This is a genomic window from Bacteroides gallinaceum, from assembly GCF_030373775.1.
Lineage (GTDB): Bacteria > Bacteroidota > Bacteroidia > Bacteroidales > Bacteroidaceae > Phocaeicola > Phocaeicola excrementipullorum.
Window position 1 is genome coordinate 1 of the sequence record NZ_JAUDEN010000019.1, and the last position, 57,671, is coordinate 57,671.

The window sequence follows — 57,671 nt, forward strand, 5'->3', positions numbered from 1 at the left end:
TATATATTTATCCGATACCATATTGTCCGGAAACGCCTCTTTCTCCGCCTTATAAGTTTCAAGTTCATTCTCATAAAATTCTGAATGACGCACTTGATTACAGCCTAAAGAATTTAGATAATACTCTTCTAATTTTTCATCAGACAGTTCTGTTTCAATCCCAACATACTCATTCCTTATCTGATATCTCAGATAATCTTCAATATATAACGGAATATTCTTATATTTCTCATCCACAGATAAGAGATCTTTGTTTGCATTGTGATTATTCTGTAAATGATAAATCTCATGCCATAATATACTTGCTTTATCTGATATAAGAGGCCAACTAAAGTATTTATCACCCAAAATAATAATTCCATAATTAACACTCGCATTTCTATCCCCTTTTTGAATATTCAATCCGTTAAGATTCAGATTCGGGAAACGCTGCTGCAAAGAGCTTATCACATTCTTGACGGTAAAGATCTCACTCGCATTGAATCCTGAAAGCTGCACGTCAGGCTCTTCAGGAGCCTGCGGCTGATTTCCTCCGTCATCAGAAGTGGTAACGTCATCCGTCTCATTCGATGTGCCATCTTCAGGAGAAGGGTCAACAGTGCCACCAGGATTCGTGCTGCTCATCCATTCGTCATTCGTAAGGCCGTCTGCACCCACACCGTCCCATATAGGGTCAGGAGTAACGACAATCTCATCAAACCAGCCGCCGTCATATATCTCATCGTAAGTGTCATCATAAGTGTAGTCCACATAATAGTCACCGTCATATTCCCCGCGGCTCAAAGGACGCCTGCCCCTCAATATCTGCAGGGAGGAAACAAGCGAACGCGCATAATCCGCTTTTGTATCCGACACGCTCCTGTCCGTATGATTCAGAAGAAACACGCCCTCCCGCTTCACGCCGTCCTTATAGGTGTCCACACGGGCCGTATAGGCAGAGTAAACGCACGAATAGACGGCGATGCCGCTGAAGCCTCCCTTGTCCGAACGGGTGATGAAGCGGCCGCAGACGGAACTGCCGTAGCGTGCGACATACGCTCCGACTTCACGTCCTTCACGATTATCAGCTTCTGGTATACGCTCACCCGTTCGGCAGACACCGTGCCGTGCCTTTCCTCCGCATAGACAGCCTTGTACCTGTAATCCGCCTCGATGGGAACGTCATAACAGGCCAGCCCGTTGCTGGAAGAACCTACCGCACCGTCCCAGTCAGGCACGAAGTCACCGGGAGAAAGAGCCTTCACCTCCGACTCCCCACGCGAACGCGCGCCCTCCTTTTCCGCCTCGCTGCGGAAAAACTCCTGAGCCTCCTCCAGCGCAAACTCCTTCAGTTCAATCTGCACAGCAGGAGAAGGAAGGAACTCGTCCGTACATCCTGCCAGCCAGAAGACAAAGGCAGGCAGGAGAAAGGTGCCATAATAACAATACTTTTTCTTCATAACACAAACTATTTAAGTCCTTTCCGTTTCATCCGACGCTCAAAGTCATACTTCCACACATCCGCCGGGACATCCCGATGGAAACATGCCAGCAGACAGAGAAGCAGGAGCGGCATTCCGCCGCTCCGCAAAACAAGACTGCTCATCAAAACACAAACTCTTTTTCCTGAAACAGGTGTTCAATTTTACCTTCCTTCTTACAGAGCATCGTCAAACAAACATTTGCTTTTTTAAGAACATGCACGAATGTTAATGAGAAATCAAAAGTACGCTCCAGCTTCCCATAAGGAGGAAGAACCTTTAAAACAACAGGTTTCCTATTCATCATATCATACTCGAACAAACTGAATGGGGTATGCATCGAATCACCGTCTTTCGTTTCATAAAACATTTCAACCAGACTGCCAGACCATTCATCCAGCGAAGACTGGTTGCGCACCCAAAGTTCTTTATCACTCTTGTTTGTCAGAACAAGGGTCAGCTTATTCCTATACCTGTCGTATGACATGTCAATCCCAACCTCTTGGGCGACACCGTAACCAGGAATGATAACAGCAATTAAGAATACCACTAAATAATACTTTTTCATACCACATTATTTTTTAAGTTCATCCAATATTGCACTTGATTTCCACTCTAAATAGTCACGATAATTCTTATAATATTCTGAAACCTCAGAATCGGGAAACTCTATTCTTTCTGCCCTATATGTCTCAACCTCATTCTGATTATATTCAATAGAAAGATGCTTATAAATCAGCAACTCATTTTGCCATGAAGATTCAATCATATCAGAAGTAATGCCAGTTCCTCCAAGTTCATTGTTTGCTTTTTCCTCCAAAAAAGCCTTTATTGCCGGAGGAACTCTATCTATCAAATTCACAGGTTCCATTCCAACTTTGTCAAAAGGAGTTGCTTCATGCTCCTTTCCATAATGCTTATGATCAAAATGGTACATCTCATGCCATATTGTTGCCAACCTGTCTATATCTGACAATTCTGGTTTATTGAAAAATTCATTACAAAGTACAATTATCCCACTCTTTTCTATTTTCGCAATCACGTTACAATTATTTGATTTCATAATCGTATATTTGGAAGGATTTATCCCATGGTTCTTTTCCAAGATACTCAGCAGAGAATTTACCTTCTTCTGTTCAGCCTCATTGAAAGGCACGGGAGGAGGAGATTGGGACTGCTGATTGTCACCATCACCCCCTTGTTCAACCTCACCGCTTCCTCCACCCAATTCCCCCTCACCGGAATCAGTCGGAGCATCTCCCGGGTCAGGAAGAGGGTCAGGGTCTGGCGGAGTCGTGGTTTCATCGCCCGAACTCCAGTCGTCACCGGAATCAGATTCGTCATAACCGTCATTGACATAGGCCGAATCAACAAAGCCGTCACCGTCTATGTCAATGTAATAGGTATCATCATTCGAATTGTAATAGACATCATCGCCCCAACCGTCAGTACCGACCTGAACAAAATTGTCATTGCTCGTGTCAAGAGGATTATCGCTGTCATTGTTGCTGTCGTCAGACCAGCTGTCATCATACCAAGAATCATCCTCAAATGTGTCGTTCCACCAGTCGTCCCAAAAGTCATCAACCCAGTCGTCCTCGCCACGGCTCACGGGAGTTTTCGGACGGGAACGCTGGAGCCAAACCTTGCCGAGTATCTTCTCCGAATGGAGCATGCGGAAAATATAGTCCTCCCTGTCAACTGCACCGTCAATGTAGATGCCCTCGACCTTCTTGCCGTTCTCGTAACGGTTCACGCGCACACGGCGGCCCTCCAGGGTCGTATAGATCTTCACCCCGGAATAGCTTCCCATCTCCTCACCGTTCGTCAGGACACGCCCGATGTCGCCGCCGAATGAAGAAGGCGATGAAGCAGCCCATACTGCCGCTCTTCGGATCCTTCACGACCACCAGCTTGTGCCAGCACTTCGTCTGATAAACCTTCCCGCTGCCCTTGTCCACACGCAGCACACGGAAACTGAAATCCGACTGTACGGGAACGTCCACACTGTAAAGGGACGGGGCATCCGTGGAAAAGCCCTCCTCCCAGCCCGGAACAAACTCGCCTACCGGAAGCATCAAGCGGCTGATATAGAACCCGTTGTCATGCTCCTCCGGTTCAACCGAACGGGAAGCCTTTCCGGATACATAGCTTTCAAAGAACGTCTTTGCCTCCTCCACGGAAAGACCCTTGCCGTCACCGCCATAAAGGACTGCCGTAGGAACCGGAAACTCGTCCACGCATCCCGACAGCAGCAGGGGAAGCAGAAGAAGCGGCATCATATGCCGTCTGCAAAAATAAACAATTATTGCCGTTGCATCTGATACCCAAAGTCATATTTTCACCGATTCCAGTGCTTCAGCAATCCAGTTTCTCCAGATACAGCCGCTCCCGTCCGCCACAACGAAAACATGTCCGCCGGAACATCCTGATGGAAACATGCCGGCAAACAGAGAAGCAGGAGCGGCATTTCACCGCTCCGCAAAACAAAACAATCGTCTGTTCTATATTTTCCCATAATCAATCTACAGGCTGCTCGTTACCATCCCATAAATTGTAAGTCTTTGAAGACAATTGCGAATAAGTATAAACCTTCTCCTTATACTTGCGTGTGGAAACAAGTGCAAACTTGCCGTTCACCACTTTATAAGTTTCGTCTATACGCTGCCCCGTAAACTGCGTAAATTCCAGCATGGACAAGGAAGCCGAAGATACAGGCTTCAGTGTGATTACCACTATACTTCCATCCTCATTGATATAATACTGTTTTACAATCGTACCGGGAAAGGCATATACTTTCGCTACCAGAGCGTCCGTCACGTTGTAGTTCTTATCAACTAACACAAGTTCATCGGTTTGATAATCGATATTATTCCCTAAATTAACGACCAACATATAGAATGAATCTGGCAACTTAAATTTGGCATACCCTATAGGCATCGTATCATAATCATCCGCAAGGATATATTCCGCACACTGAACATCCGTATACAATCTGTTTGGAACAATCACATTCTTATTATCCAGCATGCAACCTGGCCCTCTCTTTGCCAACTTACCCTCTTTATAAGGAAACGAACAATCATTAACAATCTTCAAAACTTCTCTTATTGAAGATTGAGCGTTAACGCCTACTCTGCTGAGTGCAAAAACAAACAGCATAAAATAAAATCTAATCATCTTCGTTTGTATGTTCATTTTTGAGTATTGTATGTGTTTCATCATGCCACTGGAATCACCAAAAGTATGCTCCGAATCATAATGAGATTAAAAGCATTTACTTTCTTGGACATTGTCACTTGTAATAGATCATACCATCCTTCAACGTCAGCGTATGCAGTTCCGGCGGATTTATCGGCTCACTGCTATTTATATCCAAATACTCCAAGGTATTTGACTGCAATATAAAGTTTATTTCATCGCCGTCTTTCTCTATCTTATTTACATAGGAAGGCTTGTTAAAAACCAATGTCCCTTTGTTTTCTTGCACACACACAATAGTCAACTGGGGCGATTGACTTGACATGATTGTCCCACAAAAAAACAAGGCTAAAGAATTATCTTTTAAAGGATAAACAAAAAATCGTCTATCCGCCACATTGGAGGAAGGTAAATCGTCCGGAAAATAAATCCATCCAAGAATACATATTTGCTCAAAAATCTCATTCCCATCTTTCTCTATTCTTATCAAATGGTAGTCTCCCGGTTCTCCTTCCCATCCATATCCGTCCAAACGAAATCCTTCCACCTTATACATTGCTCCTGATACAGTAGAAACATCCGCTGAAAAAGCTTTCCTATAAGTCAAGTTCGTATACTTGTCCAATCCAAGTCCCTGATCAAACGGTTCTATAAATTTAGAACAGGAAACGATATTACCTTTTTCATCATAAGTGAAAACCATTGTCTGAGCCTTAGCATAAAGCTCAAATGAACATAGTATAAAAAATAAGACAACTAATCTTTTCATAATTATTTGTATTTAAAAAATTCAATTCCATCTTTCATCCACGACCTAAAGCTATAACTTAATTTTTGAGAAGAAGTTCTCATATTCTCTCCTGTATCCATACTATTAGGTACCTTGCATTGCCATATACCACTATATTGCTCTTCACCTGGTACAATAACCACAACATGACCACTACCACCTGTAGTATTAATCCATCCGGCAACTACAAGGTAACCTTGATTAGCTAAACTCTGAGCCTGGCTCATAGAAATTTTCTCCCAACTATTTGGATGACTCTGCCAATATCTAACTATATCATTGGCGTTTTTATCATTTAATTCGGTATTTCCATACAATATGTTGAGAACATTCTGAACCCCCATATTGCAACTTTTCACATGGAGCCCTCTTTTAGCAATCACATCCTTCACAGCCTGCTTTACTGCGCTCTTTATCTCTTCAGGAGTTTTCTTGGAAGAGGCTTCTTCCGGAGGATTATTATTCGTTTCTCCGCTATTGCTTCCTCCACCTCCTCCCTCACCGGAATCAGTCGGAGCATCTCCCGGATCAGGAAGAGGGTCAGGGTCCGGCGGAGTCGTGGTTTCATCGCCCGAACTCCAGTCGTCACCGGAATCAGATTCGCCATAACCGTCATTGACATAGGCCGAATCAACAAAGCCGTCGCCGTCTATGTCGATATAATAGGTGTCATCGTCCGAATTGTAATAGACATCATAGTCCCAACCGTCATTACCAACCTGAACAAAATTGTCATTGTTCGTATCAAGAGGATTATCACTGTCATTGTTGCTGTCGTCAGACCAGCTGTCATCAGACCACGAATCATCATCGAACGTGCCGTACCACCAGTCGTCCCAGAAGTCATCAACCCAGTCGTCCTCGCCGCGGCTCACGGGCGTCCTCGGACGCGAACGCTGGAGCCACACCCTGCCGAGTATCTTCTCCGAATGGAGCATACGGAAGATATAGTCCTCCCTGTCTGAAGCACCGTCAATGTAGATGCCTTCAACCTTCTTGCCGTTCTCGTAACGGTTCACGCGCACACGGCGGCCATCCAGAGCCGTATAGATCTTCACCCCGGAATAGTCGCCCATCTCCTCACCGTTCGTCAAAACACGGCCGATGTCGCCGCCGTGGGAAAGCGCATACGCCCTGTCGGGAATGAAGAAGGCGATGAAGCAGCCCATATTGCCGCTCTCCGGATCCTTCACGACCACCAGCTTGTGCCAGCACTTCGTCTGATAAACCTTCCCGCTGCCCTTGTCCACACGCAGCACACGGAAGCTGAAATCCGACTGTACAGGAACGTCCACGCTGTAAAGGGACGGGGCATCCGTGGAAAGGCCCTCCGCCCAGCCCGGAACAAACTCACCTACCGGAAGCATCAGACGGCGGATATAGAACCCGTTGTCATGCTCATCCGGTCCAGCCGAACGGGAAGCCTTTCCGGACACATAGCTTTCAAAGAACGTCTTCGCCTCCTCCACAGAAAGCCCCTTGCCGTCGCCGCCATAAGGGACTTCCCTCGTCACCGGAAACTCGTCCACGCATCCCGACAGCAGCAGGGGAAGCAGAAGAAGCGGCATCATATGCCGCCTGCAAAAATAAACAATTCTTTCCATTGTCATATAGCTTTCAATAAAATTACATCAATCCTTTCCGTTTCATCCGACGCTCAAAATCATACTTCCACCAGCCCTGCCACTTCACGTAATTCTCCGTAGAGAACAGCGGCTTGACTTTCTGGCAAAAGCTGTCACCCAATTTGTCTAACCGCGCATAGCGGTCAGCCGCTGAGAGTTTCTTTGCGTTCAGTATCTTGTATTCCTCAATAGCATACTTGCTGTATTCCGCCTTAAACTTGGTTGCCTGCGACTGGCTCAGGCCGTAGCGGTTCTGCAAGGTATAGTCCATTACGGCGGCATTCACTTTCTTCCATCGGTTCGCCACGTCCGCCGGAACGGAAGCGAAGACTTCCTGCTCCTTCTTCTCGTCGTTCTTCATGGACTCCACCTCCTTCTCAGCATACTTCTTCTTCGTCTTCAGGATGTCGGCACGCTTCTTCCTGTATTTCAGCTCTATCTCCGCAATGGTGTGCCCGTTCTTGTACGAAGTCTTATATTTGTCCATGTTCATCAGCGCCATGAAGTCCAGCGTCTTGTACCCGATGTACCAGTTGCCCACGTCCGTGCCGAGCAGCTTGCGGATTTCTCCGTTCAGTTCGTCTATCATGTCCGCCTCCTTCGCCTGCTTCCGGGCTTCCGTATCGCTGCCCTTCCACATCGCTTCACGCTTCTCCTCCCATTCGCCCTCCAGCTTGTGCAGAGCAAGCATCTTGTCACGCGGAGTCAGTTTCACCTCGCTCAGCATCTGGTAGCGTTCCAGCTCCTGCGTAATCCGGCTCCACGTGCGCGAGCGTCCCTTGTCGAAAAGCTGGCTGATGGTGTCGCCGTACAGATGATAAAGCTTCTTCTGCTCCGCCCTGAAACGCTCCGCGCTCATCACCTTGTCTTTCAGCCTGTCGTTGGCCTTGAGCATACGCTTGCGGAGCTGCTCGTAGTCGCGTGTCTTGATGCTGTGGATATGGTAGGTCGCGGTCATGTACGGCCTGCGGTCTTTGTTGGTCGCATCCTGCATCTGCTGCGCATAGCCCACGCTTCCAATCAGAAGCGCGGACAAAAATAGAATTGTTCTCATAAACTTTATTTTAAAGGTTCTTCTTTTCTTTACCACCACACTTGCCGCCCGTTCTCGTATGTGAACGGACGTTCCTCCCTGCCCCGTGTCAGGTCACGCAACCAGAGCAGCGCATGTTCCGGCACATGCTCATAGACCAGCGTATCGGAAGAGGCGGTGCGCACGCCCAGGCTCTTCCATCCCCCATTCCACCAGAACAGCTCATACGAATCATGGGAGTTGACGGCATTGTCATCATTGCGGGGTGCAAAGCCGATCGAGCCGACAACCGTCGGCCTGCCCATGTCGGCACCCACCCACAACTCAATGCCTCCGCCCGTCTGATAATAGGTGAGCGGATCGGAATCGAACACATTGTTTGCCAGACTGTCTTCCGAAAGGGCTTCGCAGACCATCGGACGGAACGGTACCGGACTTCCGTCAGAGCCATACAGAGAAAATTCCGCAATGCTGAACGTGCCTTTCGGACGGATGTAGCGGATATAGCGGAACGCCCTGTCCGTGTCCGGGACGACACGCTGCATCCGGCATTCCGACGTGTCCAAAATGCGGTAAATGGTTTCTGCATCCGAGAAGTCCGCCCTGTTCGCCCCTTCGAACCGTCCCATCACCATCAGCTTTGCAAAGTTAACGATACGGGCGTTCAGCGGATATTTCCGGAGCAGGCGCACCGTTTCACGGATTGCCGTGTCCGGAATGATTTCACGGACGGCACTGTCGGAAACGATTACGGGATTGCCCGCAGCTTCAGCCCTGCCGCTGTTCCAGCGGACGGGAAGATACACCACCCCGTCGCCCAGCCCCTCTGCCTCGCTCTCTTTCGGCATGTCAAGGCGTGTGCCAGTACTTACATCCCTGAACGAAGAGGTACAAGATTCGGCAACCGGATTCCATCCGCCCGGAAGGAACGCGGCAAGATAAAGGCCGCCTTTCCACCCGTTCCCCTTCACATTGATTTCCACGTCACGAAAACCGACCCGATGGAGGGATGTCACGTCCAGCAGGTCACCGTAACGGAACAGCTCCGGAACGGAAGAGTCATTGCCGGACGGTCCGCCGCCTTGCAGCTCATACATCTTGCGGTAAATCTTGGTGGGCTTGCGCGAGAGGTAGCCGTCCCCCGTCGCCTTGTCCGTATTCTGAAGCGGATAAACAGAGCCGTCAGGCAGGATAACCGACACGAACGAATGCCCGTTGTTGCTGCTTCCTCATTGGGGGACGAACTCATAGGCAGACGGAATGCCGACGGCACGCAATGCCATGACAATCAGGGCGGTGCGGTCATCGCACTTGCCGAAGCCGTTCTTCATGAGCGAGGAATACGACTGGGGAAGGTCGCCGTAACTTGCCGGAGAGAGGTCGAGCTTTATCTGCGCATTGACAGCATCGGCAGCTTCCTTTATGCCCATGCCCTTTTCCGGAACAAAACGGTTCGGGCAATCCTCCTTCCACCCGTATTCCAGCGGCTCGTTCGCCACACGGTAGGGAAGTATGTATTCCAGAAACTTCCCGAAGCTGTAGTCCTTCAGATAGGGCGATGATTCGCGCAGGGCAAATGAGGCTTCAAGCGAGCGGACAAGCGAATCGGCCTTCACCACGTCCACGTCATAAGTGGGTTTGCCATCCGTTACGGAATACTTGCCTGGCATGTTGCAGACAAGAAAGCAGGCGGCTTCGTACTTCTTCCTATCGCCGCCGTCCTTGTAATGTTCCAGAAAACGGGAAAGTTCTTCCCCATTGGTTGCGGAGGTCTCGGCAACCTCCCACGCTCCGTCCTCGTATCTGTTCAATGTACAGCCGCACACGAACAATGCAAGCACCATGATAAAACTTATGCTTTTCATTTTAGTATTTATTATGACTTATGCAAACGAATAGATATTTTCACAATTATGCAAACAAATGTCATAGCAAATGAAACTTCAAACAGCCATATTAACACAAAACAAACAAAATAACAGACATTAAAACACAAGAATGCAACATCTTTTCAGCTCATGCAAAAGAGCTTTCACCTATTGACAAACTGACACAATGACAATCCGAAGGACCGAGAATCCGCCATTTCCGAGCTCCGGCAGAACATGGCAGAAATAACGCAGGGAGAACCGTCCAAACGGAATCACTTTTCCACCGTAAACCGCATTTCCATGGCATAGGCAAAGAATCCGACAAACAGAGCCGCCAAAAAGCCAGGAATACGGCGTAATCCGAACATTTTATCATTTCAAAAGTATCATTTTTCACAAGGATTCCAGAAAAAGAAACGGGGCAGAACAGACCGATTCAAAAAGATTACGGGACATTTTTCTGACATATCCCGTCATCTTACAAGGAATGACGGGGAATCTGACATGAAATGTCCCGTCATTTTTCGCATAAAAACGCTTCTTTTTTGCCCAAAGATTCCATTCCGCCCCCGCTTGCAAGCCCTATAAAAGGGATAAATGCCGGATTTAATTAACAATTCATTCCTGAACGGGCGGAAACCGCAGCAAGCCCTGTCAGGAAAAACAGCGATATTCCGGCATTCCGTCAGCAAAATACCGTTTCCGGAAGATTTATGATTCCGCGCTTCGGGAAGCAGAACGCCAAAGACGGGGCAAAGCGCAAATTCTGCCTCCCTACCCCGCATTTATTCATTAATAATCTGTATCTTTGCAGAGCTAATATCGTATCAGGAAAAAACAGAAATATATGGAAAAGAAATTCAAACGGACAACCGTCACCTCGGCTCTGCCCTATGCCAACGGACCGGTGCATATCGGCCACCTGGCAGGAGTCTATGTGCCGGCAGACATTTACGTGCGCTACCTCCGCCTGAAGAAGGAGGACGTGCTCTTTATCGGCGGCTCCGACGAACACGGAGTGCCCATCACCATCCGGGCAAAAAAGGAAGGCTGCACGCCGCAGGACATCGTAGACCGCTACCACACGCTTATCCGCGACTCGTTCAAGGAGTTCGGCATCTCGTTCGACGTGTACGGACGCACCTCATCAAAAGTGCACCACGACACGGCTTCCGACTTCTTCCGCAAGCTCTATGACAAAGGAGAGTTCATCGAAAAGACCTCCATGCAGTACTACGATGAAGAGGCCAAGACTTTCCTTGCCGACCGCTATATCACGGGAGAATGTCCGCGCTGCCATGCGCAGGGCGCATACGGCGACCAGTGCGAGAAGTGCGGCTCCACGCTTTCGCCCACGGAACTTATCAATCCGAAGAGCGCCATCAGCGGAAGCCAGCCGGTGATGAAGGAAACCACCCACTGGTATCTGCCGCTCGACAAGCACGAGGCATGGCTGCGCCAATGGATTCTGGAAGACCACAAGGAATGGCGGCCCAACGTGTACGGCCAGTGCAAGAGCTGGCTCGACATGGGACTTCAGCCGCGCGCCGTGAGCCGCGACCTCGACTGGGGAATCCCCGTTCCGGTAGAGGGAGCCGAAGGAAAGGTGCTCTACGTATGGTTTGACGCACCCATCGGCTACATCTCGAATACAAAGGAACTGCTTCCCGACTCGTGGGAGAAATGGTGGAAGGATCCCGAAACACGCCTCGTCCATTTCATCGGAAAAGACAACATCGTGTTCCACTGCATCGTGTTCCCCGCCATGCTGAAGGCGGAAGGAAGCTACATCCTGCCCGACAACGTGCCGGCAAACGAGTTCCTCAATCTGGAAGGCGACAAGATATCCACCTCACGCAACTGGGCGGTATGGCTGCACGAATACCTTCAGGATTTCCCCGGAAAGCAGGACGTGCTGCGCTATGTGCTCACCGCCAACGCGCCGGAAACGAAAGACAACGACTTTACATGGAAGGACTTCCAGGCACGCAACAACAACGAACTGGTGGCCGTATACGGCAACTTCGTGAACCGTGCGCTGGTGCTCACCCACAAATATTTTGAAGGAAAGGTTCCTGCCTGCGGCGAACTGACCGACTACGACAAGGAAACTCTCCGGGAGTTTGCCGACGTGAAGGTTCAAGTGGAAAAGCTGCTCGATGCATTCAAGTTCCGCGATGCACAGAAGGAGGCCATGAATCTGGCACGCATCGGCAACAAATACCTGGCCGACACCGAACCGTGGAAGCTGGCGAAGACCGACATGAACCGTGTGGCAACCATCCTGCACATTGCCCTGCAGCTGGTGGCAAACCTCTCCATCGCCTTCGAACCGTTCCTTCCGTTCAGCTCCGAAAAGCTCCGCAAGATGCTGAACATGGAAAGCTTCAGCTGGGAACAGCTGGGACGCACCGACCTGCTGGAGGCAGGACATGCGCTGAACAAGGCGGAACTGCTGTTTGAAAAGATTGAGGACGAAACCATCCAGGCACAGATTGACAAGCTGCTCGCCACCAAGAAAGCGAACGAAGCCGCCAACTACAAGGCCAATCCGATCAAGCCGACCGTATCCATCGAAGACTTCGACAAGCTGGACATCCGCGTGGGCACGGTGCTGGAGTGCGAAAATGTGCCCAAGATGAAGAAACTGCTGAAATTCAAGATTGCCGACGGACTGGAGAACCGCACCATCGTGAGCGGCATCGCCCAGCACTACAAGCCCGAAGAGCTGGTAGGCAAGCAGGTGCTGTTCATCGCCAACCTCGCTCCGCGCCAGTTCAAGAACGGCCTGGTGAGCGAAGGCATGATTCTCAGCGCCGAAAACTTCGACGGCTCGCTGGCGGTCACTTCCGTCTTGCGTGAGGTGAAGCCGGGCAGCGAAGTGAAGTAATCTTTTTATCCTGAAACGCAGATTAACGCAGATTTCCGCAGATTCTAAACATACAAAATCCGCGCTGATCTGCGTTAATCTGTGTTTCATCTTTTAATCTTGCAATATGCCCGAACAATCATTAAAGGAAAAGACCGCAAAAGGCCTGTTGTGGGGAGGATTAAGCAACGGAGCCCAGCAGCTGCTCAACCTTTTCTTCGGAATTTTTCTTGCGCGCATCCTTTCGCGCGCAGACTATGGAATGGTCGGCATGCTGAGCATCTTCTCGCTTATCGCCAGTTCGATTCAGGAAAGCGGGTTTACGGCTGCACTGGCCAACAAGAAGGCAATCCGGCACGAAGACTACAATGCCGTATTCTGGTTCAGTTCGCTGGCCGGCCTCACCCTCTATCTGCTTCTGTCGCTGTCCGCTCCCCTGATCGCAAGGTTCTACAACACGCCCGAGCTTGAGGCTTTGTCGCGCTACTCGTTTCTCGGCTTCTTCATCTCAAGCCTGGGGACAGCCCAGAGTGCCTACATGTTCCGGAATCTGATGGTCAAACAGCGTGCCGTTTCCATGTTCGCAGGCCTCGTCATCTCCGGCACTGTGGGAGTCGTTCTTGCGCTCAACGGGTTTGCCTATTGGGGCATCGCCACACAAAACATCGTATATGTCGCTTCCGTCACTGCGCTCTACTGGCATTTTTCTCCCTGGAGGCCTTCTTTCCGCATCGACTTCAGTCCCTTGAAGGGAATGCTGTCCTTCAGCAGCCGCCTGCTCATCACCAACATTTTCGGCCACATCAACTACAACATACTGTCGGTCGTGCTCGGAAAATTCTACTCAGAGAAAGAAGTCGGCGACTTCAACCAGGCCAACAAATGGAACTACATGGGATATTCGGTCATCACAGGGATGATAAACGGTGTGGCACAGCCGATTCTCGCTAAGGTAGCCGACGAAAAGGAACGCCAGAAACGCGTATTCCGGAAGATGCTCCGCTTCACCTCTTTTCTCGCCTTCCCTTCACTGTTCGGCCTCTCGCTGATTGCAACAGAACTGATAACCATCGCCATCACGTCGAAATGGGCGGAAAGTTCCCATATTCTGCAGATGCTGTGCATCGGAAGCGCCTTTACCAGTCTTGTAGGCCTCTATTCAAATCTGATCATAAGCAAGGGAAAGTCACACATCTTCATGTGGAACACCATCATCCAGGGAATGGTACAGGTTGCGGCCATGATTGCCTGCCATCCTTACGGCATTCCCGTAATGATACGCTGCTATATAGGGATAAACATCCTCTGGCTGTTCGTGTGGCAGTATTTCGTATGGAAAGAAATCCGCCTGAACCTGTTCGAGGCTCTAGCCGACATCCTGCCTTTCTGCCTCACCGCAGGAGGAACCATGCTGCTGACCGGCTTTCTAGTCGGCTTATGCACCGAAAACATTTATCTCACGCTCCTCCTCAAGATTCTGTTTGCCGCCGCCATCTACACGTCGGTCATGTGGGCAAGCGGCTCGGTGACATTCAAGGAAAGCATCCAATATTTAATCAAGAAAAAGAAATGAAAACGGTTTCTGTGGTCATGTGCACTTACAACGGAAGCAGATACCTCCGTGAGCAACTGGATTCACTGATGAGCCAGACCTATCCGCTGCATGAACTGATAGTACAGGACGACGGGTCGACAGACGGAACGGTTGCCATAGCCGAAGAATACCAGCAGCGGTATCCCGAAGCGAACATAACGGTTTTCCGGAACTCCCGCCAACTGGGGTTCAACCGCAATTTCTTCGACGCCTGCAGCAAAGCATCCGGAGAACTGATAGCCTGCTGCGATCAGGATGATATCTGGAGTGAAAGAAAAATAGAGATTCTGGCAAGGGCGATGGAAGAGAATGCACTGGTATTCCACAACTCGGTTCTGTTCAACTCGCAGGGAACATTGGGAAAGTTGCACACCAGACAACTGCCAGCCTATCCAAGCTCGCTTTCCGCCCTCCTGATGCCGCAAAGCTTCGGACATCAGATCATGTTCCGGAAAGAAGTGCTCGGCCTGATCAAGCCGTTCCTTACACTGAACCTGTCATACGACTACTTCATCTATACCGCAAGCAGAAGCCTCGGGCGCATCAGATACATCAACGAACCGCTGGTCAGGTGGCGCAGGCACGACAATGCGGCAACTTTCTCCGGAAAGAAAAGGCAGGAAAGCAAACTGGACGGATATATCCGCGCAGTCAAAGCTTTATCTCTCAAGAAGAACAGAGAAACGACAAGGAAATACTTCACGCTATGTGTCCGACTCCATTTTGCCGACAAAGACACGCACAAGGCCGCCCTATTCATGAGCCGGGGCAGCCTTTGGAATATCCTCAAAACATGTTATCTTTGCCTGCGGCACAGAAAGGAGCTGGTTACTGACAAATCCGGAATCATACAATGCCTCCGGGCTTTCTTTATCCCCCTCTATTTTATCCGCGATTACGGATGCTATATTTTAAAAGACTGACAGCATGGACATCATACCTATATTCTTTACATTCAACAACTATTACGCCGTGCCCGCGGAGGTTGCCTTTCATTCTCTCTTGAAACACGCCTCCCGCGCATACAGCTACAGACTTTATGTGCTGCACACAGACGTAACAGAGTCATCCATGAGGAATATTGAAAAGGTTGTCGGCAGGTTTCCCCATGCCTCGGTTGAGTTCATCGACACATCTGCCTTTGACAGCGAGGAAATCCGACAGGCAAAAGGGCATTTTTCCAAAGAAATCTACTATAAGCTGATTGCCGCAGAGATCTTTCCCCAATACGACCGTATTATTTGCTCGGATGTTGATGTGGTGTTCATGGATGACATCTCTCCCTCCTTTTTCATGTTTCCGGACGAAAACTTCTACTTCGCAGGAGTCGGACAGGTTCTGGAAAGCAACCGGATGAAAAACTATCAGGGCAAGTTCAATGCCGCGGAAACAGAAGTGCTGAAGAAAGAAATAGCCGCCGGCTATTTGCTGATGAACCTGAAGGCAATCCGGGAAAATGACATGCAAAGACGGCTGACGGATTTCTACAGGAAAAACTATCCGCGCCTCTGCCTGCCGGAACAGGACACGATCATATTGTGCTGCTGGCCGGATATACGCTACCTGCCGCTTGAATATGTCGTATGCAACAGCTACTATAAAATGTATGCACAAGGAGCTGCATTCTATAAGGACAACGACGGCTTTCCTAAAGATAAGGAACAGGCAAGGAAAGTGTTCACCCATGCATTGGAGCATCCGGTCCAGCTCCATTATGTAGGTGAAAAGAAACCTTGGAACAGCTGGGGAGTAATGAAGCAGCGGATATGGTTTGAATATCTGAATGAATCCGGATGCGTTTCGCACTTTATGCAAATGTTGCCTATCTTTGCAATCCGCAGACTGCGCAAATACAGCCTGAAACGTTTCCTCAAGAAAACAAATGAAAAACTTCGCACTAAACGGTAAATGATATGGATACAAACAAAATACGTGTCATCGCTTTTTATCTGCCTCAGTTTCATCCCACACCCGAAAACGACCGGTGGTGGGGAAAGGGATTCACGGAATGGACCAATGTAGGAAAGGCCAAGCCTCTGTTCAAGGGACACTATCAGCCTAAAGTTCCTGCCGACCTGGGATATTATGACCTGAGAGTTCCGGAAACCCGAATCGAACAGGCTGAGATGGCCAAAGCCTATGGCATCGAGGGATTCTGCTACTGGCACTATTGGTTCGGCAACGGAAGGGAACTGCTGAAGCGTCCGTTTGAAGAAGTGCTGAAAAGCGGAAAGCCAGATTTCCCGTTCTGTCTGGGATGGGCGAACCACAGCTGGGAAGACAAGCAGTTCAGCAAGGACGGAACACACAGAATGCTGATGGAGCAACTGTATCCGGGAGATGAAGACTACATCCGGCATTTTCATTCGGTATTGCCTGCATTTAAAGACCACCGCTATATCCGCTTGGAAGGAAAGCCGGTCTTTCTGGTCTATTCGGCTTTCGAATTGCCCGACGCTCCTCATTTTATTGCTCTATGGCAAAAGCTGGCCGCTGAAAACGGACTGAAGGGGATTCATTTCATCGGGCATACGGCAAATATAGAAGACATTGAGCCGATGAAAGAGATGGGGTTCGATGCAGTCAACCTGGTCCGGCTCTTTCACTTCTTCAAACGCGACTATTCGCTGGCGGAAAGGGTGCGGCTGAAAATCATGAAGCTGTTCTTCAAACGGGGGCAGGCTGTAGAGTACAGCCGTGCCGCAAAATACTTCTCCGGCAAAGAAGACTTCAGAGAGGACTGCTATCCTACGATTATACCCAACTGGGACCACTCGCCACGTTCAGGGAGAAAAGCGCACATCCTTATCAACTCAACGCCGGAGAAATTCGAAAAACATGTCCGGACAGCTTTCGCGCATGTAAAGGACAAACCGGAAGAACATCGGATCGTATTCCTGAAATCGTGGAATGAATGGGCGGAAGGAAACTACATGGAACCTGACCTCAAATACGGGAAAGGGTATCTTGAGGCTTTAAAAAGAGCAATTACTGACTTCTCCAATAAGGAACAACTATGAACAAACTGAAAATAGCCCTCGTAAAGCAGGAAGTCTATCAGGACTTATACGTATGTTCTCATGAAGAACATGATCCGGCACGCATTTTATTCTCGTCACAAGGAAGAGTAGGCCCAATCGGACTAATGGCAGAGCTGGGAGCCGATTTCTATATCGTAAAGGAAGAGCCGGAACGGGAAACGCAGATCTACAGGAAGGTCATCCCGCACATCGCCCCTTACCTGCATCTTCTGAAAACCCAGACATTGGACAAGATTCCGGGACAAGAGTTCAAACAGCCGGGAAGCTCTCACGCAAACGGGGAATTTGCCGTCAGCTGCTATGACATCGACTGGGGAAAATACGACATTGTCATTTCCATCAACGTAAGCCTTCCCACTCATCTTGTCTTGAGTTACCCGAACACACTCTTCGGATACATGATCGGAGAAGCGAACATGGCTACAAGAAAAGCACGCTTCGGATATGACATTACGCTCAACCAGATGGCAAGAGGCATTGTCGCCGCACATTGCGGAGTTGTGGATTTTCCCTATACGTTTGTAGCCGGAAACACCCTGGAGCGTATCATGAAAGGGGCATTGAACCGTCCATCGCAGAAAAAGGGAATATTCATGGAAATAAATTCGACAAAAGAACGGCCTGTAACCCAAGTGCCCGCCCATTTCAAGCCATTGCAGGACAAAGGCTTTCAGATAATACTCCACAGACAAAGAATAGCCGAAAACCTGACATGCATTTACGACTCGAAGTATTTTGTGAAAATGGGAGGGCGAAGCATCAGGGGAAACTCTGTCGCTGAAGCCATATCGTTAGGCTCACTCGCCATAATGAACCGCAATGAAGTGATCCACAAAGAACTGATCATTGACGAATGCAACGTAAAATCAATGGATGAGGCGGTCAGCCTCATCGACAAGATTGAAAGGAACCCGGAGTTATATAGAAAACTGCTGGACAAGCAGCGTGCTGTCGTAGACAGATACTTCTTTGAAGCGCCGCTGCAATCTCTTTCCAATTGCCTGACAGAAAAAAGAAACAACAGAAAGACATGCAAGTATGGATGGTTCGACAGACTGTCAGACCGTTTATGTTTCTTCAAAATCAAATGAAACCCATGGACAAGAATTACGCTCCGATATTACTCTTCGTATATAACCGCCCGGCACACACACGCAATATAGTCGAATCACTGCTGGCAAACAGCCTTGCAGGCCAGAGTGAACTGTTCATCTTTTCCGATGAAGCAAAAGATGAAAGCAGCCGTAGTGCCGTTGATGAAGTGCGCAAATATATCCGCCGGATAAAAGGCTTCAAAGAAATTCACATCACGGAAAGAAATGAGAACTGGGGCCTTGCCAAAAGCATCATTGCAGGAGTAAGCGAAATAATAGAAACATATGAGAAAGTCATTGTTCTGGAAGACGATCTGATTGTCGCTCCGTTTTTTCTCAAATTCATGAACGATGCTCTGACGGTTTATCAGAATGAGCCTAAAGTCGGACACATACAGGCTTGCGACTTTACGCAGGCTGCCGGCCTGCCAGACACGTTCCTCATCAAGTGGACAGGCAGCTGGGGATGGGCAACATGGAAACGCGCATGGAAGCACTTCAACCCTGACGGAAAAGCACTGCTCGCTGAACTGGAAAGAAGAAAACTGACCTATACTTTCGATTTCAACGGGAAATACGGATACACCCGCATGCTGCGCAGACAAACCGAAGGAAAAAACAATTCATGGGCTATCCGCTGGAATGCATCCCTTTTCCTGGACGACATTTTGTCGCTGAATGTCGGAAAGTCATTGGTGCAGAACAACGGATTTGACGGCAGCGGAACCAATTGCGGAGGAGGAGGCCTTTACGCATCAAACTTATATATGCACGAATTGCCCGTAAAAGCCATCCGGCCCATTGAAGAAAACATGCAGGCCCGGCAAGCGTATGTCAGCTACTATGCACGGACCAACTCTTTCCTTGCCAAAGCCATCAGACGCATCAAGCGCACACTAAAAGGGGATTTCGGAGCATAAATGCACCTTGGAGCTAAAAATAATCCTCAAAAAAATTCTAACTTTGCAAGCAGAAAGAAAACACAACCTATGAGAGTACTTATTATCAATACTTCAGAGCGAATCGGGGGAGCAGCCATTGCAGCAAGCCGCCTTATGGAGGCTTTAAAGAACAATGGCATCAAGGCCAAAATGCTGGTCCGCGACAAACAGACAAACCAGGTTACCGTGGTAGCACTGAAGAAATCATGGAGACGCATCTGGCAATTCCTGTGGGAACGCATCGTCATTTGGGCTTCAAACGGCTTTCACCGGAAAAACCTGTTTGCCGTCGACATCGCCAACACCGGTACAGACATCACTTCCCTGCCCGAGTTCCGCCAAGCGGATGTCATCCATCTCCATTGGATAAACCAAGGCATGCTTTCATTGGAAGACATCAAAAGAATTACAAAGTCGGGAAAGCCCATCGTATGGACACTGCATGACATGTGGCCGTTTACCGGAATATGCCACTATTCGTCTGAATGCGACAAATACAAAACCCATTGCGGAAACTGCCCCTTATTGCTGAAGCCGCACAAGCACGACCTGTCACACGCTATTTTCAGAAAAAAGCAGCAATTGTTTGAACAGGCTTCCATCACTTTCGTTGCGTGCAGCCGCTGGCTGGAATCGCTTGCCAAACAGGCCACACTCCTTCAGAAACAGACAGTCACCAATATTCCCAATGCCATAAATACAAACATCTTCCGCCCGCTGCCGCACAAAAGAGCCATACGGGAAAAACTGCGTCTTCCCGCCGACAAAACGCTCCTGCTATTCGGATCCATGAAAATCTCCGACAAGCGAAAAGGAATAGACTATCTGATTGAAGCATGCAGAATATTGGCAAGGGACGAACAGGAACTAAGCGGCCGGCTGGCCGTTATCGTGCTGGGAAGCCATGCCGAACAATACACATCCTTATTCCCTTTTCCTATCTACAACATGAACTATGTCAGCAATGAAAAGGAGCTGGCGAACATCTACAATGCAGCAGATCTGTATGTAACTCCGTCGCTTCAAGACAACCTGCCCAACACCATCGTAGAAGCAATGGCCTGCGGAGTACCCTGCATCGGCTTTAACGTCGGCGGAATACCGCAGATGATCGACCACCTGCACAACGGATATGTTGCCCAGTATAAATCGGCAAAGGATCTGGCCAATGGCATCAGTTGGACACTCACTGAAGGCAATTACGAAACGCTCAGCTCGGAGGCACGGCGAAAAGCGGCCACAACCTATTCGGAAGCAACCATTGCCAACCAATACATAAAAATATATAACCACATTACAGCGAACAATGCATAACACCCGTCTTCATCCCAAGTTCTCTATCATCACTGTTACATACAATGCCGGAGCAACGCTGGAAGATACCATACAAAGTGTCATCACCCAGACATACAGGAATCTGGAGTACATCATCATTGACGGAGGATCAAAAGACCGGACACTGGAAATCATCGAACAGTACAGGCCTCATATACACAAGGTCGTCTGCGAACCGGACAAAGGGCTGTATGATGCAATGAACAAGGGAATCAAACAGGCGACGGGCGACTACATCTGTTTTCTGAATGCGGGGGATGAACTGCATGAGGATGACACCTTGCTGCTGATGGTGCATTCCATTACAGAAAGCACCTTGCCTGACGTGCTGTACGGCGAAACAGCCATTGTAGACGAAGAAGGGCACTTCGTGCGCATGCGCCGCCTGTCGGCTCCGGAGCACCTCACATGGAAAAGCTTCAAAAGCGGCATGCTGGTATGCCATCAGGCCTTTTTCGCACGGCGTGACCTGGCAGAACCTTTCGATCTAAGATACCGGTTCTCCGCAGATTTTGACTGGTGCATCCGCATCATGAAAAAGAGCCAGACGCTTCATAATACACATCTGACTCTTATAGACTATCTCAACGAAGGAATGACGACACGCAACCACAAGGCATCATTAAAGGAACGGTTCCGCATCATGTGCAAATACTACGGATACATCCCGACCGTATTGCGCCATCTGGGATTTGCCGTCCGGGCAATCACCAAGAAATAGCCCGGTCAGCTCTGCTGCCGTTTGCACTTACGCACTTGCAGGAGAATAACAGCAAGCAGCCCTATAGCCAGAAGTCCCAGCGCTATGAAAGCAACAGTTTCGGTTGCGTGCAAGGATACGGGATCGAATACAAACTCTACCGAATGCTTGCCTGCCGGAACATTCATCGCACGCAAGATGTAATCGGCTCTCCCGTGAACGGCTGGCTCGCCGTCGATATACGAACGCCAGCCGGGATAATAGATTTCTGCGAACACAAGCGTTCCGCCTTTTTCTGAATTGACCTCATATTTCAACAGATTCGGTTCATAGCTGACCAGCTTCACGCTACGCAGACTGTCGCCGGCATTCGTTTCCTGCCTGACCTCTGCAGCAAACTTCTTGTCTACCACAGCCACCTTTCCCGGATTGACATGATGCAGGGCTTCGATTTCCTCATTGGCATTATCCACATAATTCACCTCATCAACAAACCATGCGTTCCCCAAAGCATAAGGATTAGACAACGGAGCCGTGGCCCCTCCCTGCAGAGGGACAATGATGTAACGGGTGTTGAGCATGTTCAGAACCGGTGTCAACGAATCGCCGGACAACGCCAAATCGCCGTTCGTTGCCTGAATCTCCTTGTACAAAGAAGCCATCTCTCCCTGGATATGTTCATCAATCACTTCCTGATAACGGCGCAGTTTTGCCGCGTGATAACCGCCTATGCTTTTATGCCAATACGACGTGTTGTTTTCGTTGAAGGTATTTGTCGACAGATTCAGCACACGGTAGTCAAGCGACTTGTCCTGCAGAATCAGCTTGTCCGTTTCCGAAGGCTGGAGGAAAGGCTGCATCTCTGTGCCTTTTGCCACAAACTGCCCGTCATACAGGTAACGCTTGTTCACATTCCACATGTCTATCAGACACAACAGCGCCAGCAGACCGATAAGAGGTTTCGCCTTCAGTTTCCCGGCACAATACGACCACAGGCAAACGGCGCCAATCAAAACGATAAAGAAGCTTCTCCATGCGTCAGAAGTAAAGATTGACTTACGCACCTCTTCCAGATTCAGCAGAAGCGGAGCCAGCTGGTCAGAAGGGATTGCGCTTTGAAGCGCGCTCATCTCAGCCGAGGACACATACGAAGGGAAGAAGAAAGCAGGAGCCAGAGCAAACAGCAAGGCAATGCCGCCAGTCAGGACAAAGCTCCCGTAAAACACGTTCGGACGTTCTTTCAACAATTGCGGACGCTGAACCACTTCCTTCAAGGCCATCATGGCAAGCAAAGGTATCGTAAACTCAGCGATGACCAAAATAGAAGATACAGCACGGAATTTGTTATACATCGGCACGTAGTCGATGAAGAAATCGGTCAGCCCCATGAAGTTCTTGCCCCAAGACAGAAGAACCGAGAAGACCGTACCTGCCAGCAAGGCCCACTTCATCGGCCCCTTCACGACAAACAGGCCAAGCACAAACAGGAACATGACAAACGCTCCCGCATAAACCGGACCGGACGTTCCGGGCTGCTCCCCCCAGTACTGTCCCAATTGGCCGTAAAGACCGATATAGGCAGGGTCGGCCTTTTTCATCGCTTTTTCGTTCTGAGCCAGCGGTACAGAGGCTCCGCCCTTCACGTTGGGCACAAGCAGTGAAAACGTTTCACCGATCCCGTAGCTCCATTGAGTGATGTAATCCCGCTCCAGTCCGCTCCCGGTCTGGTTGGAAGACTGTTCCTTCACCAGTTCGCTCTTGCCGCGCATACTCTCCTTACTGTACTGATAGGTATGGTACAGATTGGAAAGATTGACACATACCGCCAGCACACCCGCAAGAGCAAGAATGCCCGTACCTTTGACAAAAGAGGCGAAACGCTTCTCCTTCCAGGCAATCACTCCGTAGGCTACGGCCATAAAAAGCATTACGAACAAAAAGTAGTAGGTCATCTGCAGATGGTTCGACACAATCTGCAAAGCCGCAAACAATGCCGTAACGATTCCTCCTGCAAGATATTTCCCCCGGTAAACCAGCACCATACCGGCTATGGTAGGCGGTATATAGGCCAATGTGACAAACTTCCATATGTGTCCGGCTGCTATGATTATGAAGAAATAAGACGAGAAAGCCCATACGATAGCCCCCAGTGCCGACATCCACACCTTGAAGTCAAAGGCACGCAGCAGTATATAGAATCCGAGCAGCATCACAAAAACATACCACACGTAAGTGGGCAAGTACAGATGATACAGCTTCTGCACAACATTCAGCGTGTCAGTAGAGTCATAGCTGGGCGCCATCTGGTAAGTCGGCATTCCTCCGAAGATCGCATTTGTCCAGCGTGTCCGCTCCCCTGTATGTTCAAGATATTCCTGCATTTCACGCCCCGAGCCGATGCCGGCCACCGCGTCATGCTGGGCAAGGATCCGCCCCTCAAATACTGCCGGACAGAAGTATGCGAACGAAATAAGCGCAAAGAGCACAATCGCCGCAATATCCGGAAGAATTCTCTTTAATCCTTTCATAAGAACAACTGTTTATTAGGTTTATATTTTCAATCGGCAAAGATAACACAATAGTCCATGAAAAATAGTAACTTTGCCCCGAAAATCATTTGAATACATGAAAATAGGAATCATTACGGCCATGTCTTCCGAACAGAAACAGCTGGCCAACCAACTTGAGGACAAGACAGAAAGCAAGAAGGGTCCGTTCTCGTATATCGAAGGAGCTATCAGACGGAACGAAGTAATCCTCACGCAATGCGGAATCGGAAAAGTAAACGCTGCGGCAGGAACCGTGGAACTGATACGGAACTTCCAGCCCGACTGCATCATCAGCACCGGAGTGGCCGGAGGAATCGACTCGTGCCTGAACATCATGGATGTGGTGGCAAGCCGGCAAATAGTCTACCATGATGTATGGTGCGGAGAAGGCAACGCCTACGGACAAATACAGGGACTTCCCGCTTTCTTCCAGGGCAACGAAACACTATACGAGTGCGCGCTCTCGCTTGATACCGAAACTCCGATACACGGAGGGCTGGTCTGCACGGGCGACAAGTTTATCACCGACCGCAGCGAACTGAACGAGATAAAGAAAAACTTTCCCGAAGGGCTGGCCGTAGACATGGAATCGGCTGCCATCGCCCAGATATGTTATCTCTATAAAGTTCCGTTCATCAGCTTCCGCATCATCAGCGACACGCCGGGAGCAGACAAGCACTTCGAGCAGTACCTGAACTTCTGGGGCGAAATGGCCGACCGCTCGTTCCATGTAACCGAAACTTTCTTAAAAGCATTACCGAACAAACTATAACCGTCATGAAAAAAATACCAAGCTTTACAATCGACCATATCCGGCTGCTGCGGGGAATCTATGTGTCGCGCAAAGACGAAGTGGGCAACGAAACCGTCACCACATTCGACATCCGCATGAAAGAGCCGAACAGAGAGCCGGCATTGAGTCCGGCAGCCATCCACACCATCGAGCATCTGGCCGCAACATTCCTGCGCAACCATCCGGTGTGGGCTGACAAGGTTATTTATTGGGGCCCGATGGGATGCCTTACCGGGAATTACCTGGTGATGAAAGGCGACCTGCGCTCCGAAGACATTGTGGATCTGATGAAAGAAACGTTCCGCTTTATCGCCGGCTTTGAAGGAGAGATTCCCGGAGCCAGCGCAAAAGACTGCGGAAACTATCTGATGATGAATCTGCCCATGGCTAAGTGGGAAGCGGACAAGTTTCTGCACGAAGTGCTGGAAAAGCTTACGGAAGACAATCTCAACTACCCGCAATGACAAGCATTCAAATCCGGAAAAATGCCGTTTTGAACGGTTGGATTCCGGCGAAAAAAGTTTAATCCGCATCGTGGTCTATACAAACCACGATGTGGAATACAAAAACCACAGTGTCAAACATACAAGCCACACTGCGGTTTGCAGTTTTTTCTGCGAAATGTTGGAAAATAGAATCGCACTGTTATTCTTTCTTCTGTTTTTATAAAAATTCCGCCGAACCGGCACGCCGCTTCCATTCGCACTACAGCGGCCATCTCTTCCATTTGGCTATCAGTTCCGCAACATTCTTCGCCTCCAGTTTTTCCATGAGATGTTTCCGATGCGTCTTCACTGTATTCGGACTTATAAAAAGCCGTTCCGCCGTTTCAGATGTGCTCATTCCCTGTGACAGGCAGACCAGAACCTCCTTTTCACGAGAAGACAGCTCAGGCACTACAACGTGCGTTTCATCTGCAAGACAATTCTTCTTTTGCCTGGCCGGCAAAAAAACCCGATCAAAATAAGTACCCCCCTCCAGCAGAATGTCAACCGCCTTGCACAATTCGCTTACATCGGAATTCTTGGAAACAGCTCCATCTATACACAAATCCGACAATCTGGATGCCACCCAAGGCTCGTCATGCATAGAATAAATCAGGATGCGGCACCGGGGAGCGTATTTCCGCAGACAAGAAACGAGCTTCCGACTGTCTATCCCCGGGAATTCAAGGTCGATGATATACATGTCGAACACCTTGTCAAGCAATTTCTCAAGAGTTTCTGCATCGGAAACCCCCGTACAAGAAACATTCTTCCGCTGCAGGACAATCCTCTTCACCCCCTCACATACGATAGGATGATCATCCACCACCAGCACTTGCCATCCTTGCTCACTCATCTCCGCACAAATTAAATGTAAGGATAAAAACACTTCCCCCTACTGATGTTTCAAAATCCAAATGACCCTGGATGGCTTTCACCCTCTCACTGACCGTACGCAATCCGATACCTTGGTGATCTTCCTCAGAATTCCCGGTCATGCCTTGTCCGTCGTCAGTTACTTGCAGCCGACAACGGCCGGAAGCCTCGGAATGCAGGGAAATCTCAATCGTTGTCGCATTGGAATGCTTCACGGAATTCATGGTAAGTTCCTGCACGATACGGTACAATTCATATGCCGTCCGGGAAGGAATCTCGTCCCCTCCATATTCCATTTCAGAATGATAGACTACTTTACATCCCACATTACGGCTCACCGCCTCAGCATATCGGGAAAGAATCTCATCAAGTCCAGTCAGTTCAAACTCCGGAGGCATCAACTCATGCGAAATCGTCCTTACTTCTTCGCGCAACTTTCCGATTTCTCCAGACAGTTCCAGCGGAGATACGCCGGAAGAAGCTCCTTCAATCTTCAGCTGCAGCCCCAACAGCTCGTTGGCTATGCCATCATGCAGTTCACATGCAAAGCGCCTGCATTCCACCTCCAGACCTTCAATATAACGCCGCGCGGATTCCAGTTCTTTTTCCTGCTTCAGCCGTTCCACTCTCCGCTCAGCTGTCTTCTGCTTTTGGCGCACCGCCAGCAAGACCACAATAACCAAAGCCAGCACCACCGTCAGCGACACGGCAACCTTCAAGACCTCCGTTTCTTTCTCCAGCACCTGCTCCTGGAGGCGGCTGATTTTCAACTCCTGCTCCTGCGCATGATATCTGGCCTCAAACTGAGCCATCTGCTCCGCCAGGTTCTTCACCACTAGCGAATCGGTCCACATACGTGCACTGTCCATATAAACGAATGCCTTTTGATGCATCCCCAACTCATGATAGCAATGCGCCATGGCATCAAACAATGTGTGGAAATCCGTACCCGTCGACCTTCCTCTGAGCCATAGGAAATCATTCAATGCTTCGGTATACCGGCCTTGTTCCAGATACACCTTCGCCCTAGCCTGGATAAAGCCGATTACCGGAATAGAAGTTTCAGGCAGCTTCTCCAGCAGGCTGTTTCCAAGACGGAGATAATAATCTATCGAATCATTCTGTTTCTTCTGGCCGAAAAAACGAAAAAGCCCGGGGGTGCATCTTATCTGCCATTCCGGGGTCCCCTCCCCCTCGGAAGCCAGCCTCCATGCCTCCCGAATAGAGTGTCCGGCCTCATCTGTCTTACCCGCTTCCATCTTAATGCTTGCTCTTACCTGCCAGACACAAAACGTCACGTATTTGTCGTCAGTCTTCAATGCATGCGCCAGCGCACGGTCAATACAGATTTCCGCATCATCATACCGTTTGAGGTTAAAATAAAAGACACTAAGATTCATGTTCAGATGGGCCAGCCAACTCTCGTCATCATAACGTAAGGCAACATCAAGCGCCTTATTATAATAATAAACAGCCGAGTCTTGCATGTGTTTCCTGCGGTAGAGAATACCCAAATCATTGTAAACGCTGATGTGTTTCTCCAAATCGTCCACACGGGGAAGATAGGGCAATACCCGCTTTTTCATCTCAAAGGCCTTTTCCTCCTCCCCCACATAGATAAAAAGAGTAGCCTGCTCATTCAGCAAAACAGGATAAACGGAGGATCTCTCCACTTCTGGAATCGAGAAGACCCTGTCAAAATAATATTGGGCTGAATCGTATTCACCTTCCCCCATCAACGTAGCGGCCTTTTCATAAAAACGCACCAGCAATGTATCAACCGGACATTCTTCCGCCTCCAGTGCACCAGCCGAAACAAAGCAGCAGAACAGAAAAACAACGCGCCTAAATATCAAAGTCTGCATATGTGTAATCATTGAATCATTTCTATTTTCATATCTCCGAGCCGGTCCGGATCCGGGAAAACATCAGCCTCTTCACGCTACGCATGAAACAGTCTATCTCCTTCGCCGGAACCTTAATTCCCCATCCAATATTATCATACAGGCAAAGTAAACACTATTTATTCTTCTACACAAAAAATTATCATTCATTCCGACGTGCCAATGAACAATTTCTATACTGTTTTCCCAATAATGCAGCCAAAATCATCCTTTTGGGTGATATTTCGCCACGTTTAAATTTTATTTATTTGCAGAAACTTAAAATAATATGTCTTATGAATAGTAAATTCCACAATCTGTTCAAACTGATGACGGTCATCCTTTCAATGACGTTCATCGCCTGTTCTTCCGAAGACGAAGAAAATATTGTTGCCATGACACAAATAACAGTATCTCCTGCAAGCCTCGTTCTGAATGTGGGGGAAACAGAAGATCTGGAAGCAACCATACTCCCGGAAGAGGCTTCCCACGTAAGTGTTACCTGGAGTTCATCCGATGACAAGGTAGCTGCCGTATCACAAAATGGAACGGTGACAGGCGTATCGGAAGGAAATGCGGTAATAACTGCCTCGGCTGGAGGAAAAAGCGCAACCTGTCAGGTAACCATCGCCACTGAAACCATTGAGGTGGAAAGCATTGAAATATCTCCTTCTGCACTTACAATGACAGAAAAAGGAGAAACAGTCCAACTGACTGCAGAAATCACGCCGGAAAATGCCACCGACCCACAAGTTATATGGGCTTCGTCAGACGAAATGGTAGCTACGGTAACATCAGAAGGACTGGTAACCGCCGTAGCCGAAGGAAAAGCCACGATTACAGCTACTGCCGGAGAGAAAACTGCTTCCTGTGAAGTAACGGTAAGCATTTCCATCGCAGAAATTGAAGGAAACAAAGCTACAATCGACCTGACTGACGCTACCTCCGAACAGGTAATCCAATCTGTATCAGAAGCTTCTGCTGCCGGCGTGACACACTTTGTCATCATCGGGAACTATGCTGCACTAGATTTTGCCAACGCAAATCCTTTTGACGGCATAGCCATTGAAATGCTTGATTTGAGCGGAGTAAGCGGATGGCCATCGGTGGGCGGACAACCCGGGATGCCTGAAAAAGCATTCTACAAGCACGAACTGATACAAGAAATCATCCTCCCCGAAGAAGTGAAGACAGTCGGTGAGTATGCTTTCTACAAATGTACAGCCCTGAAAAAAGTAACTGCACCAGGAATAGAAACACTCACAAACTACGCATTCCAATATTGTACAGCACTGGAATCCGTTGATATGACTCAAGTAAAGAATATAGAAAAATGCGTATTCTTCGAAACAGCTCTGAAAGAAGCAAATTTCCCTCAAACCACTATCATAGGTGCCATGAGTTTCTATCATTGCACATCGCTCATCAGCGTGAACATGCCTGAACTGGTAACACTGGGAGAAGCAACAAAAGGCGACCAGACAAAGCGTACCGGAGCCGCAATGTTCTACGGATGCACCTCACTTGAAAACATTTCATTGCCCAAAGCCGTCACCATAGGAGATGAAGCATTCAATGGCTGCAAAACCCTGAAAGAAGTCAATCTTCCCGAAGCCACAAATTTCGGGATAGCCGTATTCTCATATTGCAACGCTCTTACTGAAATTGCATTGCCCAAAGCAAACTTCTTCAGCCAGGATGTATTCACAAACTGTCCTGCGCTCACGACCCTCAAACTGACATATCCTGGCTCCATCACGGTAGATAGCAGCACATTCGGACCGGTCAATTCGCAAACAAAAAACATAGACCTTACGCTCAACACCAGCAACAAATATCAGATACAGGCGATAGACGGCCCGCATGGATTTACATATCAATGGAAAAACCATCAATGGAAAAGCATTACATGTATTCCTTAAATAACGAATTTACATAAATAAATCTTTTATGAAAGCTAAAAACATTTGGGTGATACTATCACTCGCAGTATCTGCCGTTTCCTGCAGTAACGGCGATGAAGAAGCCAATCTTCAGGCGGTGGCTCTGGATATGAAAGAAAGCATCGACAATTTGAACCATGCCATCCCCTCTCTGCAGACGATAATTACAAAAATGGAGGACGGAGTCTATGCCACAAACATGGCAGCCGCAACAGACAATGCATATACGATAGATTTTTTGGACGCCACTTCGGTTAGGCTTGACAACAAAGAAAGCGCACTGCTGGTTGGAGTCGACAAAGATTCCGACAACAAATACTACTGGACACAAACGATCAGCGGAGAATCCACATGGCTGCTCGACGCATCGGGTAATAAAGCAGCCGTGTCAGGTGCAACCGGTTATCCCCAAATAAAAATCGACGAAAGCAACGTCTGGACGGTAAGCTATGACAACGGCAACACCTACACCAAAGTGCTGGACGCATCGGGCAATCCGATCAGTCTGACGGAAGACAACAAAAACCAAAAAGCTCCATTCCTAACCTCGGCAAAGACAGAAGACGAGCATATCATACTGACACTGGCCTCAAACGGAGAAAAAATAGAAATCCCTTATGACGCTCATGCTGTCATAGGAATCTCAGACAAGGATGCGGGAGAAACCCCATCCCTCACCGAAGAAGGCAACCTGAACATACCGCAACCTGCCTTCTACTTTGAGGAAGGTTCTGAGAACGATGTACTGTGCATGAGCCTTACAGGAATCCAGATACCGGAAACGGACGAATGGATGAAACTCTACGGGACCGGAGAAGCCGGACAAAACATTTGGCTGGAAGTGGACGGAGAACCGAAAGCCATCACCGTAATCAACGGAGAAGACATGGCACAGCCTTCACGCCGCAGCACAAATACAAGCTCACGGGCAAAAGCTGACATCGTATTTCTGGTGGACAATTCATCAAGCATGAGTGAGGAAGCTAATGCCATAGCAGAAGAAATCACGGAATGGTCTGAAACGCTGTCCCAAACGATGGATGTACGGTTCGGATGTGTTGGAAGTTCCACACTGTTCGTAAACGGTGCGATAGACATCACCACTGTTGAAAACCTGCATTCCTATCTGAATGACCGCGGGGTATCCGGGACATCACGGACACAAGGATTCGCCGAGAAATGGCTGGAAGATCTGGTACCGAACTATGGCACCGGAGGCAGCAGCTATGACGAATGCGGAGGAATTATGCTGCATTTCGCAGACGAAAACTTCACGTTCCGCCCGGGAGCCAACCGGATCTATATCCACTTCACGGACGAACCGAACTATCCAAACAAACGCCCGGAATGGTCTGTAGAATCTGTACACAAAGGCTATGAACACTATGACTGGGGAAGCACCCGCGGTACCATACACGTCGTTTTCAGCAATACGAGCAGCTATAAAGACGAAACATACTCATGGAGCACACTGACAAAAGAGAACCCCCGCAACTTCGCCAAATATACCGGAGGCACATGGATGGATGTTCCCAGCACGTTTCAAGGCGTTTCGCTTGATGACCTGAAAGTGACCGGAGCGATTACCAACTCATATATCATACGCATGAACGTCACGACCGATATGCTGACAGGAAAACACACGGTTCGGATTGTCATCAAGTCTGAAAACGGCGACTATCAGGCTGAAATGATTTACACCGACGTGGAATTTACTCACTAAGAAAAACATAAAAAATGAAAAGAAACATATTCTTTATGTTTTGTGCTTGCCTGCTTATGGCAAGCACAAACGCACAAGCCCAAAGCAAATTTGGAAACTTCCTAAAAAAAGTGAACAAAGCATTGGAAGAAACCAACCAGAAGCTGGAAGATGTCAACAATACCTTAGATGGAAAGGTGCTATCCACCGCATCAAATGGGAAAACCAAAACGTTGTCACCGTCTCACGATCTGCAACTGGAATTCGTGGAATGCTATGACGAAGGACACGACGTAGTAGTCGTACTGAAAATAACCAACACTACAGACAAGGAAATCGGTCTGAACTGGGGAGGAGGAAAAGGGTATGACAACCTGGGAAACACCTATGAATTCGACTATAACTTTTTTACCATAGGAGGGGAACAAGTATCTCCATCCGGTGTAGGAATTCCGTCAGATATCCCATTAAAGACATTGATACGTCTGAAAGATGTCAATGCAGAAGCTACATCCATCAAAAAGATAGAAATCAACACCTATCAGTATAAAGGATTCGAAGTCAGAAACATTCCCATCACACGCGGGCAAGAAACAGGACAAAACATTTCATCCGGAAGTGATGCCAGCGATGCTACCAGTGTGCTTTCTCCTACCCGACAACTGAAACTGGAATACAAAGATAATCTCATAGAGGGAAGCAACAATGTATTAATCAATTTCCTGATGACCAACACCCAATCGGAGGAAACCTATCTGAACTGGGGTGGAGGCCGTGCATGGGACGATCAAGGGAACATGTACGAATTCGGAGGCGATGAATTCACGGTCGGTGGAAAAGCCGTAGGCCCGACAGGTGTCCCTGTGCCCGGAGAAATACCCGTAAAATGTGAAATCCTACTGAAAGGAGTCAGCAAAAACGCCAAAATCATCAAACTGATCAAATTTGACACATATCAGTTTAAAGGATTTGAAATAAAAAATATACCTGTCAACTGGGAAGGAAAATAACTCTGAAAAACTTCAATCATATGAAATGTAAACATCTTATATTCATCTGTACAGTTGCATTCGCCATAATTTCCTGTGGAGGAAACGGCTCCGCAGACAGCATGTTCGGTAAAATTCCGTCCATGTATGAGAAAACGACAACAGACATGCTTCAGGATCTCAGCGACATAAACAAAGCGATAAAAGAAGACAAAAACAAAGAAAAGGCAGACAACAATCTCGAAAAATTAAAAGAGGCTTTCCAGAAAATGGAAGATGCACTCAAAGAAACGGAAAAAAAAGCACGTCCTTATGCCGATGAAATGGCTGGAAAGACTATTCCTTATGAACAGACTGACAGCTTACAGTATACAGTCATATCGGACATTACCATAAAAGAAGTGCTCCTGCCTAAGATCCGTAATCTCGGAAGCGAAGGGGTAAAACTCGAAGTGACATTCGACATCAAACTGAAGAAAGACGCAAAAAAGTCCTCCTTTTATATCTATTTTCTCATGGCAGGCGACAAAGGCAATATCGGCTATGACAAACAGTCCATATACTGTGCCGGCAAAAAACAAGGAGATGTCATTTCTGTGAAAACCACAATCAATGCTCCCGATGTCCCGACCTCATATCTGAACGCATGCGAACGCCTGATATTCGTTACAGAGGACACATATTATAGCCAACGGAGCAAAATAAAGAAGCAACAAGAACAATGGGAGCAGACCGAGTTAGAAAAATATGGCTTGAATGAAACAGATTAACACCAGATGTTCTTATTCTGAAAATCATTCAAAGTTTGCAAGCAGCCCGTCCCTGATAGAGCAGATCAAGGACGGGCTTTCTTTTCAAAGAAGCAGCATGCAACAGAATGGGAGATGAAGTTGTTGAAGGAGTAACGTCCAAAACTTTTAATCCAAGCAACCTTCTTCAACTTGCCATAGGTCATTGAGGGCTGAACCTGCCTTTTCATCAAGATGGTGTCCGCTGCGACCGCCAGCAAATCTTCCATAAGCGATTATCCTCACTTGGAGTCTGTTCGTTTCAGAAACTGTTTTGAATTTATCGTGTGCTGATTTGGGATGAGTTTTTGAGGCATTTCCGTTTGTGTGATGAGGAAGATAGCGGGCTATCTGACGAATAGAATCGGAACAACAGACAGGAAACAAACGCAAAAGAACCTGATCGAATAGTATTTTATTGGCAAATTTAAACGACAAGTTCTTACTCCATCTCTCTTTCGATCTGACCAATTCTCATGAAGTGGGACTGACAAACCAAGAAACGACAGAAAGGCATAATCTTGAAAAATGAAAGCATCCTCCAACACCAGAAAATCTTGCCCATCCTCCAAAGAAACCCCTATAAACAGTTGACCGACTGACTGAAAATTCATACTTTTGCACCATCAATTGAAATTACGTAATTTTATCACAATGAATCAAAAATTTGAGCTTATTGCCAAAACATTCCAGGGACTGGAAGAGGTACTGGCACAGGAACTCACTGAACTCGGAGCCGAAGACATACAGATCGGCAACCGCATGGTTTCATTTTCCGGGGACAAAGCCATGATGTACAAGGCGAATTTCTATCTGCGCACAGCCATACGCATTTTGAAACCCATCAAGCATTTTACCGCAACAACTGCAGATGAGGTATACAACGCCGTTAAAGATATAGCATGGGAAGAGTATCTTGACGCCACAAACACTTTTGCCGTCGACTCGGTTATCTTTTCCGAGGATTTCCGCCATTCAAAGTTTGTAGCATATAAGGTAAAGGATGCGATAGCTGACTATTTCCGTGAAAAAACAGGAAACCGTCCTTCTGTCCGCATCAACAATCCGGATATCCAGATCAACATACATATAGCAGAGAACAACTGCACGCTCTCGCTTGACAGTTCGGGTGAATCGCTCCACCGCCGGGGATACAGGCAAGAACAAGTGGAAGCTCCGCTTAATGAGGTGCTGGCGGCAGGTATTATCCTGCTTACAGGCTGGAGAGGGGAATGTGACCTGATTGACCCCATGTGCGGTTCAGGAACAATTCCTATCGAAGCTGCCTTGATTGCACGCAACATCGCTCCCGGAGTGTTCCGCAAAGAATTCGGATTCGAGAAATGGAAAGACTTCAACCAGGAACTGTTTGATGAAATCTACAATGATGACTCGCAGGAAAGGGAGTTCACACACAAGATTTACGGATACGACAATAATCCTCAAGCCAACGCAATTGCTCAGCGCAACGTAAAGGCGGCAGGCGTGAGCAAAGATATCGTATTGAAAATACAGCCTTTCCAGCAGTTTGAACAGCCCGCAGAGAAAAGCATCATCATCATGAATCCTCCTTACGGAGAGCGTATTTCCTCAGATGACCTGTTAGGACTTTATGAAATGATCGGAGAACGTCTGAAGCACGCGTTCACAGGCAATGACGCATGGGTGCTGAGCTATCGTGAAGAATGTTTCGAACAGATCGGCCTGAAAGCATCGGTAAAGATCCCGCTCTTCAACGGCGCGCTGGAATGCCAGCTTCGGGAGTATCAGATCTTCAATGGAAAATACAAGGAATTCCGCGCTGAAAATCCTGAAAAAGGATTGAAGAAGGAGAATGCTGAAAGGCCAGTCCGCAACCGCCACCACGGAGAGAAAGTTGAATACGGGAAAAGAGAAAGAAGGCCAAGACGCGACGACGAACGCCCAAGATGGAACGACAACGGACCAAGGAAATATGACGAACGCCCGAAATGGAGAGATGAAGACTTCAGACGCAATAATGACGAGAGGCCTTCGCTGCGCACACGCAAGGCTGGAGATGGCAAAGAATTCACACGCGAACGCAGGTCCGGCTTCAGAAACAGGGACGAGTTTCCGAACGACCGCCAGCGCCCTGACGCAGAAAAAGAGCAGAAACGCATCCCGGCCAAACGCTTCATATATATGCACAAGCGCCACGAGCTGGACAGACAAAAAGATGAAAACAACGAACAGGATTAATGAAATGAAACGAAATATTCTATTTATATTCTTGTTTATCATGTCAATTGCAGCCGTACATGCCCAGGAAAAGAAATCCTACACGCTGGAAGATGTAATTCCGGGAGGAAACAATTACGCAAATCTCCGCCCGAGAAATATTACAGGACTCCAGTGGTGGGGCGATGTATGCATACGCGCTGATGTGGAAACCATCAATGAGGTAGACATCAAGACAGGAAAAGAAACCGTACTGGTCACGCTTGACGAAGTGAACGAAGCTTTGCAGAGCGGTGAGAAGCCTTACAAGCTTGATTTTAAGATCAAGCCGCTCCGCACGCTGGACTCTGCCTCCATGCCTTGGAAAGACCGCAAAACGATTGCATTCTTAGGCAGAGTGGAGATGGGCGAAGGGAACGAAATCTACATGGTCTGGTATGATTTCGCTCAGAAAAAGATCACGAACATGTTCCGCATCCAAGGAAACGGAGCCAACCTTGACTTCTGCAAAGAAAACGGATGCATGGCCTATACCGTCGGCCGCCATTTGTTTGTAGCAAAAGAAGGAGATTTCCCTGCACAAATAAATTCCGTTTGCACCGGATGCAAGGAAGATCCGGAAAAAGACGTAATTTACGGACAGGCCGTACACCGCAACGAGTTTGGCATTTATAAAGGTACGTTCTGGAGCCCTAAAGGGTCTTATCTGGCATTCTACCGCATGGATCAAAGTATGGTGACCGACTATCCGCAGGTCAACACTTCCACACGTATCGCTACGCTCGAACCGGACAAATATCCGATGGCTGGAATGACAAGCCATAAAGTAACGGTGGGCATTTATGACGTGAAAAGCAAACGCACCATCTACCTGCAGACCGGCGATCCGACCAACCGTTATTTCACTAACGTAAGCTGGTCGCCCGACGAAAAACATGTCTACATCATCGAGCTGAACCGCGACCAGAACCATGCGCAACTGGTCAGCTACAATGCGGTGACGGGAGAAAAGGAAGCCATCCTTTACGAAGAAAAGCATACACGCTACGTAGAGCCCCAGCATCCGCTTATCTTCTTGCCCTGGGACGAAACAAAGTTCATCTATCAGAGTCAGCGTGACGGATTCAATCATCTGTATATCATGGATACAGAGGCCGCACAACAAGGCGAATGGAAAAGCGGAAAGGATCAGGAGGCACAGTACTGCGAATACCTGAAAACCGTTCCATTGACACAAGGCGAATGGCTCGTCAAGTCTGTATTGGGATTCAACGGGGCACGGAAAGAAATCATCATCACTTCCACCGAACTCTCTCCCCTCCAGACCAATGTGTTTGCACTGAGCACAAAGAACGGGAAACGCGCCTTGATAGGAAGCGGCGAAGGTGTCCATGCTGCTCAAGTTTCTGCTTCCGGCAATTACATCATCGACAGCTTTACATCTTCCAAGGTGGGACGAAGCATCAGCATTCTTCCGGCAAACGGAAAGAAAGGGACCAACCTGCTTACAGCTTCCGACCCGATGGAAGAACAGTTCAACATGCCCGAAATCAGTGTGGGAACAATCAAGGCTGCCGATGGGGTGACCGATCTGTATTACCGCCTCATCAAACCAGTAGACTTCGACCCGAGCAAGAAATATCCGGCCGTCATCTATGTATATGGAGGCCCTCATGCACAAATGATTCACGACACGCGTTTCTACGATGCACGCGGATGGGATCTTTATATGGCGCAGAAAGGATATGTGATGCTTACGGTAGACAGCAGAGGAAGTGACAATCGGGGTATCAGATTTGAGAATGTGACGTTCCGCCACCTTGGTGTAGAAGAGATGAAAGACCAGGTAAAAGGGGCTGAATTCTTGAAATCGCTGCCATACGTTGACAGCAACCGCATCGGAGTACACGGATGGAGCTTCGGAGGATTCATGACAACCAATCTGATGCTGACCTATCCGGATATTTTCAAGACAGGCGTTGCCGGAGGTCCGGTCATCGACTGGAAATATTATGAAGTGATGTATGGCGAACGGTACATGGACACGCCGGAAACCAATCCGGAAGGATATAAAGGTTCTGACCTGAAACAAAAAGCCGGCAACCTGAAAGGGCGGCTGGAAATCATCATCGGCGGAACAGACCCGACTTGTGTACCGCAACATACCTATACATTCTTACGTGCATGTATCAATGCCGGCACTCATCCCGATCTGTTCATCTATCCCGAGGACGGACACAACATGGTGGGACGCGACCGGGTGCACCTGCACGAACATATCACGCGTTACTTTGAAGATCATTTGAAATAAAACATTCAAAGCCGCAGACCGCACACAACAGCGATCCGTACAGTCTGCGGCAATGGAAGCTAAAAAAAGATATTATGAAACTTTTGCTTTTAGGTTCAGGCGGACGCGAGCATGCGCTGGCATGGAAAATTGCTCAAAGTCCCAAAATTGAGAAACTGTTTATCGCTCCGGGAAATGCCGGAACAAGTGAAGTTGGCGAAAACGTGGACATCAAAGCCAACGATTTCGATGCCATACGCGCTTTCGTTCTCAACAACGGCATCAACATGGTAGTCGTAGGCCCCGAAGATCCACTGGTAAAAGGTATATACGACTATTTCAAGAATGACAGTGCCTTGAAAAGCATTCCTGTCATCGGTCCGTCAAAAGCCGGTGCCGTACTTGAAGGAAGCAAAGAGTTTGCCAAAGGATTCATGCAGCGGCACCATATACCTACCGCCGGCTACAAAAGCATAACCGCCGGCAATCTGGAAGAAGGGCTGGCTTTTCTGGAAACACTGCAGGCTCCATACGTATTGAAGGCGGATGGTCTTTGCGCCGGAAAGGGCGTATTGATTCTGCCGACACTTGAAGAAGCCAAGAAAGAGCTGAAAGAGATGCTGGGCGGAATGTTTGGAGATGCATCTGCAACAGTTGTCATCGAAGAGTTCCTAAGCGGCATCGAATGCTCCGTATTTGTCCTGACCGACGGGAAAAGCTACAAGATTCTGCCCGAAGCTAAAGACTACAAACGAATAGGAGAAGGCGACAAAGGGCTGAACACCGGCGGCATGGGATCTGTATCTCCTGTCCCGTTTGCCGACAAAGAATGGATGCAAAAGGTAGAAGACCGTATAATCCGCCCGACCGTAGAAGGACTGGCAGAAGAGGGAATCGAATACAAAGGCTTCATCTTCTTCGGACTCATAAACGTAAAAGGCGATCCGATGGTGATTGAGTATAACGTACGCATGGGTGATCCCGAAACGGAAAGTGTCATGCTGCGCATCAAGAGTGATCTGGTAGATCTGTTCGAAGGGGTGGCCAACGGAAATCTGGCAGAAAAGACGCTCGAAATAGACCCGCGCTCGGCCGTATGCGTCATGCTCGTATCAGGAGGCTATCCGGAAGCTTATGAAAAAGGATTTCCCATCAGCGGAATCGAAGAAGCCAAAGCGGGAGGAAGCATCGTATTCCATGCTGGCACCGCCGCAAAGGACGGACAAACCGTCACTTCCGGAGGACGCGTCATAGCAGTCAGCTCGTATGGAAAAGACAAAGACGAAGCTCTTAAGAAATCATTCGAAAATGCCGGAAAGATACTCTTTGAGAAAAAATATTTCCGGTCTGATATCGGATTCGACCTATAATAATTGATTCATGCTCGAAAGAAACAGATTCCAATACCATCTGGCAACGGGAAAGATAATTTTTCCCGTTGCTGTTGTTTTCTGCCTGATCTCGTCTGCGTTGGGACTCAACAAGCCGGAAAATCTGATTCCGCTCATTGCATGCGGCATCACAACTTATCTGCTGATCGAGCTGAACACCACATTCTCACTCATACGCACGCGTACAACGCTGCATGCCTCTCTGTTTCTGTACTTCTACTCAAGCTGTCTGTTTCTCCACGAATATTCGCCCGAAACATGGATTCCGCTTCTTTATGTGGGAAGCATATCATGCTTGTTCAGAAGTTACGAATCCTCGCATTCTTCTACGCAGATATTCCATTCTTTTCTGCTTCTTGGCATAGCCAGCCTGATTCTGCCCCATTTGCTCTATCTGACGCCGCTGATATACTGCTTCATGATAGCCCTCCGCTCACTGAACCCGAGAAGTTTCTTTGCCGGCTTAATCGGCGTAAGCACTCCTTACGTACTGTTATTCTGCTACTACTTATACAATGACAATCCGGCTGCCATGGCAGAACTGTTCATGCAGCTAGCTGAAATACCGCCAATAGACTACACCGCACTCTCTCTGCAACAACTGGTTGCAGGAGGATTATTGCTGGTACTGACCGCCATCAGTTGCGTACAGACAATGGACAAAGGATACCAGGACAGGGTACAAACGCGAATCATGCTCCGAATCATCATCTGGAGCGGCATCGCAGTGCTGGCATTGACAGCTTGCATACCTTCCTATTTCAATGCATTCTTTCTCCTGCTGCTTGTAATCTATGCCATAACAAGCGGACATCTGTTCGCGCTGACCTTCAGCCGGTTCACCGGCATCCTGTTATGGATAACGGCAGGAGCATGGATTCTTCTTACAATATTCAATCTATGGACAACTTTATCCAATTCTTGATCGACTGGGGATACGGAGGCATGTTCATCTCTGCTTTTCTGGCAGGCACTATTCTTCCGTTCAGTTCCGAGGTTGTTTTGCTCGCGTGCGTTGCCTTAGGGCTTGACCCGCTGCTCTCCACTCTGTCCACGACACTGGGCAACGTGCTTGGCGGCCTGACTTGCTATTGGATAGGAAGACTGGGCAAAATGGAATGGATAGAAAAATATTTTCGCGTGAGCCGGAAACAACTGGACAAAGCCGCACGGTTCATACACGGAAAGGGATCCTGGATGGCCCTGTTTTCTTTCCTCCCGGTCATCGGCGATGCACTTCTCATCGCACTTGGACTCATGAAAGCCAATGTATGGATCGTTTCTGCCGCCATGAGCATCGGAAAACTAATACGGTACGCTGTCATTGTCATGACAGCTATCGGGACAGCACAACTTATCAGTTAAATGCCAATAATTATGATACAGATTGAAAAGACAGCAGACGGAAGCAACACACTGTTCGTCCCGGAACTTGACGAACACTATCATTCCATAAAAGGCGCACTTACAGAATCGGATCACATTTTTATAAAAATGGGGCTGGAACATTGCCGGAAACAGGAAGTCAAACTTCTGGAAGTCGGATTCGGCACCGGACTAAACGCTTTTCTGACGCTTCTGAAAGCAGAAGAAACGCATAAACATATATATTACACAACCATCGAACGGTATCCGCTGGATAAAACGACCGCAAGCTCTCTCCACTATCCGGAAACGATAGCTCCTGATCAAGCAGGCACATTCTACAAACTGCACGAAGCCGAATGGGGTTCTCCACAACGTATAACACCATACTTCACCTTGCTGAAGATAAAAGGAGATTTCACGCAACACCTATTTGACGAATGCTATGATTTAATTTATTTTGACGCATTCGCCCCTGAGAAGCAGCCTGAAATGTGGAATCAGAAACTTTTTGATTACCTTTACAGCAAAATGAATCCGGAAGGCATCCTCACTACCTATTGCGCCAAAGGAACTGTACGCCGGATGCTGCAATCAGCAGGATTAACAGTAGAACGGCTTCCAGAGCCCCCGGGAGGAAAACGTGAAATACTAAGAGCAACAAAACTCAACTCAAAAACGAAATAACCATGTCAGAACTTGCACCACTCATTTCAGACTTAGGGACCATCCTGATTGTAGCGGGATGTGTCACAATTCTGTTCAAATGGCTCAAACAGCCTGTCATCCTCGGCTATATAGTGGCCGGATTCATTACAGGGCCGTCCGTCAGCTTCCTGCCCAACGTAACAGATACCGCCAACATCAAGATCTGGGCAGATATAGGCGTTATCTTCCTCCTTTTTGCCATGGGACTGGAATTTTCATTCCGGAAACTGCTGAATGTAGGATTAAGCGCCGTTATCGCCACACTCACCATTGTGGCAGGAATGATGTTTTTGGGCTACACGGCAGGAAACGCAATGGGATTCACCCACATCACCAGCCTCTTTCTTGGAGGCATGCTCTCCATGTCGTCCACAGCCATCGTTTTCAAGGCATTCAACGACATGAACCTTCTGCAACAGAAGTTCACAGGCATCGTGCTTGGCATACTGGTCGTAGAAGATCTGGTGGGAGTTGTCATGCTGGTTGTATTGTCTACACTCGCTGCCAGTCAGCATTTTGAAGGAACAGCCCTGTTGGGCAGCTTGTTCAAGCTGATAGGCTTCCTTATCTTCTGGTCTGCACTGGGCATCTACCTGCTCCCTACTTTCATGAAAAAAATACGCCAATACATCAGCGACGAGATTCTGCTGATTGTTTCACTCGGCCTCTGCCTTCTGATGGTAAGAATAGCAGTAGGGGCCGGATTTTCGTCGGCACTGGGAGCATTTGTCATGGGTTCACTCCTCGCTGAAACGATAGAAAGCGAAAAGATCAGCCGGGTTGTACAGCCTGTTAAAGACCTGTTCGCTGCAATCTTCTTCGTTTCAGTAGGCATGATGATTGATCCGCATGTTATTGCAGAATACATTATCCCCATCATCATTCTGACTTTGCTGGTACTGGCCGGACAGACATTCTTCGGGACAATCGGCATCCTGCTTTCCGGACAATCGCTGAAGGTAGCCGTACAGTCCGGATTCTCCTTGACTCAAGTAGGCGAATTCTCATTCATTATCGCCTCACTCGGTGTAAGTCTGAAAGTCACCGACAGCAACCTGTATCCGATTATTGTCGCCGTTTCTGTCATAACGACTTTCTTCACTCCCTACATGATCAGACTTTCAGGACCGGCATACAATCTGCTAGAAAAACATATTCCGCAGGGATTAGACCAGCTGCTGGCCAAATATGCGGCCGGAACCATGTCCGACCGCCACCAGAACGACTGGAACAAGCTGCTGAAAAGTATGTTTATCGGCGTGACTGTCTACCTGACAATTTGTATCGTATTCATTGCTCTGTTCTTCTCGCAGATCTATCCGTTTATCCAGGAAAGGTTGCCGGGAATATATGGAACTGCCTTAGGTACAGCCATTATATTTTCAGTAGTGTCGCCACTGCTATGGGCTATCATCACCAAAAAGAACCACTCTCCCGAGTTCCAGAAACTATGGAATGACAACCGCTTCAACCGGGGAGCGCTGGTATCACTGATACTGGTCAAGGTGCTGTTTTGTATTGCAATCCTGATGAGCCTCGTAGTACGGCTGTTCAATGTTGCCTCCGGAGCCGCCCTAATCGTTGCCGCAGCCATTGTCATCAGCTTCTACTTCTCAAAACGCCTTCGCAAGCAGTCGCTGATGATTGAAGAACGGTTCAACCAGAATTTTATGGGACAAGAAGATACCCAAGAAAAGATGAATCAGACAAAGTCTTTATTCGACGGGGCCGACCAGCTTGCCAACTTACACACAGCAGATTTCACCGTTTCTCCTGATTCGTGCAGTGCTGGAAGCATGCTGAAAAAAATAGCTCCGCGCACCCGATTCCGGATAAACATCATTTCCATCACCCGGGGAGAAAATCAGATCGACCTCCCGGAAGGAAATGAAAGCATTTATCCATACGATAAAATAACTGCTGTCGGCACCGATGAGGATCTGAAAAGATTCGGCCAGGAACTGGACACCAGAAGGGAAACGGGAAAAAATCCCGACAAACGCCTGCCGATGGGTATCCGCAACATTTGTCTTGAAACGACCTCAAAACTGAACAACAAACGGCTAAGCGACATCAAGACCAAAGCTTTCATCGTCCTCGGTCTGGAACGCGACAAGCAAATCACAATGAATCCCGGACCCGACACCCTTTTCCAGGCCGGTGACATCATTTGGATTGTTGGAAAGAAAGGAGCAGAACAGGAAATTATCTGACAATGCCGTATAAAAGGCGTGAATACATGACTTTATATGAACGTCCATGTATCCACGCCTTCAGAAATACTTTCTCCCACCGACCCTCCATAAGCAAACCAACAGAAAATCCGGCCCGACGAGGATACAGTCAGCTAACCTTCTTGCCCGAACGGACATCTGGCAAAAACACGGCAATGACACCGAAAAGAGGCAGCCATGTACTTACCCGAAATATATACTCAATGCTGGTAAGATCAGCCAGCCAACCGAAAAATGCGGAGCCGATACCTCCTAAGCCGAACATAAGGCCGAAAAAGATGCCTGCAATCATGCCCACCTTATCAGGCATCAGATCGGTTGCATATACTACAATAGCCGCAAAGGCGGAAGCGATGATGAGTCCGGACATGACAGACATCACAATGGTCCACCCCAGATTAAGATAAGGCAGCGCCAACGTAAAAGGAGCAGCACCCAATATAGAGAACAAGATGACATACTTGCGCCCATAGCGGTCACCGATAAAGCCGCCAAGTAGCGTGCCTATAGCAAAAGCGGCCAGATAGGCAAACAGGCAATATTGTGACTGCTGCACGCTGATGCCAAACTTGTCGATCAGATAAAAGGTAAAATAACTCGTCATGCAGGCGTTGAAGAAATACTTTGAAAATATCATCAATACCAGAATCCATAGCGCCATGCGTACCGTTCTTTTAGGCAAAGCGCACATCGCCTTCTGCCTGAGGCAACGGGTCTTTATCTCTGCCAGCATCATGCTGTACCAGTTTCCCACACGGGCAAGCAGCAGTGAAGCCAACAAAGCCGCAAGAGCAAACCACCCCACAGCGTGCTGGCCGTAGGGTATAACAATCAAAGCCGTCAGCAACGGACCAACAGCACTTCCTCCGTTGCCTCCAACCTGAAATATTGACTGCGCCAGACTCTTTCTCCCACCCGACGCCATCTGCGCCACACGCGATGCTTCCGGATGGAACACAGCCGTACCGCAGCCTATCAGCGCGACAGACAGCAGTATAAGCAGAAAACTGGGAGCAAAGGCCAGCGACACGAGTCCCACAAGCGTGAATCCCATTCCCAAAGACAAAGAATAAGGCTGGGGATGGCGGTCGGCATATTGCCCCACAAACGGCTGCAACACCGACGAGGTGATCTGAAACACCAACGTTATTACACCTATCTGGGCGAAAGTGAATCCGAACTTATCTTTCAGCAAGGGATAAAGGGCGGGAATAACCGACTGAATCATATCATTCAACAGATGGCAAAGGCCTATTGTAAACAAAATCGCATAGGCAGTTCCTTCCGCCACATGCTGGCTTCCTTTCAGTTTGTCCGTTATCTTATATCCCATTACAACCTCCTGCTTCTATCTATGAATTGCCAAATCAATCCGGCCGCAAATATACAGTTTTTTCAGCCGCGGAGAAAAGGCAAAAAGAACAATCTTCATGACACACATGCAGAAACGCGTCAGAATTTCCGGAAAACGGGCGCAAAAGATATGTGCACAAAAAAACAATCCTTATCTCCAGTCTGAAGACAGAGATATCCAAGCTGGAGATATGTATCTTTAGCCTGAAGATTTATATCTCCAGCCTGGAGATAAAGAAAACGTCAAGTCATCCGCCTGTTTTCGCAAAGTTTTTGTAGCTTTGCAGACATCACATAAAACAAGAACTTGCATGAGAAAATACAAAAGCCTGGCACTGCTTCTTTTTATGATATGGTCGCTTGCGGCCTGCACAACGAACAAAGGAAACGGAAACGGCCCAACCATCACCGTGAGCATTGAACCGCTGCGTTACTTTACAGAAGCTATCGCAGGAGAAAAATACCGCGTAATAAGCATGGTTCCCGAAGGAAGCAATCCGGAAACATACGACCCGACCCCACAACAGATGGTACAGTTCGCAAAAAGCAAGGCTTACTTCTGCATAGGCAGAATCGGTTTCGAGCGGGCCTGGATTGAAAAGCTGAAAAGCAATGCTCCCGATATGCCTTTCTACGACATGTCGGAAGGCATAATGCCAATCAACGAATATGCTCACAAAGATCAGCACGAACTTGCCCATGCCGACCCACACATCTGGAACTCCCCGGCGAATGCCCGGCTGATAGCCGCCAACATATGCAGAGCACTCTGCAAGATAGACACCACCAACACGGTTTACTACGAAAACCGGAAGGACAGCCTGATGGAAGTCATTGGCGGCACGGAACGGAAAATCACGGAAAAAATGGAGGAAGCGGACTCAGCGTTCCTCATCTACCACCCGTCACTGACCTATTTTGCCCGGGACTACGGACTCACGCAAATCTGCATCGAAACCGAAGGGAAAGAACCGTCGCCGGCTTATCTGCAACAACTGATCCGAACCTGCAAGGAAAAGCAGGTACGCACCGTTTTTATCCAAAAAGAATTCGACCGGCGCAATGCAGAACTGATTGCAAAAGAACTCGGACTGAGGCTGGTGGAAATCAACCCGCTCAGCTACCGCTGGAATGAAGAAATGCTGCGCATTGCCGAAACATTGAACAGAAACCCATCAAACGCTTCCGAGAATGGACCGACAGCCACTGATTAAACTCTCCCGAATATCCGGCGGGTACGAAGGCAAAATCGTACTCCGGAATGTGAACCTCGAAATCTATCCGAATGACTTTTTAGGAATCATCGGGCCTAACGGAGGCGGAAAAACGACACTGATCAAAATGATACTGGGGCTGCTGAAACCCGCATCAGGCGACATAGCATACAGCCTGCAGGGGAAAAGGACAAACGAAATCAGCATAGGCTATCTGCCTCAATACAACACCATCGACAAGAAATTTCCCATTTCCGTCTACGAAGTGGTTCTGTCGGGACTCAACAAACAAAAGTCACTGTTCCGCCCGTTTACAACGGAACAGCACGCACAGGTGCAACGAACCATTGCCCGCATGGGGCTGCAAGGACTGGAGAAACGCGCCATCGGACAATTGAGCGGAGGACAGATGCAACGTGCACTGCTGGGACGCGCTTTAGTATCCAACCCGCAGGCCATCATACTGGACGAACCCGACACCTATATCGACAAACAGTTCGCCCAAAAACTTTACGCCCTGCTGGAGGAAATCAACCGCGAATGCGCCATCATCCTCGTAAGCCACGACATCGCCACCGTGCTGCATCATGCCAAAAGCATCGCTTTCGTGAACGGAACTCTCCACTACCACCCCGACACCCAAGTCTCACAGGAGTGGCTGGAAGAACATTTAACGAGTGTTTGAGAAGATTCATAGTAAATGCGGTGTGCTCATTGACAAATGTTTGCTATCTTTGCCCCCATTGAATACTAAAGAGAAACTGAATAATTCATGAAACACTACGACAAGATTAACAACGCGGTGGGCTGGCTTGTGTTTGCCGTTGCAGCGTTTACTTACTGCATGACCATCGAACCTACCGCAAGTTTCTGGGATTGCCCTGAATTCATCACTACAGGTTACAAACTGGAAGTCGGACATCCTCCCGGCGCACCGTTCTTCATGCTTACGGCCAATCTTTTCAGCCAGTTTGCAAGCGACCCCTCGCAAGTGGCAAAGATGGTGAACATCATGAGCGCACTGATGAGCGCAGCCTGCATCCTGTTTCTGTTCTGGAGCATCACATGCCTTGCAAAAAAACTGGTATGTCCGAAAGATGAAGATCTTACTTCCGGGAAACTGATCGCCATCATGGCATCAGGCGTAGTGGGAGCCTTAGCCTATACATGGAGCGACACATTCTGGTTCAGTGCCGTAGAAGGTGAGGTTTATGCCTATTCAAGCCTGTTCACAGCACTTGTCTTTTGGCTCATCCTGAAATGGGAGAACCGGGCAGACGAACCCCACAGCGACCGCTGGCTGATTCTTATCGCTTACCTGACCGGATTGTCGGTGGGCGTACACCTGCTGAACCTGTTGTGCATCCCTGCCATCACCTTGGTATACTATTACAAGAAGAATCCTCACGCCAATCTGAAAGGCAGTCTGCTGGCGCTGATAGGATCGATGGTGCTGGTAGCTGTTGTATTGTATGGAATCGTGCCGGGTATCGTGAAAATCGGGGGCTGGTTCGAACTGCTGTTTGTCAACGATTTCGGCTGCCCGTTCAATACAGGCGTAATCGTCTATATGATAATTCTGGCGGCAAGCATCATCTGGGGCGTATACGAAAGCTACACAGTGAAGAGCCGCAAACGCATGAACATCTCATTTCTGACCACCGTGGGACTGCTGGGTATCCCCTTCTACGGACACGGATGGAGCAGCGTGCTGATTGGCATCATCGTGCTTGCCGTTCTTGCAATCTATCTCTTCGCTAACCTCGGAGAGAAATACCGCGTAAGCGCACGCACACTGAATACCACCCTGCTGGCCATGATGATGATTGTGGTAGGCTACTCTTCGTATGCGGTTATTGTGATCCGTTCATCAGCAAACACCCCGATGGACCAGAACTCTCCGGAAGACATCTTTACGCTGGGAGAATATCTGGGACGCGAACAATACGGCACACGCCCGCTGTTCTACGGACAGACATACGCTTCAAAGCCCGCCTTGAAAGTGGTTGACAACGGCTGCGTTTACGACGTGGAAGAAGGAGCGCCTGTTTATCAGCGCAAGGAGAAAGAAAGTCCGGACGAAAAAGACAGTTACGAAATCGTACGGCACAAAACTGAGTACAAATACGCACAGAACATGATATTCCCGCGCATGTACAGTGATGCGCATGCCGCAGCTTACGAAAGCTGGCTGGGAGGGGTAGAAGGGCGGCAAGTTCCCTACGACCAGTGTGGTGAAACCGTTATGGTAAAAGTTCCCACGCAATGGGACAACATCAAGTTCTTCTTCATCTATCAGCTCAACTACATGTACTGGCGCTACTTCATGTGGAACTTCGCAGGACGCCAGAACGATATCCAAGGGCAGGGAGAAATCGAGCACGGAAATTGGATCACGGGAATTCCGTTCATTGACAATGCCCTGGTAGGCGACCAGACCCTGCTGCCGAGTGACCTGAAGAACAACAAGGGACACAACGTATTCTACTGTCTGCCGCTCATTCTCGGCATCATCGGACTGTTCTGGCAGGCATATAAAGGAGAGAAAGGCATCCAGCAGTTCTGGATCGTATTCTTCCTCTTTTTCATGACAGGCCTTGCCATTGTTCTGTACCTGAACCAGACACCGCAACAGCCGCGTGAACGTGACTATGCTTACGCCGCTTCATTCTATGCGTTTACCATCTGGATTGGCCTGGGAGTAGCGGCCATCACCGAATGGCTGAACAAAAAGAAGATAAAGGAAAGCACAGCCGCTGTCATTGCATCGGTAGTGTGTATATTGGTTCCCATCCAGATGGTCAGCCAGACATGGGACGATCACGACCGAAGCGGGCGATACACTTGCCGCGACTTCGGACAGAACTACCTCAGCAGCGTTCAGGACGAAGGCAATCCGATTATCTTCACCAACGGCGACAACGACACATTCCCGCTGTGGTATAATCAGGAAACGGAAGGATTCCGCACAGATGTACGTGTATGCAACCTGAGCTACCTGCAAACCGACTGGTATATCGACCAGATGCGCCGACCGGCATACGACTCGCCTTCTGTACCTATCAATTGGGAGCGCATCGACTACGTTTCAGGACACAACGAGGCTGTATATGTACGCCCGGAAGTGATGAAAACAATCGATGATTTCTACAAGCAGAACCCGGAAGAGGCCAAGAAAGAGTTCGGAGAGAATCCCTACGAGCTGAAGAACATTCTCGAACATTGGGTACGCTCGCCGAAAGCTGACCTGCAGATGATTCCGACAGACAGCATCGTCATCAAGCTGGACAAGGAGGCTATCAAACGTTCGGGCATGATGGTTCCGGATTCTATTCCAGACTACATGAACATCTCGCTCAAAGGAAAGCACCTGCTCTACAAGAGCGAACTGATGATGCTGGAGATGCTGGCGAACACCAATTGGGAACGCCCGCTCTATATGGCCATCACGGTAGGATCGGAAAACCAGCTCAACCTGACAAACAACTTCCTGCAGGAAGGACTGGCTTATCGCATCACCCCGTTCACACACGAACAGTTGGGAGCGCGCATCGATTCGGACAAGATGTATGACAACCTGATGCACAAATTCAAGTTCGGCGGAATAGACAACCCGGACATCTATCTCGATGAAACCGTACTGAGAATGTGCGATACTCACCGCCGCATGTTCGTGCAACTGGCAAGCCAGCTTATCAAAGAAGGCAAGAAAGACAAAGCCCGCGAAGTACTGGACTACTGCGAAAAGGTCATTCCGAGCACAACGGTACGCCATGACTACATCTACAGCAGTTCAAAGGAAATGGCTGATGACTACATCACTCTCGGTGCTTACGACAAAGCTGAAACTATTTTGGAAGCATTAGCTAAGGATGCCACAGAATATGCTTCATGGTATCTGAGTCTGGACGATGCCCGTTTTGCAAACTCGTATGAAAGCTGTATGCGCTATTTCTATATTCTGGATGATGTTTGCAAGAGCATGAACAAAATACAGGAGCCGGGAACAAACGAAACTTCAACGCACGGCAAGCACTACCGACAAACATTTGAACAGCTATACAAACAACTGGAAAGCCGTGTGGGAAGCGCTCAATAAAAAGATATGTAGATTTTAAAGAACGAAGACACAAAGCCACAGATGGATTCCTTGGAATCCAAACACAGAGGGTTTTGTGTCTTCGCCACTTTGTGCACGAATATACCTTTCAACAAACAGAAAAACATGCTGATCGAACAACCGCCGAAAATACTGCGTCTGCTTTATCCCCGTGCTCTTTGGCGCATGGACAAGAAAGAAAAAGCTGTCTACCTGACTTTTGACGACGGACCAATACCGGAAATAACACCATGGGTTCTTGACTTGCTTGACAAGTATCAGATAAAGGCTACTTTTTTCATGGTGGGAGATAATGTGCGCAAACATCCGGAGGAATTCAAGATGGTTGTCGAACGAGGCCACCGCATAGGCAACCATACATTCAACCACATCAGAGGATTCGAATACTTAAGCCGGAACTACCTGCACAACACGGACAAGGCAAACGAATACCTGCACACGAATCTGTTCCGCCCTCCGCACGGTCACATGCGATGGGCGCAATACTATGTATTGAAGAAAAAATATCAAATAGTCATGTGGGATCTGGTAACACGCGACTACAGCAAACGGCTCAACGGCCAGCAAGTGTTTGAGAACGTCAAACGTTATGTGCGCAACGGCTCCATCATCACCTTCCATGATTCGCTGAAATCCGAGAAGAACATGAAATATGCTCTTCCACGCTCTATCGAATGGCTGCTTGAACAGGGGTATGCGTTCAAGGTGTTCGAATAACAGCCGCCAATAACCGCGATTAACGAATCCTCCTGTTCAATTGATTGTCAGCCTTCTCCGGACGTGATTTCCCTATTCGCTTCCCGCAGCTCTTTTTTCTTTTCTGCTTTGCCTTATAAGCAAAAGGATTTTTCTTGTTTATAGTCTTAGCTTTTCTCATATTCAATACAAAATTAAGTTTTTATTCTGAAAACAAACAATGATAGCAAATAATCATTACATTTGCCAACAAACAGAATGATATTGTCATGACACTAACCAAACACACCGATACGCTGACCAAAGCTGTCAGCGAACTTTCCGACAGCAAATCTTACCAAGGGCTTTTCCACCAGCACAAAGACGGCGAACCGCTCCCTTCCGGCAAAGAACTCCGCCGGATTGTTGAACTGGCACGTGCCATCCTTTTCCCCGGCTATTTCGGGAATTCCACCATCCACAGCCAGACTATCAACTACCATATTGGAGTAAATGTAGAAGAACTGTTCTACCTGCTGACAGAACAAATACAAGCCGGGCTCTGCTTCGGAAAAGAGAATCATGAAGCGATAGAAAATACGCCCTGCCGTGAAACGGCGGCGGCACTGGCGTCACAGTTCATAAGCCGGCTACCTGAAATACGCCGCATACTTGCCACAGACGTTGAAGCTGCCTATTACGGAGATCCGGCCGCAACCTGTTTCGGTGAAATCATTTGCTGTTATCCGGTTATCCGGGCGGTCACAAACTATCGGATCGCCCATGAACTTTATCGCCTGAATATCCCTCTGATTCCAAGAATCATTACTGAAATGGCACATTCTGAAACAGGAATAGACATTCATCCGGGAGCACAGATCGGTGATCACTTCACTATCGACCACGGCACAGGCGTTGTCATCGGGGCAACCTGCATCATCGGGAACAATGTCAAACTTTATCAGGGTGTTACGCTGGGAGCAAAAAGTTTCCCGCTTGACGAACAGGGCAATCCGATCAAAGGTATCCCACGCCATCCCATTCTGGAGGACAATGTCATCGTTTATTCAAACGCCACAATCCTTGGACGCATAACTATTGGAAAAGGTGCAACCATAGGAGGCAACATTTGGGTCACGGAAAGCGTACCGGCAGGAGCACGCATCGTCCAGAAAAAGTGACATTCTTATCTATAAAAACATTTCTTGAATAAATAGCGCACAGGATACCATACCGAAAGGAAGCCCACTGCAACAACGGTCACAAAAATCAATACGATATCTTCCCAATGGACGCTTACCGGATACGCGTCAACGATAAAGCTTCCGGAACTTCCCAATGAGATCAAGCCGAACCGTTGTTGCAGCCAGCAGAGAAGCACCCCCAGTACAATTCCGGACACTGCCCCGATAAACGTAATCATGCGCCCTTCAAAAAGGAAGATGCGGAGAATCTGCCTTTCATCGGCACCCAGATTGCGCAGCGTTGCCGCATCGTCACGTTTGTCTATAATCAGCATCGAAAGCGAACCGATAACATTGAAACAGGCTATCATCAGAATAAAAGTAAGGAACAAATAGGAAATCAGCTTCTCGATTTCCATTATACGGAAAGTATCTGCCTGCTGTTCATAACGGTCAAGCACACGGAAATCATTCCCCAACACATTCTCTATCTTGCGCTTTACGGCATCCACGTCCGTTCCAGCAATCAGTTTAAGATTGACGGCACTTACTTCATCTGTATATTGAAACAGTTTCCGGGCAAACTGCAATGAAGTGATAATATAAGAGCCGTCATACTTTTCCTGATTGACGGCAAATACAAGCCCCGACGAAAACAAATTGCCGGAATTGAAAGAAGCGGCAGGATTAGCCATGTTCACTTTCGCTCCGCGCTTGGGCGCATAAATCTCAAGCGGATCAAGGAAGCGGACTCCCGTACCCAACGAAGCCAGCAACTGCACCCCGGGAATGGCATAGTCAACCACTTCATCATGCAGCAAAAGCTCTCCCCGCCCAAAAAGGATTGTGTCAATGGGTGTCAGTTCATCAAAATTATCCTCCATTCCCTTCACTACCGCCATCGCCTGCTTTCCCTGATACTGCACCAGTGCATTGTCCTCAACAGACTCACACATCAAGGCCACTTCAGGAATATTTTTCAGCAACTGAATCCGCTTGTCCTTCCCGTCAAAAACTTTGCCTGAAGCTGGAACAATCTTCAATTGCGGATCAAAAGCCGTAAAAAACGTAGATACCAGATCCTGAAATCCATTGAAAACGGACAACGTGCAGACAAGAGCCAGCGTAGCCAAAGCAACCCCACAAACCGAAATGGCCGAAATCACGTTAATCGCATTGTGCGACTTCTTGGAGAACAGGTATCTGCGTGCGATATAGAAGGGAAAATTCATGACTATTTCTTCAGCAGTTCGTCAATACGCGCTGCATAATCCAATGAATCATCGACAAAGAATTTCAGTTCCGGAATGATACGCAACTGAAAACGCACACGCTGTCCCAGCTCATAACGTATCGTTTTCACATTCGCATTGATGTTCTTCACAATTTCTTCACTCCGTTCTGAAGGGAAAACGCTCAAATAAGCCTTTGCATAACTTAAGTCCGGACTTATACGCACGACACTGACCGAAACCAGCACCCCGTGCATTGCTTTGGTCTGCAACAAGAACATATCGCTCAACTCCTTCTGTATCAGGCGGGCTATCTTATTTTGTCTGGTTGTTTCCATAAATATTATTTTTTTCGTATAATGGTCAGCCCGTCGCGTAAAGGAAGAATAACCTTCTCCACCCTCGAATCGGCTGCCACCAAATCATTAAATCTTTTAATTCCAATGGTCTGTGCATCTGCATGACGTGTAGTTTCTTCCAGAACATGCCCATCCCATAAAGTATTATCTGCGATAATATATCCGCCGGGATTCATTTTCTGCAGAATCATTTCATAATATTCCACATAAAACCGCTTGTTTCCGTCCACAAATGCCAAATCAAACACCACATCCATTTTCGGCACCATTTCCAACGCATCCCCGATATAAAACCTGATTTTATCAGCATAGGGGGAATTCTCAAGCCACGGACGGGTAAAATCTTCCTGCTCGTCGTTTATCTCAAAAGTATGAAGCACGGCTCCTTCTTCAAGCCCTTCTGCAAGACAAAGAGCCGAATATCCGCTGTATGTGCCAATCTCAAGCACCTGCTTCGGGCGGATCATACGCACAAACATTTTCAACATTCTCCCCTGAAGATGCCCCGAAGCCATACGGGGACGCAGAAGCTTGACATGCGTCGCCCGATATAACTTCTCAAGATATTCACCTTCAGGATCGATATGCTGAAGAATGTATTCATCAAGAGCCTCAGTTTCTTTCATTTCCGGCAATTAAAGATAACGGTTGCGGTTAGGCAATACATAATCGTCCGCATCGTCCAATACATCTCCCACCTGATTGATCTCAAGGAATGATGTATGAGTACCTTTCTTTCCGCCGCTCAGATAAGCCACCATCTCGTTTTTTGACAAGACGCCGTCGTCGAGCAGTTTGCGCAATGCAGTAAAGTAATACTCCTGACCGTTGGCTTTTTCAGGCATATAAATGGCTTCAACGCCGTATGAAAGAGCCAGATGGCGCATGGTCTTCTCTTTATAGCAGATAGCCAAAACCGGATATTTTCCACGGAATGCTGCAAGATTACGGGCCGTCAATCCGCTGAAGCTGTCTGTTATAATGGCACGGATAGGCATCAGACTTGTAGCACGCACAGCTTGTTTTGCCAGAAAACTTGTTACGTCTGTATTTTCCGGTGTCAGAGGTATAGGAATGTCATTCTCTTCCATTTTATCCTTCTCTGCCTGTGCTGCAATCTTAGCCATGGTTCTCACTGCTTCAACAGGATATTTCCCATAAGCTGTTTCCCCGCTCAACATAAGCGCGTCAGTGCGGTAATAGATCGCATTGGCGATATCTGTCACTTCTGCACGGGTCGGACGCGGATTGTTAATCATGGTGTGCAGCATTTGCGTAGCGACAATCACAGGCTTGCGAGCAAGAATACATTTTTTAATCAGCACACGCTGAATGCCGGGAATCCGTTCCTGCGGCACCTCAATACCCAAATCACCACGCGCAACCATAACGCCGTCGGCAACCTCCAATATTTCATCAATATTATCCACCCCTTCCTGGTTTTCAATCTTGGCGATAATCTTGATGTCACTGTCATGCGCATCCAGAATCTCACGAATGTCAAGTACATCCTGACGATTGCGCACAAATGAATGAGCGATGAAATCTATGTCTTTTTCAATAGCGTAAAGGATGTTATTGCGGTCTTTTTCTGTCAAGGAAGGAAGATTGATACGCACGCCGGGGACATTCACACTTTTACGGCTTCCCAATGTCGCATCATTACGCACCTCACAAAACAGCGTATTGTCTTTCTTATCCATTACTTCCAGCTCAAGCTCTCCGTCATCAATCAGGACATGAGCACCAACCGACAGGTCGTTTACAAAACCCGAATAAGTCACCGCAATACATTCACGGGTGGTTTCTTGGTTCGGATTACCAACGATGCAGACCTTGTCGCCTGTTTTGAAATCAATGGTACCGTCAGCAATGGGAGTTGTGCGCACCTCAGGACCTTTCGTATCCATCAGAATACCGATGCGGTTAGAAACTGTCCGCACATTGTTGATCAGCTTCTCAAAGCCCTCACGGCTGGCATGAGCCGTATTCATACGCACCACATTCATACCTGCTTCAAACAGGTCTCTGATGAAATCTACTTCACAACGCAAGTCCGAAATGGACGCAACGATTTTTGTTTGTTTGAGCATCATAACGATCTTATCTAAAACTGTTAGTTATTTCTTCATATTCAGCAAGGCTTCTACGGCAAGACGGTAGGAGTCAAGCCCAAAACCACAAATCACCCCTACACAAGCACACGAAATCATTGATTTATGACGGAACTCTTCCCGCTTGTGAACATTGGATATATGCACTTCGATGACCGGAGCAGCTATAGAACGAATTGCATCCTGCAAAGCGATAGAAGTATGAGTGTATGCGCCCGCATTAAGCACAATGCCGTCGCTGTCGAATCCTGTTTCCTGAATTCTGTCAATCATCCTTCCCTCTACATTCGACTGGAAATATTCAAATACGACCGACGGATATCGTTTCTTCAGATCTTCCAAGCAACTTTCAAACGTTTCCGCGCCATAAATAGAAGGTTCTCGCTTACCAAGCAAATTGATATTCGGACCATTGATAATTTGTATTTTCATATAAGCCTACTTCCTGAATATTTTATACATTTGTAGAAAATATGGGACAAAGATACGAAAAAGAAATGACAACAGCCATAACAGCCGATAAAAACAAAATAATAATAAGGTATAAACAATACTTAAAGCTTGAAAAATCCCTGTCAGACAATACGGTTGAAGCTTACCTGACTGACCTGGACAAACTTTTGTCGTACCTGACAATCGAAGGTATAGACTTTAGGGAAGCAACGCTCGATAATCTGGAAAACTTCTCGGCAGGGCTGAATGACATCGGCATCCACGCACGCTCGCAGGCACGCATATTGTCCGGCATCCGCTCGTTCTATCATTTCCTCGTCATGGAAGACTACATCGAACAGGACCCCACCGAACTGCTTGAATCGCCGCAGACAGGAAAACATCTGCCGGATGTGATGACCCTGGAAGAAATCGACGCACTGATAAGAAGCATCGACCGGACTACGCGCGAAGGACAGCGCAACCGCGCCATTCTGGAAACGTTGTACAGTTGCGGACTCAGAGTCAGCGAACTCTGTAACCTGAAAATATCCGACCTCTACCTGGACGAAGGATTCATCAAAGTGGAAGGAAAAGGCAACAAGCAGCGGCTCGTACCAATCTCGCCCCGAGCCATCAACGAACTGAACAATTATTTCCCGGACCGGAATGCCGGACTTATAAAACCGGGATACGAAGACTACGTATTCATAAGCCGCTTCGGAAAAAACATTTCACGCATAATGGTTTTTCATATAATCAAGGAGCTGGCCGCACAGACTGGCATACAAAAAACGGTCAGCCCGCACACTTTCAGACACTCGTTTGCGACACATCTGCTCGAAGGAGGAGCCAACCTAAGAGCCATCCAGTGCATGCTGGGACACGAAAGCATAGGCACCACAGAGATATACACCCATATCGACCGAAACAGGCTGAGAGAAGAAATAATTACACACCACCCCAGAAATCTACTCAAAAAGTGACAGAATGTGCAGCCTTTAATCTTTTTTAAATATTTGTTCAAAAAAAAAGGCGAAAAGATTAACGCTTATGGGAGTTTTTCTTATCTTTGCCCCAAATAATCAAGCAAAACGACTAGATTATTCATTATAACAAACTAAATATTTAAAGTCATGATTAAAAAGTTGTATTTGCCACTCGTGGCATTGATTGTCCTGGCTCTCTCTTCATGTAAGAAGATGGGAGAATTATCTCCGGACTATTTCACCACTGACC

Annotated in this window: 51 protein-coding genes (1 of these 51 running past the window's edge); 29 read left to right on the top strand and 22 right to left on the bottom strand. The window is 48.0% G+C overall.

The features are described from left to right. The 12 genes from QUW60_RS10900 to QUW60_RS10955 all read right to left on the bottom strand — a co-directional run. Positions 1 to 855, bottom strand: an 855-nt coding sequence (locus tag QUW60_RS10900) for a hypothetical protein (protein WP_289560440.1), incomplete at its 3' end; no start/stop codon positions are given. Positions 856 to 896: 41 nt separating this feature from the next. Beyond that, the gene (locus QUW60_RS10905; protein WP_289560442.1) at positions 897 to 1,439 is read right to left on the bottom strand and encodes a hypothetical protein; all 543 of its coding nucleotides are present in this window, start codon (positions 1,437 to 1,439) and stop codon (positions 897 to 899) included. Positions 1,440 to 1,447: 8 nt separating this feature from the next. Further along, entirely contained in the window at positions 1,448 to 1,585 is a 138-nt protein-coding gene (locus tag QUW60_RS10910) for a hypothetical protein (protein WP_289560444.1), read from the bottom strand. Next, on the bottom strand, positions 1,585 to 2,028 hold the full coding sequence (locus QUW60_RS10915) for a hypothetical protein (RefSeq protein ID WP_289560446.1): 444 nt from the start codon (positions 2,026 to 2,028) through the stop codon (positions 1,585 to 1,587). Before QUW60_RS10915 ends, QUW60_RS10910 begins: the two co-directional genes overlap by 1 nt. 6 nt (positions 2,029 to 2,034) lie before the next feature. Then, on the bottom strand, positions 2,035 to 3,273 hold the full coding sequence (locus QUW60_RS10920) for a hypothetical protein (protein WP_289560448.1): 1,239 nt from the start codon (positions 3,271 to 3,273) through the stop codon (positions 2,035 to 2,037). A gap of 4 nt (positions 3,274 to 3,277) precedes the next feature. After that, entirely contained in the window at positions 3,278 to 3,742 is a 465-nt protein-coding gene (locus QUW60_RS10925) for a hypothetical protein (protein WP_289560450.1), read from the bottom strand. Positions 3,743 to 3,980: 238 nt separating this feature from the next. Further along, positions 3,981 to 4,304: a hypothetical protein gene (locus QUW60_RS10930; RefSeq protein ID WP_289560452.1), complete on the bottom strand. Its 324-nt coding sequence runs from the start codon at positions 4,302 to 4,304 to the stop codon at positions 3,981 to 3,983. A 451-nt stretch (positions 4,305 to 4,755) separates the two neighbouring features. Further along, positions 4,756 to 5,430 (bottom strand): hypothetical protein, encoded by a 675-nt coding sequence (locus QUW60_RS10935; protein WP_289560454.1) that lies wholly within the window; start codon positions 5,428 to 5,430, stop codon positions 4,756 to 4,758. Positions 5,431 to 5,432: 2 nt separating this feature from the next. Beyond that, positions 5,433 to 7,022 (bottom strand): hypothetical protein, encoded by a 1,590-nt coding sequence (locus QUW60_RS10940; protein WP_289560456.1) that lies wholly within the window; start codon positions 7,020 to 7,022, stop codon positions 5,433 to 5,435. Between the two features lie 55 nt (positions 7,023 to 7,077). Beyond that, positions 7,078 to 8,130, bottom strand: coding sequence for a hypothetical protein (locus QUW60_RS10945; protein WP_289560458.1), 1,053 nt, complete (start codon positions 8,128 to 8,130; stop codon positions 7,078 to 7,080). 29 nt (positions 8,131 to 8,159) lie between these two features. Next, positions 8,160 to 9,311, bottom strand: coding sequence for a hypothetical protein (locus tag QUW60_RS10950; protein WP_289560460.1), 1,152 nt, complete (start codon positions 9,309 to 9,311; stop codon positions 8,160 to 8,162). Positions 9,312 to 9,338: 27 nt separating this feature from the next. After that, positions 9,339 to 9,974: a transglutaminase domain-containing protein gene (locus tag QUW60_RS10955; RefSeq protein ID WP_289560463.1), complete on the bottom strand. Its 636-nt coding sequence runs from the start codon at positions 9,972 to 9,974 to the stop codon at positions 9,339 to 9,341. Positions 9,975 to 10,827: 853 nt separating this feature from the next. Between QUW60_RS10955 and metG the strand changes: the two genes are divergently transcribed. The 9 genes from metG to QUW60_RS11000 all read left to right on the top strand — a co-directional run bounded on the left by metG (position 10,828) and on the right by QUW60_RS11000 (position 21,575). Next, on the top strand, positions 10,828 to 12,870 hold the full coding sequence (gene metG / locus QUW60_RS10960) for a methionine--tRNA ligase (RefSeq protein ID WP_289560465.1): 2,043 nt from the start codon (positions 10,828 to 10,830) through the stop codon (positions 12,868 to 12,870). A 106-nt stretch (positions 12,871 to 12,976) separates the two neighbouring features. Beyond that, positions 12,977 to 14,422, top strand: coding sequence for an O-glycosylation flippase (gene wzx / locus QUW60_RS10965; protein ID WP_258337359.1), 1,446 nt, complete (start codon positions 12,977 to 12,979; stop codon positions 14,420 to 14,422). After that, positions 14,419 to 15,366, top strand: a complete 948-nt coding sequence (locus QUW60_RS10970; protein WP_289560468.1) for a glycosyltransferase — start codon at positions 14,419 to 14,421, stop codon at positions 15,364 to 15,366. The genes wzx and QUW60_RS10970 overlap by 4 nt, the downstream gene beginning before the upstream one ends. A 4-nt stretch (positions 15,367 to 15,370) precedes the next feature. Beyond that, on the top strand, positions 15,371 to 16,351 hold the full coding sequence (locus QUW60_RS10975; RefSeq protein WP_289560470.1) for a glycosyltransferase family 8 protein: 981 nt from the start codon (positions 15,371 to 15,373) through the stop codon (positions 16,349 to 16,351). 5 nt (positions 16,352 to 16,356) lie between these two features. Beyond that, a complete protein-coding gene (locus tag QUW60_RS10980; RefSeq protein ID WP_289560472.1) occupies positions 16,357 to 17,463 on the top strand; it encodes a glycosyltransferase WbsX family protein in 1,107 nt (368 codons plus the stop codon). Then, the gene (locus tag QUW60_RS10985) at positions 17,460 to 18,575 is read left to right on the top strand and encodes a hypothetical protein (protein WP_289560474.1); all 1,116 of its coding nucleotides are present in this window, start codon (positions 17,460 to 17,462) and stop codon (positions 18,573 to 18,575) included. Before QUW60_RS10980 ends, QUW60_RS10985 begins: the two co-directional genes overlap by 4 nt. Then, the gene (locus QUW60_RS10990; RefSeq protein ID WP_258337354.1) at positions 18,527 to 19,498 is read left to right on the top strand and encodes a glycosyltransferase; all 972 of its coding nucleotides are present in this window, start codon (positions 18,527 to 18,529) and stop codon (positions 19,496 to 19,498) included. Before QUW60_RS10985 ends, QUW60_RS10990 begins: the two co-directional genes overlap by 49 nt. A gap of 69 nt (positions 19,499 to 19,567) precedes the next feature. Continuing rightward, positions 19,568 to 20,833: a glycosyltransferase family 4 protein gene (locus QUW60_RS10995; protein WP_289560476.1), complete on the top strand. Its 1,266-nt coding sequence runs from the start codon at positions 19,568 to 19,570 to the stop codon at positions 20,831 to 20,833. After that, positions 20,826 to 21,575 carry a glycosyltransferase family 2 protein gene (locus QUW60_RS11000; RefSeq protein ID WP_289560478.1) on the top strand — a complete coding sequence of 250 codons (750 nt, stop codon included), beginning with the start codon at positions 20,826 to 20,828 and terminating at the stop codon, positions 21,573 to 21,575. The genes QUW60_RS10995 and QUW60_RS11000 overlap by 8 nt, the downstream gene beginning before the upstream one ends. A 5-nt stretch (positions 21,576 to 21,580) precedes the next feature. On the opposite strand, the gene QUW60_RS11005 is transcribed toward QUW60_RS11000, so the two are convergent. Then, a complete protein-coding gene (locus QUW60_RS11005) occupies positions 21,581 to 24,082 on the bottom strand; it encodes a glycosyltransferase family protein (RefSeq protein ID WP_289560480.1) in 2,502 nt (833 codons plus the stop codon). Between the two features lie 97 nt (positions 24,083 to 24,179). Here QUW60_RS11005 and QUW60_RS11010 point away from each other — a divergent pair, with 97 nt between their 5' ends. Both QUW60_RS11010 and QUW60_RS11015 read left to right on the top strand, forming a co-directional pair. Continuing rightward, positions 24,180 to 24,875 (top strand): 5'-methylthioadenosine/adenosylhomocysteine nucleosidase, encoded by a 696-nt coding sequence (locus tag QUW60_RS11010; RefSeq protein WP_258337350.1) that lies wholly within the window; start codon positions 24,180 to 24,182, stop codon positions 24,873 to 24,875. Between the two features lie 5 nt (positions 24,876 to 24,880). Next, on the top strand, positions 24,881 to 25,360 hold the full coding sequence (locus tag QUW60_RS11015) for an S-ribosylhomocysteine lyase (protein ID WP_258337349.1): 480 nt from the start codon (positions 24,881 to 24,883) through the stop codon (positions 25,358 to 25,360). A 241-nt stretch (positions 25,361 to 25,601) separates the two neighbouring features. Here the strand turns inward: QUW60_RS11015 and QUW60_RS11020 are convergent, their stop codons facing one another. Then, positions 25,602 to 26,237, bottom strand: coding sequence for a LuxR C-terminal-related transcriptional regulator (locus tag QUW60_RS11020; protein WP_289560484.1), 636 nt, complete (start codon positions 26,235 to 26,237; stop codon positions 25,602 to 25,604). Continuing rightward, positions 26,230 to 28,134, bottom strand: a complete 1,905-nt coding sequence (locus QUW60_RS11025; protein ID WP_289560486.1) for a tetratricopeptide repeat-containing sensor histidine kinase — start codon at positions 28,132 to 28,134, stop codon at positions 26,230 to 26,232. Before QUW60_RS11025 ends, QUW60_RS11020 begins: the two co-directional genes overlap by 8 nt. Positions 28,135 to 28,436: 302 nt before the next feature. Here QUW60_RS11025 and QUW60_RS11030 point away from each other — a divergent pair, with 302 nt between their 5' ends. Genes QUW60_RS11030 through QUW60_RS11045 form a run of 4 tightly spaced genes read left to right on the top strand, consistent with a single transcriptional unit; the run spans position 28,437 to position 33,544 of the window. Further along, positions 28,437 to 30,062 carry an Ig-like domain-containing protein gene (locus QUW60_RS11030; RefSeq protein ID WP_289560489.1) on the top strand — a complete coding sequence of 542 codons (1,626 nt, stop codon included), beginning with the start codon at positions 28,437 to 28,439 and terminating at the stop codon, positions 30,060 to 30,062. A 28-nt stretch (positions 30,063 to 30,090) separates the two neighbouring features. Further along, positions 30,091 to 31,806, top strand: a complete 1,716-nt coding sequence (locus QUW60_RS11035) for a PL29 family lyase N-terminal domain-containing protein (RefSeq protein WP_289560490.1) — start codon at positions 30,091 to 30,093, stop codon at positions 31,804 to 31,806. A gap of 14 nt (positions 31,807 to 31,820) precedes the next feature. After that, a complete protein-coding gene (locus tag QUW60_RS11040; RefSeq protein WP_289560492.1) occupies positions 31,821 to 32,795 on the top strand; it encodes an OmpH/Skp family outer membrane protein in 975 nt (324 codons plus the stop codon). A 20-nt stretch (positions 32,796 to 32,815) separates the two neighbouring features. After that, positions 32,816 to 33,544, top strand: coding sequence for a hypothetical protein (locus tag QUW60_RS11045; protein WP_289560494.1), 729 nt, complete (start codon positions 32,816 to 32,818; stop codon positions 33,542 to 33,544). Between the two features lie 65 nt (positions 33,545 to 33,609). On the opposite strand, the gene QUW60_RS11050 is transcribed toward QUW60_RS11045, so the two are convergent. After that, on the bottom strand, positions 33,610 to 33,792 hold the full coding sequence (locus QUW60_RS11050; RefSeq protein WP_258337342.1) for a hypothetical protein: 183 nt from the start codon (positions 33,790 to 33,792) through the stop codon (positions 33,610 to 33,612). Positions 33,793 to 34,216: 424 nt separating this feature from the next. Between QUW60_RS11050 and QUW60_RS11055 the strand changes: the two genes are divergently transcribed. The 7 genes from QUW60_RS11055 to QUW60_RS11085 all read left to right on the top strand — a co-directional run bounded on the left by QUW60_RS11055 (position 34,217) and on the right by QUW60_RS11085 (position 43,728). Next, positions 34,217 to 35,782 carry a THUMP domain-containing class I SAM-dependent RNA methyltransferase gene (locus tag QUW60_RS11055; protein ID WP_289560496.1) on the top strand — a complete coding sequence of 522 codons (1,566 nt, stop codon included), beginning with the start codon at positions 34,217 to 34,219 and terminating at the stop codon, positions 35,780 to 35,782. Between the two features lie 4 nt (positions 35,783 to 35,786). Continuing rightward, entirely contained in the window at positions 35,787 to 38,072 is a 2,286-nt protein-coding gene (locus QUW60_RS11060) for a S9 family peptidase (protein WP_289560498.1), read from the top strand. Between the two features lie 74 nt (positions 38,073 to 38,146). Continuing rightward, positions 38,147 to 39,421, top strand: a complete 1,275-nt coding sequence (gene purD / locus QUW60_RS11065) for a phosphoribosylamine--glycine ligase (protein ID WP_289560500.1) — start codon at positions 38,147 to 38,149, stop codon at positions 39,419 to 39,421. 10 nt (positions 39,422 to 39,431) lie between these two features. Further along, a complete protein-coding gene (locus QUW60_RS11070; protein WP_289560502.1) occupies positions 39,432 to 40,367 on the top strand; it encodes a hypothetical protein in 936 nt (311 codons plus the stop codon). After that, a complete protein-coding gene (locus QUW60_RS11075; RefSeq protein WP_289560504.1) occupies positions 40,343 to 40,807 on the top strand; it encodes a YqaA family protein in 465 nt (154 codons plus the stop codon). The genes QUW60_RS11070 and QUW60_RS11075 overlap by 25 nt, the downstream gene beginning before the upstream one ends. 15 nt (positions 40,808 to 40,822) lie before the next feature. Next, positions 40,823 to 41,494, top strand: a complete 672-nt coding sequence (gene mnmC2, locus QUW60_RS11080) for a tRNA (5-methylaminomethyl-2-thiouridine)(34)-methyltransferase MnmC2 (protein WP_289560532.1) — start codon at positions 40,823 to 40,825, stop codon at positions 41,492 to 41,494. A gap of 2 nt (positions 41,495 to 41,496) precedes the next feature. Then, complete coding sequence (locus QUW60_RS11085) at positions 41,497 to 43,728, top strand: monovalent cation:proton antiporter family protein (RefSeq protein ID WP_258337336.1); 2,232 nt, start codon at positions 41,497 to 41,499, stop codon at positions 43,726 to 43,728. 130 nt (positions 43,729 to 43,858) lie between these two features. Here QUW60_RS11085 and QUW60_RS11090 read toward each other — a convergent pair whose 3' ends face one another. Then, positions 43,859 to 45,082: an MFS transporter gene (locus QUW60_RS11090; RefSeq protein ID WP_258337335.1), complete on the bottom strand. Its 1,224-nt coding sequence runs from the start codon at positions 45,080 to 45,082 to the stop codon at positions 43,859 to 43,861. A 331-nt stretch (positions 45,083 to 45,413) separates the two neighbouring features. On the opposite strand from QUW60_RS11090, the gene QUW60_RS11095 reads away from it, so the two are divergent. The 5 genes from QUW60_RS11095 to QUW60_RS11115 all read left to right on the top strand — a co-directional run bounded on the left by QUW60_RS11095 (position 45,414) and on the right by QUW60_RS11115 (position 52,292). After that, on the top strand, positions 45,414 to 46,316 hold the full coding sequence (locus QUW60_RS11095) for a metal ABC transporter solute-binding protein, Zn/Mn family (protein ID WP_289560508.1): 903 nt from the start codon (positions 45,414 to 45,416) through the stop codon (positions 46,314 to 46,316). Beyond that, positions 46,294 to 47,001 carry a metal ABC transporter ATP-binding protein gene (locus tag QUW60_RS11100; RefSeq protein ID WP_258337333.1) on the top strand — a complete coding sequence of 236 codons (708 nt, stop codon included), beginning with the start codon at positions 46,294 to 46,296 and terminating at the stop codon, positions 46,999 to 47,001. Before QUW60_RS11095 ends, QUW60_RS11100 begins: the two co-directional genes overlap by 23 nt. 87 nt (positions 47,002 to 47,088) lie before the next feature. Beyond that, the gene (locus tag QUW60_RS11105) at positions 47,089 to 50,415 is read left to right on the top strand and encodes a glycosyltransferase family 117 protein (RefSeq protein WP_289560510.1); all 3,327 of its coding nucleotides are present in this window, start codon (positions 47,089 to 47,091) and stop codon (positions 50,413 to 50,415) included. A 126-nt stretch (positions 50,416 to 50,541) separates the two neighbouring features. After that, positions 50,542 to 51,153: a polysaccharide deacetylase family protein gene (locus tag QUW60_RS11110; RefSeq protein ID WP_289560512.1), complete on the top strand. Its 612-nt coding sequence runs from the start codon at positions 50,542 to 50,544 to the stop codon at positions 51,151 to 51,153. 248 nt (positions 51,154 to 51,401) lie between these two features. Further along, positions 51,402 to 52,292: a serine O-acetyltransferase gene (locus QUW60_RS11115; protein ID WP_258337330.1), complete on the top strand. Its 891-nt coding sequence runs from the start codon at positions 51,402 to 51,404 to the stop codon at positions 52,290 to 52,292. 5 nt (positions 52,293 to 52,297) lie between these two features. Here QUW60_RS11115 and QUW60_RS11120 read toward each other — a convergent pair whose 3' ends face one another. From QUW60_RS11120 to aroQ, 5 genes are read right to left on the bottom strand one after another with little or no spacing between them, the layout of a single operon-like run. Next, the gene (locus QUW60_RS11120; RefSeq protein WP_289560514.1) at positions 52,298 to 53,527 is read right to left on the bottom strand and encodes an FtsX-like permease family protein; all 1,230 of its coding nucleotides are present in this window, start codon (positions 53,525 to 53,527) and stop codon (positions 52,298 to 52,300) included. Between the two features lie 2 nt (positions 53,528 to 53,529). Continuing rightward, positions 53,530 to 53,865 carry a 30S ribosome-binding factor RbfA gene (rbfA, locus tag QUW60_RS11125; protein WP_258337328.1) on the bottom strand — a complete coding sequence of 112 codons (336 nt, stop codon included), beginning with the start codon at positions 53,863 to 53,865 and terminating at the stop codon, positions 53,530 to 53,532. 5 nt (positions 53,866 to 53,870) lie between these two features. Beyond that, positions 53,871 to 54,512 carry an O-methyltransferase gene (locus QUW60_RS11130; protein WP_258337327.1) on the bottom strand — a complete coding sequence of 214 codons (642 nt, stop codon included), beginning with the start codon at positions 54,510 to 54,512 and terminating at the stop codon, positions 53,871 to 53,873. Between the two features lie 9 nt (positions 54,513 to 54,521). After that, positions 54,522 to 55,982 (bottom strand): pyruvate kinase, encoded by a 1,461-nt coding sequence (gene pyk / locus QUW60_RS11135; protein WP_258337326.1) that lies wholly within the window; start codon positions 55,980 to 55,982, stop codon positions 54,522 to 54,524. 24 nt (positions 55,983 to 56,006) lie between these two features. Continuing rightward, complete coding sequence (gene aroQ / locus QUW60_RS11140) at positions 56,007 to 56,432, bottom strand: type II 3-dehydroquinate dehydratase (RefSeq protein WP_258337325.1); 426 nt, start codon at positions 56,430 to 56,432, stop codon at positions 56,007 to 56,009. 65 nt (positions 56,433 to 56,497) lie between these two features. On the opposite strand from aroQ, the gene xerD reads away from it, so the two are divergent. Then, positions 56,498 to 57,418: a site-specific tyrosine recombinase XerD gene (gene xerD, locus QUW60_RS11145; RefSeq protein ID WP_258337324.1), complete on the top strand. Its 921-nt coding sequence runs from the start codon at positions 56,498 to 56,500 to the stop codon at positions 57,416 to 57,418. Positions 57,419 to 57,568: 150 nt separating this feature from the next. Continuing rightward, positions 57,569 to 57,671, top strand: partial view of a tetratricopeptide repeat protein gene (locus QUW60_RS11150; protein WP_289560518.1) — the 5' end (the start) only. The gene runs 1,574 nt beyond the window's last position; the window shows 103 of its 1,677 coding nt (coding positions 1–103); its start codon is at positions 57,569 to 57,571; the stop codon falls past the right edge of the window.

What these genes read in the sequence shown, in the direction of transcription:
- QUW60_RS10905 (WP_289560442.1), bottom strand. Translation starts at nt 1,439, where the DNA reads ATGAAGAAAAAGTATTGTTATTATGGCACCTTTCTCCTGCCTGCCTTT.
- QUW60_RS10910 (WP_289560444.1), bottom strand. Translation starts at nt 1,585, where the DNA reads ATGAGCAGTCTTGTTTTGCGGAGCGGCGGAATGCCGCTCCTGCTTCTC.
- QUW60_RS10915 (WP_289560446.1), bottom strand. Translation starts at nt 2,028, where the DNA reads ATGAAAAAGTATTATTTAGTGGTATTCTTAATTGCTGTTATCATTCCT.
- QUW60_RS10920 (WP_289560448.1), bottom strand. Translation starts at nt 3,273, where the DNA reads ATGGGAAGCTATTCCGGGGTGAAGATCTATACGACCCTGGAGGGCCGC.
- QUW60_RS10925 (WP_289560450.1), bottom strand. Translation starts at nt 3,742, where the DNA reads ATGATGCCGCTTCTTCTGCTTCCCCTGCTGCTGTCGGGATGCGTGGAC.
- QUW60_RS10935 (WP_289560454.1), bottom strand. Translation starts at nt 5,430, where the DNA reads ATGAAAAGATTAGTTGTCTTATTTTTTATACTATGTTCATTTGAGCTT.
- QUW60_RS10940 (WP_289560456.1), bottom strand. Translation starts at nt 7,022, where the DNA reads ATGATGCCGCTTCTTCTGCTTCCCCTGCTGCTGTCGGGATGCGTGGAC.
- QUW60_RS10945 (WP_289560458.1), bottom strand. Translation starts at nt 8,130, where the DNA reads ATGAGAACAATTCTATTTTTGTCCGCGCTTCTGATTGGAAGCGTGGGC.
- QUW60_RS10955 (WP_289560463.1), bottom strand. Translation starts at nt 9,974, where the DNA reads ATGAAAAGCATAAGTTTTATCATGGTGCTTGCATTGTTCGTGTGCGGC.
- metG (WP_289560465.1), top strand. Translation starts at nt 10,828, where the DNA reads ATGGAAAAGAAATTCAAACGGACAACCGTCACCTCGGCTCTGCCCTAT.
- wzx (WP_258337359.1), top strand. Translation starts at nt 12,977, where the DNA reads ATGCCCGAACAATCATTAAAGGAAAAGACCGCAAAAGGCCTGTTGTGG.
- QUW60_RS10970 (WP_289560468.1), top strand. Translation starts at nt 14,419, where the DNA reads ATGAAAACGGTTTCTGTGGTCATGTGCACTTACAACGGAAGCAGATAC.
- QUW60_RS10975 (WP_289560470.1), top strand. Translation starts at nt 15,371, where the DNA reads ATGGACATCATACCTATATTCTTTACATTCAACAACTATTACGCCGTG.
- QUW60_RS10980 (WP_289560472.1), top strand. Translation starts at nt 16,357, where the DNA reads ATGGATACAAACAAAATACGTGTCATCGCTTTTTATCTGCCTCAGTTT.
- QUW60_RS10985 (WP_289560474.1), top strand. Translation starts at nt 17,460, where the DNA reads ATGAACAAACTGAAAATAGCCCTCGTAAAGCAGGAAGTCTATCAGGAC.
- QUW60_RS10990 (WP_258337354.1), top strand. Translation starts at nt 18,527, where the DNA reads ATGGTTCGACAGACTGTCAGACCGTTTATGTTTCTTCAAAATCAAATG.
- QUW60_RS10995 (WP_289560476.1), top strand. Translation starts at nt 19,568, where the DNA reads ATGAGAGTACTTATTATCAATACTTCAGAGCGAATCGGGGGAGCAGCC.
- QUW60_RS11000 (WP_289560478.1), top strand. Translation starts at nt 20,826, where the DNA reads ATGCATAACACCCGTCTTCATCCCAAGTTCTCTATCATCACTGTTACA.
- QUW60_RS11005 (WP_289560480.1), bottom strand. Translation starts at nt 24,082, where the DNA reads ATGAAAGGATTAAAGAGAATTCTTCCGGATATTGCGGCGATTGTGCTC.
- QUW60_RS11010 (WP_258337350.1), top strand. Translation starts at nt 24,180, where the DNA reads ATGAAAATAGGAATCATTACGGCCATGTCTTCCGAACAGAAACAGCTG.
- QUW60_RS11015 (WP_258337349.1), top strand. Translation starts at nt 24,881, where the DNA reads ATGAAAAAAATACCAAGCTTTACAATCGACCATATCCGGCTGCTGCGG.
- QUW60_RS11020 (WP_289560484.1), bottom strand. Translation starts at nt 26,237, where the DNA reads ATGAGTGAGCAAGGATGGCAAGTGCTGGTGGTGGATGATCATCCTATC.
- QUW60_RS11025 (WP_289560486.1), bottom strand. Translation starts at nt 28,134, where the DNA reads ATGATTACACATATGCAGACTTTGATATTTAGGCGCGTTGTTTTTCTG.
- QUW60_RS11030 (WP_289560489.1), top strand. Translation starts at nt 28,437, where the DNA reads ATGAATAGTAAATTCCACAATCTGTTCAAACTGATGACGGTCATCCTT.
- QUW60_RS11035 (WP_289560490.1), top strand. Translation starts at nt 30,091, where the DNA reads ATGAAAGCTAAAAACATTTGGGTGATACTATCACTCGCAGTATCTGCC.
- QUW60_RS11040 (WP_289560492.1), top strand. Translation starts at nt 31,821, where the DNA reads ATGAAAAGAAACATATTCTTTATGTTTTGTGCTTGCCTGCTTATGGCA.
- QUW60_RS11045 (WP_289560494.1), top strand. Translation starts at nt 32,816, where the DNA reads ATGAAATGTAAACATCTTATATTCATCTGTACAGTTGCATTCGCCATA.
- QUW60_RS11050 (WP_258337342.1), bottom strand. Translation starts at nt 33,792, where the DNA reads ATGGAAGATTTGCTGGCGGTCGCAGCGGACACCATCTTGATGAAAAGG.
- QUW60_RS11055 (WP_289560496.1), top strand. Translation starts at nt 34,217, where the DNA reads ATGAATCAAAAATTTGAGCTTATTGCCAAAACATTCCAGGGACTGGAA.
- QUW60_RS11060 (WP_289560498.1), top strand. Translation starts at nt 35,787, where the DNA reads ATGAAACGAAATATTCTATTTATATTCTTGTTTATCATGTCAATTGCA.
- purD (WP_289560500.1), top strand. Translation starts at nt 38,147, where the DNA reads ATGAAACTTTTGCTTTTAGGTTCAGGCGGACGCGAGCATGCGCTGGCA.
- QUW60_RS11070 (WP_289560502.1), top strand. Translation starts at nt 39,432, where the DNA reads ATGCTCGAAAGAAACAGATTCCAATACCATCTGGCAACGGGAAAGATA.
- QUW60_RS11075 (WP_289560504.1), top strand. Translation starts at nt 40,343, where the DNA reads ATGGACAACTTTATCCAATTCTTGATCGACTGGGGATACGGAGGCATG.
- QUW60_RS11085 (WP_258337336.1), top strand. Translation starts at nt 41,497, where the DNA reads ATGTCAGAACTTGCACCACTCATTTCAGACTTAGGGACCATCCTGATT.
- QUW60_RS11090 (WP_258337335.1), bottom strand. Translation starts at nt 45,082, where the DNA reads ATGGGATATAAGATAACGGACAAACTGAAAGGAAGCCAGCATGTGGCG.
- QUW60_RS11095 (WP_289560508.1), top strand. Translation starts at nt 45,414, where the DNA reads ATGAGAAAATACAAAAGCCTGGCACTGCTTCTTTTTATGATATGGTCG.
- QUW60_RS11100 (WP_258337333.1), top strand. Translation starts at nt 46,294, where the DNA reads ATGGACCGACAGCCACTGATTAAACTCTCCCGAATATCCGGCGGGTAC.
- QUW60_RS11105 (WP_289560510.1), top strand. Translation starts at nt 47,089, where the DNA reads ATGAAACACTACGACAAGATTAACAACGCGGTGGGCTGGCTTGTGTTT.
- QUW60_RS11110 (WP_289560512.1), top strand. Translation starts at nt 50,542, where the DNA reads ATGCTGATCGAACAACCGCCGAAAATACTGCGTCTGCTTTATCCCCGT.
- QUW60_RS11115 (WP_258337330.1), top strand. Translation starts at nt 51,402, where the DNA reads ATGACACTAACCAAACACACCGATACGCTGACCAAAGCTGTCAGCGAA.
- QUW60_RS11120 (WP_289560514.1), bottom strand. Translation starts at nt 53,527, where the DNA reads ATGAATTTTCCCTTCTATATCGCACGCAGATACCTGTTCTCCAAGAAG.
- rbfA (WP_258337328.1), bottom strand. Translation starts at nt 53,865, where the DNA reads ATGGAAACAACCAGACAAAATAAGATAGCCCGCCTGATACAGAAGGAG.
- QUW60_RS11130 (WP_258337327.1), bottom strand. Translation starts at nt 54,512, where the DNA reads ATGAAAGAAACTGAGGCTCTTGATGAATACATTCTTCAGCATATCGAT.
- pyk (WP_258337326.1), bottom strand. Translation starts at nt 55,982, where the DNA reads ATGATGCTCAAACAAACAAAAATCGTTGCGTCCATTTCGGACTTGCGT.
- aroQ (WP_258337325.1), bottom strand. Translation starts at nt 56,432, where the DNA reads ATGAAAATACAAATTATCAATGGTCCGAATATCAATTTGCTTGGTAAG.
- xerD (WP_258337324.1), top strand. Translation starts at nt 56,498, where the DNA reads ATGACAACAGCCATAACAGCCGATAAAAACAAAATAATAATAAGGTAT.